Annotated in this window: 40 protein-coding genes, 1 tRNA gene and 1 pseudogene (1 of these 42 running past the window's edge); 9 read left to right on the plus strand and 33 right to left on the minus strand. The window is 61.4% G+C overall.

Annotation, left to right across the window (positions count from 1 at the left end; translation table 11 throughout):
* From nth to OGI63_RS13290, 6 genes are all read left to right on the plus strand, one after another.
* Positions 1-430: the 3' portion of an endonuclease III gene (gene nth, locus OGI63_RS13265; protein ID WP_004219134.1), read on the plus strand. The gene continues 314 nt to the left of window position 1, outside the view; only the last 430 of its 744 coding nucleotides appear in the window; the start codon falls outside the window, past its left edge; the stop codon is at positions 428-430.
* A gap of 579 nt (positions 431-1,009) precedes the next feature.
* Positions 1,010-2,545: an ABC transporter substrate-binding protein gene (locus tag OGI63_RS13270; protein WP_004219131.1), complete on the plus strand. Its 1,536-nt coding sequence runs from the start codon at positions 1,010-1,012 to the stop codon at positions 2,543-2,545.
* Between the two features lie 63 nt (positions 2,546-2,608).
* The gene (gene valS / locus OGI63_RS13275) at positions 2,609-5,401 is read left to right on the plus strand and encodes a valine--tRNA ligase (protein WP_004219130.1); all 2,793 of its coding nucleotides are present in this window, start codon (positions 2,609-2,611) and stop codon (positions 5,399-5,401) included.
* Positions 5,402-5,618: 217 nt separating this feature from the next.
* Entirely contained in the window at positions 5,619-6,098 is a 480-nt protein-coding gene (locus OGI63_RS13280) for an Lrp/AsnC family transcriptional regulator (protein ID WP_004219128.1), read from the plus strand.
* Positions 6,099-6,168: 70 nt separating this feature from the next.
* Positions 6,169-6,558 carry a chorismate mutase gene (locus OGI63_RS13285; protein WP_004219127.1) on the plus strand — a complete coding sequence of 130 codons (390 nt, stop codon included), beginning with the start codon at positions 6,169-6,171 and terminating at the stop codon, positions 6,556-6,558.
* Between the two features lie 74 nt (positions 6,559-6,632).
* A complete protein-coding gene (locus OGI63_RS13290) occupies positions 6,633-8,597 on the plus strand; it encodes a hypothetical protein (protein ID WP_004219126.1) in 1,965 nt (654 codons plus the stop codon).
* A gap of 88 nt (positions 8,598-8,685) precedes the next feature.
* On the opposite strand, the gene rho is transcribed toward OGI63_RS13290, so the two are convergent.
* From rho to OGI63_RS13345, 12 genes and pseudogenes are all read right to left on the minus strand, one after another.
* Positions 8,686-10,716 carry a transcription termination factor Rho gene (gene rho, locus OGI63_RS13295; protein ID WP_012619799.1) on the minus strand — a complete coding sequence of 677 codons (2,031 nt, stop codon included), beginning with the start codon at positions 10,714-10,716 and terminating at the stop codon, positions 8,686-8,688.
* Between the two features lie 195 nt (positions 10,717-10,911).
* Complete coding sequence (locus OGI63_RS13300) at positions 10,912-12,528, minus strand: NAD(P)/FAD-dependent oxidoreductase (RefSeq protein ID WP_004219124.1); 1,617 nt, start codon at positions 12,526-12,528, stop codon at positions 10,912-10,914.
* Between the two features lie 178 nt (positions 12,529-12,706).
* A complete protein-coding gene (locus tag OGI63_RS13305; RefSeq protein WP_004219123.1) occupies positions 12,707-13,021 on the minus strand; it encodes a DUF2469 domain-containing protein in 315 nt (104 codons plus the stop codon).
* Between the two features lie 8 nt (positions 13,022-13,029).
* On the minus strand, positions 13,030-14,073 hold the full coding sequence (locus OGI63_RS13310; RefSeq protein ID WP_004219122.1) for a GNAT family N-acetyltransferase: 1,044 nt from the start codon (positions 14,071-14,073) through the stop codon (positions 13,030-13,032).
* Between the two features lie 424 nt (positions 14,074-14,497).
* Positions 14,498-15,997 carry an Asp-tRNA(Asn)/Glu-tRNA(Gln) amidotransferase subunit GatB gene (gene gatB / locus OGI63_RS13315; protein WP_004219120.1) on the minus strand — a complete coding sequence of 500 codons (1,500 nt, stop codon included), beginning with the start codon at positions 15,995-15,997 and terminating at the stop codon, positions 14,498-14,500.
* Positions 15,998-16,017: 20 nt separating this feature from the next.
* Complete coding sequence (gene gatA, locus OGI63_RS13320; protein ID WP_004219118.1) at positions 16,018-17,562, minus strand: Asp-tRNA(Asn)/Glu-tRNA(Gln) amidotransferase subunit GatA; 1,545 nt, start codon at positions 17,560-17,562, stop codon at positions 16,018-16,020.
* Position 17,563: 1 nt separating this feature from the next.
* Positions 17,564-17,860, minus strand: a complete 297-nt coding sequence (gatC, locus tag OGI63_RS13325; RefSeq protein WP_004269234.1) for an Asp-tRNA(Asn)/Glu-tRNA(Gln) amidotransferase subunit GatC — start codon at positions 17,858-17,860, stop codon at positions 17,564-17,566.
* 121 nt (positions 17,861-17,981) lie between these two features.
* Complete coding sequence (locus OGI63_RS13330; RefSeq protein WP_004219115.1) at positions 17,982-18,779, minus strand: ABC transporter permease; 798 nt, start codon at positions 18,777-18,779, stop codon at positions 17,982-17,984.
* Positions 18,780-18,925: 146 nt separating this feature from the next.
* On the minus strand, positions 18,926-19,711 hold the full coding sequence (locus OGI63_RS13335; protein ID WP_004219114.1) for an ATP-binding cassette domain-containing protein: 786 nt from the start codon (positions 19,709-19,711) through the stop codon (positions 18,926-18,928).
* A gap of 234 nt (positions 19,712-19,945) precedes the next feature.
* Positions 19,946-20,254, minus strand: a complete 309-nt coding sequence (locus OGI63_RS14295; RefSeq protein ID WP_371308728.1) for a TrmH family RNA methyltransferase — start codon at positions 20,252-20,254, stop codon at positions 19,946-19,948.
* Between the two features lie 53 nt (positions 20,255-20,307).
* Positions 20,308-20,755: pseudogene (locus OGI63_RS14300) on the minus strand (RNA methyltransferase); the annotation flags it as partial.
* A gap of 45 nt (positions 20,756-20,800) precedes the next feature.
* Entirely contained in the window at positions 20,801-21,463 is a 663-nt protein-coding gene (locus OGI63_RS13345; RefSeq protein WP_004219111.1) for a hypothetical protein, read from the minus strand.
* A 132-nt stretch (positions 21,464-21,595) separates the two neighbouring features.
* On the opposite strand from OGI63_RS13345, the gene OGI63_RS13350 reads away from it, so the two are divergent.
* Entirely contained in the window at positions 21,596-23,002 is a 1,407-nt protein-coding gene (locus OGI63_RS13350; RefSeq protein ID WP_004219110.1) for a copper-exporting ATPase, read from the plus strand.
* A 93-nt stretch (positions 23,003-23,095) separates the two neighbouring features.
* On the opposite strand, the gene clpB is transcribed toward OGI63_RS13350, so the two are convergent.
* From clpB to OGI63_RS13415, 13 genes are all read right to left on the minus strand, one after another.
* Positions 23,096-25,783: an ATP-dependent chaperone ClpB gene (gene clpB / locus OGI63_RS13355; protein WP_004219109.1), complete on the minus strand. Its 2,688-nt coding sequence runs from the start codon at positions 25,781-25,783 to the stop codon at positions 23,096-23,098.
* 246 nt (positions 25,784-26,029) lie between these two features.
* Positions 26,030-26,851 carry a fumarylacetoacetate hydrolase family protein gene (locus OGI63_RS13360; protein ID WP_004219108.1) on the minus strand — a complete coding sequence of 274 codons (822 nt, stop codon included), beginning with the start codon at positions 26,849-26,851 and terminating at the stop codon, positions 26,030-26,032.
* A 10-nt stretch (positions 26,852-26,861) separates the two neighbouring features.
* Complete coding sequence (locus tag OGI63_RS13365; protein ID WP_004219107.1) at positions 26,862-27,380, minus strand: hypothetical protein; 519 nt, start codon at positions 27,378-27,380, stop codon at positions 26,862-26,864.
* A gap of 191 nt (positions 27,381-27,571) precedes the next feature.
* Positions 27,572-29,254, minus strand: a complete 1,683-nt coding sequence (locus OGI63_RS13370; protein WP_004219105.1) for an isopeptide-forming domain-containing fimbrial protein — start codon at positions 29,252-29,254, stop codon at positions 27,572-27,574.
* Between the two features lie 194 nt (positions 29,255-29,448).
* Complete coding sequence (locus tag OGI63_RS13375; protein WP_004269236.1) at positions 29,449-31,464, minus strand: Spy0128 family protein; 2,016 nt, start codon at positions 31,462-31,464, stop codon at positions 29,449-29,451.
* 901 nt (positions 31,465-32,365) lie between these two features.
* Positions 32,366-33,394, minus strand: a complete 1,029-nt coding sequence (locus tag OGI63_RS13380; RefSeq protein WP_004219103.1) for a class C sortase — start codon at positions 33,392-33,394, stop codon at positions 32,366-32,368.
* A gap of 42 nt (positions 33,395-33,436) precedes the next feature.
* Positions 33,437-34,294 (minus strand): YggS family pyridoxal phosphate-dependent enzyme, encoded by an 858-nt coding sequence (locus OGI63_RS13385; protein WP_004219102.1) that lies wholly within the window; start codon positions 34,292-34,294, stop codon positions 33,437-33,439.
* A gap of 102 nt (positions 34,295-34,396) precedes the next feature.
* Positions 34,397-35,413, minus strand: coding sequence for a tRNA glutamyl-Q(34) synthetase GluQRS (gene gluQRS, locus OGI63_RS13390; protein ID WP_004219101.1), 1,017 nt, complete (start codon positions 35,411-35,413; stop codon positions 34,397-34,399).
* Complete coding sequence (locus OGI63_RS13395; RefSeq protein WP_004269237.1) at positions 35,413-36,324, minus strand: DUF3152 domain-containing protein; 912 nt, start codon at positions 36,322-36,324, stop codon at positions 35,413-35,415. Before OGI63_RS13395 ends, gluQRS begins: the two co-directional genes overlap by 1 nt.
* 155 nt (positions 36,325-36,479) lie before the next feature.
* Positions 36,480-37,214 carry an MIP/aquaporin family protein gene (locus OGI63_RS13400; RefSeq protein ID WP_004219099.1) on the minus strand — a complete coding sequence of 245 codons (735 nt, stop codon included), beginning with the start codon at positions 37,212-37,214 and terminating at the stop codon, positions 36,480-36,482.
* Positions 37,215-37,369: 155 nt separating this feature from the next.
* The gene (locus OGI63_RS13405; RefSeq protein ID WP_004219098.1) at positions 37,370-37,729 is read right to left on the minus strand and encodes a hypothetical protein; all 360 of its coding nucleotides are present in this window, start codon (positions 37,727-37,729) and stop codon (positions 37,370-37,372) included.
* 591 nt (positions 37,730-38,320) lie between these two features.
* Positions 38,321-38,394 (minus strand) — tRNA-Lys (locus tag OGI63_RS13410).
* 128 nt (positions 38,395-38,522) lie between these two features.
* Positions 38,523-39,086, minus strand: a complete 564-nt coding sequence (locus OGI63_RS13415; protein ID WP_004219096.1) for a hypothetical protein — start codon at positions 39,084-39,086, stop codon at positions 38,523-38,525.
* On the opposite strand from OGI63_RS13415, the gene OGI63_RS13420 reads away from it, so the two are divergent.
* On the plus strand, positions 39,067-39,339 hold the full coding sequence (locus OGI63_RS13420; protein WP_227264153.1) for a hypothetical protein: 273 nt from the start codon (positions 39,067-39,069) through the stop codon (positions 39,337-39,339). The two genes, OGI63_RS13415 and OGI63_RS13420, sit on opposite strands and share 20 nt — an antisense overlap.
* Before the next feature lie 305 nt (positions 39,340-39,644).
* Here OGI63_RS13420 and rplI read toward each other — a convergent pair whose 3' ends face one another.
* Genes rplI through rpsF form a run of 4 tightly spaced genes read right to left on the minus strand, consistent with a single transcriptional unit; the run spans position 39,645 to position 41,365 of the window.
* Positions 39,645-40,091 carry a 50S ribosomal protein L9 gene (gene rplI, locus OGI63_RS13425; protein ID WP_004219094.1) on the minus strand — a complete coding sequence of 149 codons (447 nt, stop codon included), beginning with the start codon at positions 40,089-40,091 and terminating at the stop codon, positions 39,645-39,647.
* Positions 40,092-40,111: 20 nt separating this feature from the next.
* Positions 40,112-40,360 carry a 30S ribosomal protein S18 gene (gene rpsR / locus OGI63_RS13430; RefSeq protein WP_004219092.1) on the minus strand — a complete coding sequence of 83 codons (249 nt, stop codon included), beginning with the start codon at positions 40,358-40,360 and terminating at the stop codon, positions 40,112-40,114.
* A 47-nt stretch (positions 40,361-40,407) separates the two neighbouring features.
* The gene (locus tag OGI63_RS13435) at positions 40,408-41,040 is read right to left on the minus strand and encodes a single-stranded DNA-binding protein (RefSeq protein ID WP_004219091.1); all 633 of its coding nucleotides are present in this window, start codon (positions 41,038-41,040) and stop codon (positions 40,408-40,410) included.
* A gap of 37 nt (positions 41,041-41,077) precedes the next feature.
* On the minus strand, positions 41,078-41,365 hold the full coding sequence (rpsF, locus tag OGI63_RS13440) for a 30S ribosomal protein S6 (protein WP_004219090.1): 288 nt from the start codon (positions 41,363-41,365) through the stop codon (positions 41,078-41,080).
* Between the two features lie 194 nt (positions 41,366-41,559).
* Between rpsF and OGI63_RS13445 the strand changes: the two genes are divergently transcribed.
* On the plus strand, positions 41,560-42,573 hold the full coding sequence (locus OGI63_RS13445) for a ribose-phosphate diphosphokinase (protein ID WP_004269239.1): 1,014 nt from the start codon (positions 41,560-41,562) through the stop codon (positions 42,571-42,573).
* Between the two features lie 320 nt (positions 42,574-42,893).
* Here the strand turns inward: OGI63_RS13445 and OGI63_RS13450 are convergent, their stop codons facing one another.
* From OGI63_RS13450 to OGI63_RS13465, 4 genes are all read right to left on the minus strand, one after another.
* Complete coding sequence (locus OGI63_RS13450) at positions 42,894-43,862, minus strand: ribokinase (protein WP_004219087.1); 969 nt, start codon at positions 43,860-43,862, stop codon at positions 42,894-42,896.
* A 102-nt stretch (positions 43,863-43,964) separates the two neighbouring features.
* Positions 43,965-45,443, minus strand: a complete 1,479-nt coding sequence (locus OGI63_RS13455; protein ID WP_004219086.1) for an MFS transporter — start codon at positions 45,441-45,443, stop codon at positions 43,965-43,967.
* 82 nt (positions 45,444-45,525) lie between these two features.
* Positions 45,526-46,479 carry a nucleoside hydrolase gene (locus OGI63_RS13460; RefSeq protein ID WP_004219085.1) on the minus strand — a complete coding sequence of 318 codons (954 nt, stop codon included), beginning with the start codon at positions 46,477-46,479 and terminating at the stop codon, positions 45,526-45,528.
* Positions 46,480-46,661: 182 nt separating this feature from the next.
* On the minus strand, positions 46,662-47,708 hold the full coding sequence (locus OGI63_RS13465; protein ID WP_012619808.1) for a LacI family DNA-binding transcriptional regulator: 1,047 nt from the start codon (positions 47,706-47,708) through the stop codon (positions 46,662-46,664).
* Between the last annotated feature and the right edge of the window lie 179 nt (positions 47,709-47,887).

Here is a 47,887-nt window from a genome sequence, read left to right on the forward strand (position 1 = left end):
ACGATTCGGCGGGCAGATACCGCAGACAATGGAGGAGCTCACGTCGCTGCCCGGCGTGGGCCGCAAAACCGCGAACGTCGTGCTTGGCAACGCGTTCCGCGTTCCCGGATTCCCCGTAGACACCCATGTGATCCGTGTGACCGGGCGCCTGCATTGGCGTGATGACTGGATGAAGACGAGCACGACCCCCGAACGCATCGAGCAGGAGATCACCGGCTGCTTCCCCGAAAGCGAATGGACCGACCTGTCGCACCGGCTCATCATCTTCGGCCGCAACATCTGCACGAGCCGCAGTCCCGAATGCGAGAACTGCCCACTGCTGCCCACCTGCCCGAGCGCCGGCGAGTTCCTCGAAATCGCCGCCGAGCGCAAGGCGCGCGCCACGCGGCGCGCCCCCAGGAAGCCGCGTTCGCGCAAAACCGCCAAGTGACCGGGCGTGTCCAGCACGCGAATTCAACACGCGAAGACAGCTACGACTCCAGCGTGCGAAGCCAACGCGCGAATCCAGCCCGCAAAGCCAGCACGCAAAGCCAGCACGAATCCACCGCGGATCCAGCTGCGTAAAAGGGGACAGATACCCATGCAAATCCGTCCCTTTTACGCAGGAGGTTTAATCTATCCGTGCAGCGGGTCTTCGATTTGCAACCTCCAATCCCCCCAATCTGCGACCCTCAATTCCCAATCTGCAATCTTCAATCTGCGTAAAAAGGCTCTTCTCAGGTTAGTGTGTAAGGGCCGTGTTTCCTCATTCAATTTTTCTATCACACAAGCAATGATGAAGCACGGCCCTTACACACTAACCTGAGAAGAGCCCGTAAAAAGGGACGTTTATGTGCGTGATTTGTCTCTTTTTACGCAGATGTTTGCGTTGTTGATGCAGCTGATGCAGCTGATGCAACTGATGATGCGCAATGACCTGTCTGCGTAAAAGGAGACAGATTGCATGGATACCTGTCTCCTTGTACGCAGGGTGGGCAGAGAGGCGCGCCGGATTATCTATACTGGAGCCATGACTGAGCACGGCAACAGGCGCGCACGCAAGATTCGCCCCTGGATTGTATTCTTCGTCATCATCGCCGTGCTTGGCGCGGCGGCCGGCGTGGGCATCACCGGACTGCGCGGCGGCAACAGCGGCCTCAACGCCGTGGTTGGGTCGCTGCGCGGCGGCCGCAAACTCGAAGTGGGACTCCTCGACGAGCCCACGTCGCTCGACATTCGGTCCAACAGCGAACGTTCGGTGCAGCAGGCACTCATGGGCAATGTATACGAGACGCTTGTCACCTTCAACGACGAGCAGGCAATCGCTTCCGGACTGGCCGCCCGCTGGACGCAGACCACCGACGGACTGCGCTACACGTTCTTCCTGCGCAACGGGCTCACATTCTCGGATGGCACGCCGCTGGACGCCAGCTCGGTGGTGCGCTCGCTCCAGCAGACGCTCGCCGGCGACCACACGAACGACGGGCTCTCGAACATCACGGCCGTGGAGAACAACGACGCGCGATCAGTCACGTTCACGCTCTCCTCGCCGAACCCGCGCCTCTTGCCCGCACTGGCGAGCCAAGCCGGCGCCATCGTGAACCCGAATGCGAAGAACCCCGATTTCGCACACCATTCCTACGGCTCCGGCCCGTTCATCGTGAACGCGGTGCAGCCGGGTTCCATCGAGCTCACCCGCAACGAACACTATTGGGCAGACAAGCCGAAGACCTCGCAGGCGACGCTGCGCTATTACACGGACGAGCAGAAGATGGCCGACGACCTCAAAGCCGGCAAGCTCAACGTGGCGCTCCCCCGTTCGGCCCACATTGCCGAACAGCTCTCCCACACGTCCGGCATCACACTGCAAGACGGTTTCAGCACGCGCAAGACTCTGCTGGCGCTCAACAGCAAGAGCGAGAGCCCATTCTCCGATGAGCAGGTGCGCCAGTTCACACGCTATGCCATTGACGCACGGCAGATCGCGAATGCCGAGCCGGGTGCCAAAGCCCAGCTGAGCGGGCCGATCTCGCAGATGCAGCCCGGCTATGTGGACCTCGACAATCTGTTCCAGCATGACCTCGGCAAGGCTTCGTCGATGCGCTGGTATTTCGCCGCAGATTACTTCAAACCGTTCAATTTGCTCGCCGATGAGGCGCACCGCGAGCTCGCCCAGACGCTGGTGGACCAGATCGCCGCGATTCCGATGCCGGTTTCGTTGGAAGTGGTCGATTCGGCCACGCTGAACAGTCGCGTGCAGTCCGGCGACTACACCTGCGCGCTGATCGAGATGGACGATCCGCACGATTACACGCGGTTCGTCGACGGCAGCGCAATGTTCGGCTATGTGAACGGAACCGTGCAGCAGCAGTACCGCAAGGCGCTCGAACAAACCGATTTCAAGGACTACCGCGAACAGTTGCGCGAATTCGACCGCCTGGTGAGCGATGATGCCGCGAGCGCGTGGCTGTACACGGGCAAGGATTATGTGGCCGCGCAGAACGACGTGCAGGGTGTGGACGCGAATCTGGCGGGCTCCAGACTTGCGCTCGCCCAGCTGAGCTAGCGCGGCCGCGGAACGGCGGCGGAAACGCATATGTTGTCAGCGTAGCTTTTTAGACTTCTTTCTATGACAGATAGCGAAGATTATTCGATCAACGCCAATCTCACCGCACTCCCCGACCGTGTGGGCGTGGACGGCCTTGAAGCCAAGTGGCGCAAGGTCTGGGATGAGGATGGCACGTACACGTTCCACGATCCAGGCGAGCGCAAGGCCGTCTATTCCATCGACACCCCGCCACCCACCGTCTCGGGGCACCTGCACGTCGGTCACGTGTTCTCGTACACGCACACCGACATCATCGCCCGGTTCAAGCGCATGAACGGCTATGAGGTGCTCTACCCGATGGGTTGGGACGACAACGGCCTGCCCACCGAGCGCCGTGTGCAGAACTACTACGGTGTGCGCGTCGACACTTCGCTCAAGTACGACCCGGATTTCGTGCCGCCGTTCGAGGGCACCGAGGGCAAGAAGATCCAGGCCAAGGACCAGGTGCCGATCTCGCGCAAGAATTTCATTGAACTGTGCGAGAAGCTCACTGCGCAGGATGAGAAGCAGTTCGAGGAACTCTGGCGTCAGCTGGGCCTGTCGATCGATTGGAAACAGACCTATCACACCATTGGCGAGTACCCGCAGCGCGTGGCCCAGAAGGCATTCCTGCGCAATCTGGAACGCGGTGAGGCCTACCAGAAGGATGCCCCGGGCCTGTGGGACGTCACGTTCCAGACCGCCGTGGCCCAGGCCGAGCTCGAATCGCGCGAATACCCGGGCTTCTACCATCGCATTGCGTTCCGCTTCGAGGAGACCGGCGAGCCGATCTACATCGAGACCACCCGTCCCGAGCTGCTGCCGGCCTGCGTGGCGCTCATCGCGCACCCGGATGACGAGCGGTACAAGCCGTATTTCGGCAAGATGGTCACCTCTCCGCTGTTCAACGTGAAGGTTCCCGTGCTCGCCCACCCGGCCGCCGAGAAAGACAAGGGCGCCGGCATCGCCATGTGCTGTACGTTCGGCGACATGACCGACGTCGAATGGTGGCGTGACCTGCACCTGCCGACCCGCTCGATCATTCAGCGCAACGGCCGCATTGTCATGGACACCCCGGACTGGATCCATGACGAGAAGGGCCGCCAGTATTTCGCGGGTCTTGCAGGCAAGACCACGTTCTCGGCCCGCAAGCAGATCGTGGAGGACCTGCAGGAGACCGGCGACATGGACGGCGAACCGAAGCCGACCATGCGTATGACGAACTTCTACGAGAAGGGCGACAAGCCGCTCGAGATCGTCACATCCCGCCAGTGGTACCTCGAGAACGGCGGCACCAACAAGGCCCTCAACACCGAGCTCATCGAGCGCGGCAAGGAGCTCAACTTCCACCCCGACTTCATGCGCGTGCGCTACGAAAACTGGGTGCATGGCCTCAACGGCGACTGGCTCATCTCGCGCCAGCGCTTCTTCGGCGTGCCGTTCCCGCTGTGGTACCCGCTCGACGCCAACGGGGAACCGGATTACAGCAACCCGCTCACCCCGAGCGAGGATCGTCTGCCGATCGACCCGACCATCGATGTGCCGGAGGGGTACGGCGAGGACCAGCGTGACCAGCCGAACGGCTTCATGGCCGAACCCGACATCATGGACACCTGGGCCACGTCGTCGCTCACCCCGCAGATCGTGACGAAGTGGGCCGAGCCCGGCGAGGAGAACGAGCGGTTCTTCAAGTCCACGTTCCCGATGGATTTGCGCCCGCAGGGCCAGGACATCATTCGCACCTGGCTGTTCAGCACGATCGACCGCGCCGACCTCGAGAACCATTGCCTGCCGTGGGCCAACGCCACGCTGTCCGGCTGGATTCTCGACCCGGACCACAAGAAGATGTCGAAATCCAAGGGCAACGTCGTGGTGCCGAACAAGCCGATCGAGCAGTTCGGCGCGGACGCCGTGCGCTACTGGGCGGCATCGGCGCGCCTCGGCCTCGACGCCACGTATGACGAAGGGCAGATGAAGATCGGCCGCCGCCTGGCCATCAAGCTGCTCAATGCCACGAAGTTCGCCTTGGCGATCGGTCGTGAGGACGAGAACCACCACGTGGGCGAGGGCGCCACGGCCAGCTGGGATCCGAAGGACGTCACCGAGCCGCTCGACCGCGCCGCGATGGCGAAGATGGCGAAGGTGGTCTACGATGCGACCGAATCGCTCAACAACTACGAGCATTCAAAGGCGCTGGAGACGATTGAGGACTTCTTCTGGCAGTTCTGCGACGACTATATCGAACTCGTGAAGAACCGCGCCTATGGCACCGCCGAATCCACAGGAGTTGAGCCCAGCCCGCAGGCCGTGAAGTCCGCACGCACCACGCTCGGACTCGGACTCGACGCATTCGCACGCCTGTTGGCACCGTTCCTGCCCTACACCACTGAAGAGGTGTGGAGCTGGATGCACGCCGGCGAAGGCTCCGTGCACCATGCGCCATGGCCGAAGCCCATCACTTACGCCACCGCCGCGTTCAAGGCCTCGCCGGAGCTGCTCACGCAGGCCGGAGCCGCACTCACCGCACTGCGTGGCATCAAGTCGAAGGCCAAGGTCTCGATGAAGACGCCGATCCTCTCGGTGATGCTCAACGTGAACGACGAGCTGCACGACGCCCTGGCGCCGGCCCTTGGCGACATCGCCGAGGCGGCACGCGTCACCGGCCGCATCTCACTGCAGAAGGCCAGCGACCTCATGGCGAAGTTCGCCCGTCCGAAGGGCGAGGGCACGGCAGCACCGGGCCCGGCATCGGACGAGACGGACGTCGAGGAGATCACCGTGGTCGAAAGCGAGCTCGGCGAGCCACCGGTCAAGAAACCGAAGGCCGCGCAGTAAGCGCGAATCCGGGAAACGAAATGCGGGAAGGCATGAGCATGTGCCTCCCGCATTTCGTTTTCCGGCGGCGGCATGCAAGGGACCATCTCCTATTCGTCGGAAATTAATGGGCAGGTTGTTCGTCTCGCGTATAGGCTTTGGGCGAATACAAAAAAGTTGTCGGGGTCTTAAACTCATTGATGAACGTATTTTCTATCTGTTGGAAAAGAACGAGACCATGACTAGCACGCATACCACCACAGAGCGCCGTTATGTTGATGGGCGCACTCTCGATGAAAAAGACAATATTATTCTCGACATTCTCGAACACAATGGCCGTGCCACACTGGCACAGCTTGCGGAGGCGGCTTCACTATCCATCTCGGCCACACAGTCGCGTGTGCAGAAGCTCGAGAAAAACGGCGTCATCGTCGGCTACCGTGCGATCATCCATTACCCGGAACAGACCACTGGAACCATCCACGCATTCGTGTCGGTGACGCCACTCGAATACGACGAGAACGCGAACATTCCGGAGAAACTCGAACACATCAGCGGCATCGATTCGTGCGATGCCGTCTCCGGCTCCCAGGTGTATGTGCTTACCGTCACCGTGCCCACCGTCCCGCAGCTTGAGGACCTCGTGACCAAGATCCACCGCATCGTGCCGTCGAACGTGGAGACGACGATGGTGTTGCACCGCTATTTCCCGCGCTGACTGCCCCGGTCCCATATGCTCTCGTTCGGTAGTCACAGCACGCTACTGTAGAGATATGAGCGAAGAGCATATGGAACAAGGCGCCTCCGGCTCCAATGAGACGGTGATCGATTCCGAGCAGGACTGGCGCGACGAACGCACGCGAGACATCGTGGACAAAATAGAGACCCTGCGACAGTCAATCGACAACGTGGACATGGCAATCGTCGCATTGCTCGCGGAACGCTTCAAATACACCTCTTCAGTGGGTGTGCTCAAGGCACGCGCAGGATTCGCACCCGCCGACTACAAACGCGAGGAAGAGCAGATGCGCCGTCTGCGCCGACTCGCAATCGACGCGGGACTCGACCCAGAGATTGCCGAGGAATACCGCGAATTCGTGGTCACCGAAGCCAAGAAACGGCATAAGCGCATCGCCGAAACCGGCGAGGATCCGGGCGTGCTCGACATCTTCGCCTGATACTTCCCCACCACAACACCGCCGTGAAACACTCATCATCACCACACCACGCCAAACCATCTGCAGCCAAGGCCGTGCTCACTGCTGGACTCGCAGCCGCATTGTGCGCCGCGCTCACCATGCCCGCGCTCACGAGCACGCATGCAGACCAGCCCGCCACAACGAATGTGGAGGGTCTGGCGGCCCGGTTCACCGACGACGATCTGTTCATGGTGAACAGCGCCGCGGATTCGTCACGCCGCATGTACGCGGTGTCGCGGAACGGGACGTCGCATATGCAGCTCGACGGCTCGCTGCCGTTCACCCTCGACGTCAGCTACACGCTCAACGGGCCGAATGTGCCGGTCGACAGACTGAACAACGCAAGTGGCATGGTGGGCGTGCACGTCGTGGCACGAGTGAACGACCGGGCCGGCGACGGCATGCAGCGGCTCGGTCGCCAGATGCGCCCGTTCGCCTTCCTCTCCATACCGAGTGCGGCAGTGGGCGACATCTCGGCCTCCGACGGCGTGGTCGTGCAACGCGACGGTTCGGCCATCACCATCGCCGCGACCGCGGAGCCGGGTTCTACGCTTGACTTCCACGTGTATGCCGACGCCAAACGTTTCTCGATGAGCCCGGTGGCGCTCGCCGTGCTCCCGCAATCCGCGCCGACCGGCTACACTGCGCAGCTGCAGTCATTGGCTCGGAATTCGACCACCTTGGTCAATTCGATCACCGGCGAGAACAACGACGATGCGAATGCGAGACTCATCGGCGAACTCGAACGATTGCGCGAGCAGGAACGCGTGCTGGCACAGCAGCAGATCGCGCAGGCCGATGCCGCGCACAAACGCGCATTCCACGAATACATGGCGGCATACGTCAGCTCATATACCGCGCATCTGAGCGGTTCTGTGGGCAATTCCACCCAGTTGACGGCGCTCATGGGCACCGCGGGCGAGCTGAACGGAGACACACCCCTGGCGCGGGCGGTCACGAATCTGGCGAGCGCGGTCAATGCGCGCAGTGACGCCTACCAGCACACCGGTGCGGCAGACGAGGTCGACTGGATCATCCGGCGCATCAGACAACGCGGCACGCAGGGGCTGACGGCCGAGCTCTCCCAGCGTGCCGGCATGAACTCCCGCGATGGCGCGCAGAACTACGCGGCGGGGCAGAAACAGCTGTCGAGCGCGATGATTCCGTATTCGATGGCGTATACGGATGCGTATACGGAGAATCTCAATGCACTGACCGGCGGCGATGTCTCGCGCGCGCAGGCTATGGGTGCGCAGGCCATTGCGCAGACAGACGCGCAGTTCGGTTCGAACAGCACGCTCACCAGCGACCAGACCAAGGTGGATGCGGCGATGAACGAGCTGGCACAGGCGCGCGAGCGCACCGGTGCCTCGAGCGCCGACCGGCAGATTGCCTTGCGGTACGCCGACCGTTTCTCAAATGCAGCTGCCAACGCCTCTGGGGCCGCGCAGAACGCTGGCTTGGGCACGCCAGTCTCCGCAATCGCATCGCAGGTGTACGACGGCTGGCTCGAACATTCGATCGGCGGGAAGATCGTCGGGGCGCGCACCAAGGCGATTGCCGATGCGCAGGCCAAGGAACGTCGCCAGCAAGGCGACGACGCTCAGGCGGGAGCGTCGCTCGTCGTGGCGTCCGATGACGATGCCGCCGCTGACGTGAGCAAATTCGCCGGCTCTGCAGCCGCTGGACTCGGTGTGAAGGGCGGCGGAGCGAAGGACGATGCCGCGCATCACAGCAGTGATGCCGGTGGCAGCGGCACCCCGCATCGCGAGCGCGTTCCCGAAAGCGAGCGCTTGGCCACGCAGTTCGGCGTCTCCGATCTTGCCAGCGGCCTCGTGCTGCATGCCGACCCCTCGCAGGTCGTTGACGAGACCGTGATCATCGGGCAAGCGCAGCCGTTGCTTGAGGCGGGAGCCGCAATGAGCGGGCCATCGGGCGGCCTGGCATCGCAGTTGGCGCACGACACTGCGGACCACTGGCCGAATCTGCGTCTGCTGCTCGTGCGCCCCACACTGTGAGTCGATTCTTGAGCACAACGCGATTGGCCTCCGACGACCCTTCTGGGCACGTCGGAGGCCAATCGCGTATATGAACGGGGCTATGCCGTCAGTTGTTCGAGCCGCCGTTCAGCGAGCTGTTGCCCTGTTGCACGATCGCTTTGAAGAAGTCTGCATTCGTCATCGTCTTCTTCAGGCGCGGCACGAGCGTCTGATAGGCCTGCTCGGGCTCCAGGCCGCCAAGCAGGCGACGCAGGCTGTACAACACCGGAAGTTCCTGCGGGTTCGTGATGAGCTCCTCACGGCGGGTGCCGGAAGCATTGATGTCCACAGCCGGGAACAGGCGCTTGTCGGCCAGTTCGCGACTCAGACGCAGCTCCATGTTGCCGGTGCCCTTGAACTCCTCGAAGATCACCTCGTCCATCTTCGAACCGGTCTCCACCAGGGCCGACGAGATGATGGTGAGCGAACCGCCGTTTTCGATGTTGCGGGCGGCACCGAAGAACTTCTTCGGCGGGTAGAGTGCCTGGGCGTCCACACCACCGGAGAGGATGCGCCCTGAGGCAGGTGCCGCGATGTTGTAGGCACGGGCGAGGCGCGTCATGGAATCGAGCAGCACCACCACGTCCTGCCCCAGCTCCACCAGGCGCTTGGCGCGTTCGATGGCGAGCTCGGCGACGATGGTATGGTCGGAGGCCGGGCGGTCGAAGGTGGACGAGATGATCTCACCCTTCACGGTGCGCTCCATGTCGGTGACCTCTTCCGGGCGTTCATCGACGAGCACGACCATGAGGTGCACCTCGGGATTGTTCACAGCGATCGCATTGGCGATGTTCTGCAGCGTGATCGTCTTGCCAGCTTTCGGCGGAGAGACGATCAGGCCGCGCTGGCCCTTGCCGATCGGCGAAACGATGTCGATCAGGCGGCCGATGATGCGGTTCGGCGTGGTCTCCATACGCAGGCGCTCGTCGGGGTACAACGGCGTGAGCTTGCTGAAGTTCGGGCGATCCTGTGCCTCTTCCACGCTTAGGCCGTTGATGAGCGTGATCGACTGCAACGGCATGAACTTCTGACGCTGGTTGCGGCGCTCGCCCTCATGGGGCGCACGCGTGTAACCGCGCACGGCATCGCCTTTGCGCAGGCCGTACTTCTTGATCTGCCCCATCGACACATAGATGTCGTTCGGTCCGGGCAGGTACCCGGAAGTGCGAATGAACGCGTAGGAATCGAGCACGTCGACGATGCCGCCGACCTCCACGAGATCCTCGGTGTTCTCCTCGCGACGCTCATTGCGGTCGTTGCGATTGTTGCGCTCATTGCGATTATTGCCACGTTCGTCGCGGGAACGGCGTTCGTTGCCCTCCTCACGCTCCTCGTAGTCACGTTCGTTGCGGTTCCTGCGGTGCTGGCGGTTCTCCCTGTCGGCACGCGCATTTGAACGGTCGTTGGTGCGGCTTCCGCGCTCGCCACGGCGATGCGCATGCTCCTCGTGACGTTCGTCACTCTCGTCGTCATTCGCACTCAGCGGCAATGACGAGAGAATGTCGTCTAGATCCGGCTTGGCTTCCGCATCCGGTTCACGCACGGCCGCCGCTCCTGCACGCCGCCGCGTGGGCAGTGAGTCCACGGCACCGCGACGGCGACGTGGCTGCTCACCGCCGCGCTCTGCGTGCTCGGGCAGATTCAGCGTGCTCAGCAGCTGCTCGGCGGCGGACGTCTCACCATTGGTCGCAGCCTGATCCGCAGATTCCATCTGACGGCGCTTCCCGCGCACGCGGCGACCGCGAATCTGGGTCATCTCCTCTTCGGCGGGCAGGGCGGCATGGCCCTCCTCCTTCACCTGGGTAGGCTGTTCGGCAGCAGACTCCTCGACTGCCTTTGGCTCGCCGGCCTTGCGCACCACGCGTCGGGCACCGGTCTTGCGAACCGGAACGGAGACTGCATCATCGTGCCCTGCGGGCTGTTCCGCCTGTGCCGGTGCCGTTTCGCTCTTCGCCGACGACTGCTTGGCGCGGGCCTCTTCGATCGCTGCCACCAAGTCGCCCTTGCGCTTCGCAGAAAGACCGCGCAAGCCAAGTTCCTTGGCGATCTCCTTGAGCTCAGGCAGCTTCATCTTACTTAAATCTTGGCTATCGGCCACGTTGTTGTACCTTCCCTAGGCCATACGCATACCAGCGCGCTATGGCAGAAAAAGAAATTGAACCGCATACACGGGTTCGTGTGAATGAATACACACACGGTACCTCAATATCGAGACGAAATGCGTGTGGCGCCCATGTTGTGAACATGGGCGCCACACGCGAACGCAGGTATCTGCTTGTATTTTATGGAACCATCACTTGGATTCGTGATACGACTTGTCGGTGTTCACCGACCACACGTTGTTCTTCGAGGTCTTGTGGGTGCGAATGTTGTCCACCGCCTCCATCGACGTGGCCATCGAATGGTCCATGTTGTTGTAGCGGTGCTGTCCGTTGCGACCCACACAGTACAGATTACCGAACGAATCAAGGTATTCCACGAGCTCGGGCATCTGGTCGTAGGTGTCGAAGTAGGCCGGGTATGCCTTCTTCACACGCTCGCGGTGCGAGTCGAGCACGTCGTCCGGGCCTGCGATGACGCCCATGCGGGTGAGTTCGTGAATGGCGAACTTCGTGGCGTCTTCGTCGCTCATGTTCCAGAACTCATCGCCTTCCTCGCAGAAGTATTCGAGGCCGATCCACACCGTGTCGTCCACGTCCTTCACCAGGTATGGGCTCCAATTATTGAAGATCTGCAGGCGACCAACCTTGTAGCCCGGGTCCTGCACGTAAATCCAGCAGTCCGGTACAATCGGCGGATTGCCCAGCGTCGGGATGTCGGTGGTGTTCTTGAGCTTCAAATGCTTGACCAGCAGGCCGACCGTGACGAAATCGCGGTATGGCAGGCCTTCGGCAATATGGCGCATGTCGGACGGCACAGGCTGCTGCTCGGTGTCCATGGCCTCGACCAGGTCCTTCACCGGCATCGACGAGATGAACTGGTCGGCCTCGAGGGTCTCCTGCGTGCCATCGGAATGCCTCACGAGCACCGAGGCGATTCGGCCGTCGGCACCACGATTCACACCGACCACCTTGGCATCGGTCTTCACCTTGACCCCACGGGCCTCGCAATTGTCTTTCACCGTCTCCCACAGCTGCCCCGGCCCGAGCTTGGGGTACCAGAACTCCTCGATGAGCGAAGTCTCCACCTCGCTGTTGTCGCGCTGCTTCGGCATCAGCTTCTGCACGGCATTCTTGAGCACCTCGGAGATCGAGAGGCCCTTGACGCGCTGCGAACCCCAATCCGCCGAAATCACCGAGGGGTGACGCCCCCACAGTTTCTCGGTGTAGCCTTCGAAGAACATCGAATAGAGCACGCGCCCGAACCGGTTGATGTAGAAGTTCTCCAGATTGTCTTCCGGAAGTTTGTGCACCATCGACTTCAGGTACGAGAAACCGGCCTTCATGGTAATCTTCGGGCCCATCGCCTTGAGCGTATCGAGCGACAGCGAGATTGGGTAGTCGAGGAAGTGCTTGTTCCAGTAGATGCGCGAGACACGATGGCGCTTGAGCATCACTTTGTCTTCAATCTCAGGGTCCGGTCCGCCAGGCTCCAGATCATGGGTGTCGCGGCCGAGTTTCTTGTCGTCGTATGACGGAGCCCCCTGCAACGGCAGCGTCTCCTGCCACCAGTCCATGATGCGCTCGTCCTTCGAGAAGAAGCGGTGGCCACCGATGTCCATGCGGTTGCCATCGTGCTTCACGGTACGGGCGATGCCGCCGAATTCCTCGGATTCCTCGAGCAGCGTCACATCATAGGCGTTCGAACCGTCCTTCACCAGCTCCCATGCTGCGGTGAGACCGGCAGGGCCTCCACCAATGATGACGACCGATTCTGGTTCGTTCGTGGTCACGATGAGATCCTCCTTCATTGAGGGTATGCATATTGCAAGGACGATCGGGGAACGCCCTGCCTGAATCATTCAAGTCAAACCGTAAAGCCGTTACCAGTCTAGTGCGTGCCATGACCTAGGCATGCGCTCATACCGTTGTGAGTGGACATCGCGGCCGCACATGCCCGAATGGCATGCTGCAGTGCGCGAACGGCCGTCATTGCATGTCTTCGGGTATGTCGATGTCGGTCTGCTGCACCTCTTCGACGTTGACGTCCTTGAACGTCACGATGCGCACGTTCTTCACGAAACGACTGGAACGGTATACATCCCACACCCACGCATCGGAGAGCTGCACATCGAAATACACGTCCTGTCCGGCGGACCGCACGTTGAAATCGACCTTGTTCGCCAAGTAGAAGCGTCGTTCCGTCTCCACCACGTACTTGAACAGCTTGATCACGTCACGGTACTCGCGGTACAGCGCGAGCTCGGCATCGGTTTCGTAGTTGTCGAGATCTTCGGCACTCATGCTTGAAGTTACTCTTCCTGTTGAGAATCGTTGGCATTGCGCGACGACATGCGGTCATGACCGAGTCGGCGCCACCATGCCTTCTTCGATTTGTTGCGTTCCGTACTGTTGTACGGCCACGTATTCTCCGACTCGATGTTGTCCTGTGCGATGCGAGCGGAGTCGGACTTCATCTTGTCGCCCATGGTTGTCTCGTCTTGCGCCTCGTCACTGTGTGCCTCCGGCTGCGAGGCGATGGTGTCAGACAGTGCCTGCTTGCGGATTGCGGTGGAATGCTGGTGGAGCAGCAACGCCTTCTCCATGCCGGGATTCGTGGTGATCACGTGCATGCCGAAGGCGTCCATGGCACGAACCGGGTCGTACTCGTCGACCAACGTGTCAAGCACGTTGAGATCCTGGTACTTGTTGTTGGCCTCGTCCCACAAGGCGTCGCGCGAGGTGCCGGACGGCACGAACCCCAGCGACTGGTACACCGAGTAGGAACGGGTGTTCTTCTCGGGCACCGCCACCCAGATGCGGTGGAGTCCAAGGCCTTCGGGTTCGTCGGCGAAACCATATGTCATCACGCGCGGCATCGCATCACGAGAATAGCCGCGACCGCGGTATTCCTTGCCCAGAATCACCTGGATGCGGGCGGAGCGCGCCCAACCGTCGATGTCGATGAGGAAGATCATGCCAATGAACTCGGTGGCGGTGTGCTCGTTGACGGTCTCATCCTCATGCTCCTCGGGAACGGTGAGCATCGCCCATGCGATGGTGCGGCGCGATTCCGGGTCACCGATGCCGGATTTCCGGGACTCGATGCCGTCGACCCACGCCTGTGAACGGCGCACCCAGGCCTGCACGGCGGCGCGTTCCGCCACGCGGTCCTTTCCCGTCACACCGGAGGCGTTCACGTAGGCGTCCAATGCGTCCATGGATGCCAAGTCGCCCACCGAAGCCGGTCGCAGGTACACCATCTCGCCCTGTATGCACGGGATTGTGATCTGCGATGGCAATTCACGCGAGCGTGCGGTACCTTCCCCCGAGTCTCCGTCCACTACTGCTGTCATGTCGTTTCCATCCTTGTATATGGGCATCCCCATCTTTCAACCTTTATATGTTACCCTAGCGCCTTGTCTGAGGCAACGCCCTCACTCTTGCGAACTATTTCGCCCATCACACCGCCCCCATGCGTACAAATCTTCCGTGCCTTCCGCGTCTTCCGTATCTTCCGTGTCTTCCGATAATCTGCGTAAAAAGAGACAGATGCATGCGTCGAATCGTCCCTTTTTACACAGGATTCCTTTACGCGAGGATCGATTTACGTAAAAAGAGACAAGCACGTGCGATCAACCGTCCCCTTTTACGCAGAGATTCTCTGTTATGCAGAGATTCCCTTTCGCAGAAGACCGGGTGCAGGGTGGAACGCAGAAGGCGCAGCGGAGGCCATTGAGGCCGCCGCTGCGCCTTACGGTGTCTGTAGTCGGGTGAGACTCAGCCCTTGATCTTCTCCATGACGATCTTGGTGACCGCCTTGGCATCGGCCTGGCCCTTCGTGGCGCGCATGACCGCGCCGATGATGGCGCCCATCGGCTTCATGTTGCCGCTCCTGAGCTTCTCCACCACATCCGGGTTGGCCGCCATGGCCTCATCGACGGCCGTCTGCAGCATGCCATCGTCGGAGACGACCTTGAAACCGTGCTTCTCCACGATCTCGGCAGGGGTGCCCTCGCCCTTGAGCACGAGTGCGACCGTCTGCTTGGCGAGCTTGTCGTTGAGCTTGCCCTCGGCGATGAGCTTCTCCACATCGGCCACTTCCTGCGCGTTGATCGGCAGCTCCTCGAGCGAGATGCCCTTGGCGTTCGCCTCGCGGGAGAGCTCGCCGAGCCACCACTTCTTGGCACCGGCAGGCGACGCACCGAGCTTCACCGTCTCCTCGATGAGGTCGAGCGCATCGGCGTTGATCACGTCGCGCATCTCCACATCGCTGAACTTCCATTCGGCCTTGAGGCGGTTGCGGCGCTCACGCGGCATTTCCGGCATCTCGGCCTTGAGGCGTTCAATGTGCTCCGGGGTGATGTGCAGCATCACCAGATCCGGGTCCGGGAAGTACCGGTAATCGTCGGCGTCCGACTTCACACGGCCGCCGGCGGTGGCCTGCGAGGCCTCGTCCCAGTGGCGCGTCTCCTGCAGGATCTCGCCGCCGTCGTTCAGAATGGCGGCCTGACGGCGAATCTCATACTGGACCGTACGTTCGATGCCGCGGAACGAGTTCACGTTCTTCGTTTCGGAACGGGTGCCGAATGGATCGTCGGGGGAACGGCGCAGCGAGACGTTCACGTCCGCACGCATATTGCCCTGCTCCATGCGGGCATGCGAGATGTTGAGCGCACGCACGATGTCACGGATGGCACGCATGTATGCACCTGCGATTTCCGGGCCGCGGTCGCCAACGCCGGTGATCGGCTTCGTCACGATCTCGATGAGCGGCACGCCCGCGCGGTTGTAGTCGACGAGCGAATGGTCGGCGCCTTCGATGCGGCCGTCGGCGCCGCCCACATGCGTGTTCTTGCCGGCGTCGTCTTCAATGTGCGCGCGCTCGATCGGCACGCGGAACACGGAGCCGTCTTCGAGCTCGACATCGAGGTAGCCTTCGCCGTTCGTCGGCTTGTCGTACTGCGAGATCTGGTAGTCACGCGGCATATCCGGGTAGAAGTAGTTCTTGCGGGAGAACTGGCTCCACTCGTTGATCTGGCAGTGCAGGGCCAGACCGAGCTTGATCGCGTAGTCCACCGCGGTGGCATTGAGCACCGGCAGCGAACCCGGCAAACCGAGGCTCACCGGCGTGAGCTCAGTGTTCGGCTCGGCGCCGAACGAGATGGGTGCCGGGCAGAACAGCTTGGTGCGTGTGCTCAGCTCAACGTGGGTTTCCAAACCGATAACCGGGTCGAATTCCTTGACGGCTTCGGAATACTTCATCAACTTTTCAGCCATAATCTAACTTTCCTCCGCCTTCAGTCGTTGATCGAATCGAGCCATGGGGTCTTCAGCGACTTGAAGATCGGCCCGTTCCACTCATCTTCCAGCGCGGCCTCCAATGCGGCGGCCGGCTTGTACATCACTTCGTCGCGCTGCTGCGGGGCGATGAACTGGATGCCCACCGGCAGACCGTCGTCCGACAGGCCGGCCGGGATGCTCATGGCGGGCACGCCGGCGAGGTTGGCCGGAATGGTGGCGATGTCGTTCATGTACATGGCCAGCGGGTCGTCCATTTTCTCACCGAACTTGAACGCGGTGCTCGGGCTCGTCGGGGAGATGAGCACATCGGCCTGCTTGAAGGCGTTCTCGAAGTCCTCGATGATGAGCGTGCGCACCTTCTGCGCGGAGCCGTACCATGCGTCGTAATAGCCTGCGGACAGCGCATAGGTGCCCAGGATGATGCGGCGCTTGACTTCGTCGCCGAAGCCGGCCTCACGGGTGTAGGCCATCATGTTGGCCGCCGTCTGCGCCACATCCTTCGGGGGCATCACGCGCAGGCCATAGCGCATGCCGTCGTAGCGGGCGAGATTCGAGCTCACCTCCGACGGCATGATGATGTAATAGGCGCCCAGAGCGTACTTGAAGCGCGGGCAGGAGACCTCGACGACCTCGGCACCCATCGCCTCGAGTTTCTTCACGGCCTCGTTGAAGCGCGCCTCGACACCGGGCTGGAAGCCTTCGCCGCCGAGCTCCTTCACCAAGCCGATCCGCATGCCCTTCAGGTCGCGGTTCATGCCCTCGCGGGCGGCTTTGGCCATGGGGCGCGGCCCCTGCGGAATCGACGTGGAGTCACGCTTGTCATGACCGCCGATGATCTCCTGCAGCAATGCGGAATCGAGCACGGTGCGCGAGACCGGGCCAATCTGGTCGAGCGAGGAGGCCATGGCTATGGCGCCGAAACGGGAGACGCCGCCATAGGTGGGCTTGACGCCAACGGTACCGGTCAATGCGCCCGGCTGGCGAATGGAGCCGCCGGTGTCGGTGCCCAGGGCCAACGGTGCCTCGAAGGCGCTCACGGCAGCCGCGGAGCCGCCGCCGGAGCCGCCGGGCACGCGCTCGACATCCCACGGATTGGCCGTATGCTGGTAGGCGGAATGCTCGGTGGAGGAGCCCTGCGCGAACTCATCGAGGTTCGTCTTGCCCAGCAACGGCATATGCGCCGCCTTGAGCTTCTCGATCACCGTGGCATCGTACGGGGGAACCCAGCCCTCGAGAATGCGCGAGGCCGCCGTGGTCTCGATGCCCTTCGTCACGATCATGTCTTTGATGGCGATCGGCACACCGGCAAGCTCCGGCAGTTCGGCCTTCTCGGCATCCGAAAGATTGTCGAAGGCGTCGGCCTGCTCCAGCGCGGCCTCGCCGGCGACCTTGAGGAACGCCTTGATCGTGGGCTCCGCGGCGTCGATCACCTCGAGCTCGGCGTTCACCAAGTCACGGCTCGACACCTCCTTGGAACGCAACAGTTCGGCCATCTGAACGGCCGAGAGCTTCACCAGTTCGATTGTGGCGGTATTCGTCATATCACTCCTCCCCCAGAATTCGAGGTGCCACGAACATGCCGTCCTCGGCAACAGGGGCTCCGGACAGCGCCTCGGCCTGCGTCAACGGTGTCGCAGGAACGTCGGGGCGCAGGTAGGCCTCAAGCGGCACAGGGTTCGCCGTCGGCTCCACATCGGCCGTGGCGACCTCCTGCACGGAATCGATGGCGTCTGCAATGACATTGAGCTCACTTTGCATACGAGTGATTTCCTCGTCGGTGAGCGCGATTCGGGCCAGATCGCCCAAATGTACTATTTCTTCGCGTGTGAATGTAGGCATAGCCCCAACTATACGAACCAAATGTGACGAGGCCTCGACCGTTTCACTGAAAACGGTCGAGGCCCCGTATCACAGGCCTCTCCACCTCGGGAGTGCTCATTCACCTCACTTCATTCGCACATCACTTCACATCGCGCCGATCCATCACGATCACACCTGCGGCGTAGACCACCACGGCCCAGGCGAGGTAGATCAGGCCAGCCCACCCCCAACTCGGCTGGAACGGATGCGTCGCGCCCATCGACAGTTGCGCGCTCGCGCTGTTCGAGAACGAGTTGGCGCCCACACCTGTGAAATAGGTGAGCGCGTTCGCAGGCAGGCAGTTGTTGAGGGAGACCACCCAGGTGAATTTCTCGCCGAGCAGCTGCACCATCTGCAGCATCGACGGCACGATCATGAACAGCACGACCACGCAGAGCACGCCGCCGGCGGTCGAACGGCACAGCGCACCGAAGCCCATCGACATCACCGCGCCCAACGCCATCGCCAACGGTATGCCAAGCAGCGTGACCCACGGCATCGCGGCCGGCATCTCGGCATTGCCGGTGCTCACCGACGAGCCCATCATGATCGCCGCGCATCCCCACGCCAGCAGCATGCCGACGAAGGAGGCAAGGAAGGTCACGACGGCGAGCACCAGCGCCTTTGCATTCATGAACATGGTGCGGCGCGGGTTCACCGTGAGCGACGTGATGATCGACGAACTCGAGAACTCGCTGGTGAGCACCATCACGCCGAGAATGCCGACGATCAGGAGCACGTTGTCGGCGCCGGAACTGACCGCGGCCCACAGGTCCTCGTTGCCGAGCGGCATGCCGTCGCCCTGCGATTCCACGAACCTCATGAGCCAACCCATCATCAGGCTGTTGACGGCGAAGAACACAATGGCGAGCACCAACAGCACGTAGGTGGACGTCACGCTCCACACCTTGCACCATTCCGCTCGCAATGCGCCGCCAAAGCCCAGTCGCCTGGCATGCGACGCACCATGCGCTGCGCCATGTGCCGCACCGGGGACCGTTCCTGACGGCGTTCCCGTTGGATTCGCTGATTGCATGGCACCACTCATCGCGCCCCTCCGTTCCCCATGTTCTGCACCGGCATGTTCTGCATTGGCATGTTCTGCGGAATCTGCGCACCGGCCGCCGTCATCGGCGCGCTCACATACTGTGCATGCGCGTGCGTGAGTTCCATGTATGCCTGTTCGAGCGAGACCTGCTCGCGCGTGAACCGGTACGCGACGATCTGCGAGCGCGCGAAGCCATGCGCGACGGCGGCGAAATCGGCGCCTTCGATTCTGAATGCGCGCGAGTCCGCCGGGTAGCCGTCTTCCACGGTGGTCTCCGTGATGCGCACGCTCGGCGAGTTCGCGAACATCGCCTGCATGCGCTCGGCATCGGGCGTCACCACGGAGAGCAGATCGCGCGAATGCTCCTCCACGAAATCACTCACTGTGGTCGTCTGCAAAATGCGGCCTTCGCCAATGATGACCAGATTGTCGGCCGTGAGCGCCACCTCGCTCATCAGATGCGAGCTCAGCAGCACGGCGCGCCCCTCGGCCGCGCAATTGCGGCACAGGTCGCGCACCCATTTGACGCCTTCGGCGTCGAGTCCGTTCACCGGTTCATCGAGCACGAGGTTCTTCGGGTCGCCGAGCAGCGATGCGGCGATGGCGAGTCTCTGGCTCATGCCGAGCGAGAATCTGCCCGCCTTCGTCTTTTTCACACTGGCCGGGCCGGTGAGGTCCATCACTTCGTCGACGCGCGATTTCGAGATGTTGTTCGTATATGCGAGCGAGCACAGGTATGCGTATGCGGACCTGCTTTTCGGCGCGTATTTTGCGTCGAGCACTTACTTGGCGCCAGACATTTTCGTAACGCCTTGTATTTCAATCACCCGGGCACAGTATCACGCCAACGCCGTCGGATGCGGCCACCTGTCCACTTTTGCCAGACACCCGTGGCTGCGAATGCCCGTGGCGTACGCCATACGCGTACGGGTGCGAACAGATGGCGTCCCACTGCGCAGCGCGGGACACTGCAATGTGGGCAGACTGTGCGATGTGAGCAGATATACGGTGTCGGACTACGCAATGTGGGCATGCTGCGCGATCCACGCATGCATGGTCACGGCGGCCGCCGCACCGGCGTTGATGGAGCGCACCGAGCCGAATTGGCTGATGTACACGACGTCGTCGGCCAACTCGAGCGCCTTCTTCGACAGGCCCGGTCCCTCGGCGCCGAACAGCAGCAGGCAGCGTTCGGGGAAGCGGTAGGTCTCCATGGGCACCGCGCCGTCGATGATGTCCATGGCGATCACCTTGGCGTTCTGCGCAATGTTCAGGTCGTGCCGCGCGTACACCAGTTCGCGGGCGGCGTCAGCGGGACTCAGCACGCCGGCTTGGGCCGCCGTCTGCGCCGTCTCGATGCGCTGGCGCGCCTCGGTGCGTTCCTGTGCGATGCGCGCGTGCCAATCGTCCACGCAGGCGCGAATCGACGGGTGATGCACCACATGCTGGTACAGCTCGGTCATGAGCGCGCCTTTGCGGTTCCATTTGTGCGGACCCACGATGTGCACGCGGTTCGCCGTGAAGGCATTCGCCGTGCGCACCATTGAACCGATGTTGAAGTCGTGCGTCCAGTTCTCCACGGCCACTTCGAACATATGGCGCCCGCGGGCGTCCAAATCGGCCTTGATCGCCTCGACCGACCAGTACCGGTACCGGTCGAGCACGTTGCGGCGGTCGCCTTCGTCGAGCAACGCGGCATCGAATCTGGGGTCGTCCGGGCGCGGCTCCTGCAGGTGCATCTCGGCCCATGGGCCGACCCCCACCTCACGGAATTCAGGCTCGCCGGAGGCCTTGGCCAGCACATCGATCGGATTCGGCTCATGCATGGCCCATTCCCTCCCTTTTCGGCTTCCAGTGCAGATCAGCGCAGCTCAGTGCAGCTCGGATTCCCGGAACACCTCGATGAACGGCAGTTCCGCCGTGCTGTCGTCGGCCGGATTCACCACGCGGATCACCGGATCCACCATATCCACACCGCCAATGAGCGAGGCCACGGCCACCACTTCGGCGCCCTGGGCCTCAACGATGCCGAAGTCGAGGCTCAGTTCGTTGCCGTTGCGCAATGTGACGAGCGAAGAGGTCTGCACATACGACTTCTCCGACAGCCATGCGTCGAGCAGCAGCACGCGCTTGCCTTCGATGGACGGCCCTTTGATCGAGGGGAACACGAAGTCCATCACGAAACCGTTGAGGTCCTCGCCACGCGAGGCGGCCGCGTGCATCATCGCGCACACCATCGGCACGGCCGCGGCGGTCAGCGCGCCCACCGCGTCGAAATCATCCACCGAATAACCGGCTTCCTCGATCGTGTCGAGCAGAATATGGCCGATCAGCGAGGCGCCATGGGAGTCGAACGTGACGTCGGACAACTCGGAGAACGGCCGGTCCGCCATATGCTCGCGCAGCATTCGTTTGAGCTGTTCGCGCGGCTCCATGGCGGAGAAATCCACCGCCTCCTCGCGGCTGACGGTGCGGCTGGCGGCCTGCTCGCTGTTCGAAACGCCGGTGGGGCGGAATCCCTGTGACTGACTCATGGTTCCAGAGTAATCCGCGAACCCGATTTCGCCGCCAGGTCCGCAATGCGCATGCTCATCCCCGCGACGTATGGGAATGCTCAGCGCTTCCGCGTACAGTATGGGTATACACGAAGCCGAACAGGAAGTGCCATGACTCTCAACACATTCATCGCGGCGGTCTGCGTGGTGGTGGCGATCATGCTCACCATTGCGCACATCCGCTTCTTCTTTGGCGAGGAAACCCACAAACAGCAGGGGGAGCTGTTCCACCAGCCGCCGCACGACGAGGCCGCACCTGTGTCCGCCGGCGACACGTTGCGCACACGGCGGCGCGACAACGCCGCGGACCTGCGCATATTGCGCAAGCAGATCATTGTGGGCGCGGCGCTCACGCTCGTCGTGGTGATTCCGATTCTCATTCACACCTTCGCCCCGCATTGCCCGCTCGGACCCCTCGTGGACCCATGGTGGCAGGCGGTGCTCATCACGCCGGTCATGTTCTACAGCGGCTACCCGGTGCATGTGGACGGCTGGTCGTCACTGGCGGACCGTCGCCCGAACATGAACACGCTCGCATCCATAGGCACGATCGCCGCCTACGCCTACGGCCTGCTCATCTGCTTTGCCGGCGACCTGTTTCCCGCGGGCATGCGCATGTCGTATTTCGCCATCGTGGGCATTGTGATCACGCTGGTGTTGCTGGCGCGCCTCGTCTCCGACCTGTATCTGCCGCAGCAGCCGGCGTTCCCGCTGCAGTTGTGGGTGGACCGTTTCTCGTTCGTGTTCGTGCCCGTCGTGATCATGATCGCCCTGTGGACGTTCGTGGCATGGCTGTTGTTCGGCAGGCAGCCGGCGCTGCCGATGGCGCTGCTCACCGCGATCTCGGTGCTCATCATCGCCTGCCCGTGCGCGCTCGGCTGGGCGGCGACGCTTGCCGCCGTGTTCGCGAATGAGAACGCAGGCCGCCATGGTCTGCAGATTCATTCCCTTGGCTCACTGCAGATCGCCCGTCACCTGACCGACGTGCTGTTCGCGCAGGAGGCGGCATCGCGCTGCCAGGAAGACATTCGCCGACTCCAGCAGGCCGGCGTCTCCACTTCGGTCATCGATGCGGACGCCGTGGACGACGTGCTCGCCACCGTGGATTCCATGCGCAAACTCGCCGTGTCGCTCGGCCAACGCCCGGTGGTGGCGTTCGTGGGCGACGGCCCGACCGATGAGCGCATTCGCCACGCCGTCGACATCACGCTCGAGGTCGGCGAGGCGAAGGAAGGCGAAGCCCATGGCCATGCGGATGTCATCGTGGATTCCCGTTCAACCATGGCGGTGAGCGATCTGCGCAATCTCTCCCACGCGATGATGGCGAATATTCGCGAGAATCTGGTGTGGACCTTCGCGTTCAACATCATTGGCATCCCGATTGCCGCCGGCGTGCTCTACCCGTTCACCTCGTGGCTGCTCGACCCGTCGTTCGCCGCGATCGCGATGATTCTCAGCTCGCTGTGCGTGCTGGTCAACTCGCTGCGCATGCGCCACTACAACCCGGAACGGGCGTAGTGACTCAAGGCTTGCAGATTCCCTGAAACACGCAGAAGGCCCGCGCGGATTGCGCGGGCCTTCCCTATATCAGTCGCCATATGGCGATTCGGATCAGGCGTCCTTCTGTTCGCCGTCATCCTTCTTGTCGTCAACCGTGATCTGGGAGTCTCCAGGGTTCGGGTCGCCTTCCATCGGGTTGTGCGTATGGTCGGTGAGCTCGAGGTGCTCGCCACCGGTGTGGTCCACCAGCACGGTGTCACCGTCCTTGATCTCGCCGGCGAGCAGCATGCGTGCCAGCTGGTCGCCCACCTCGGTCTGCACCAGACGGCGCAGCGGACGCGCACCGTATGCCGGGTCGTAGCCGGTGTCGGCAAGCCATTCGCGTGCCGCTTCGGTGACGTCGAGCGTGATGCGACGGTCGGTGAGGCGCGAAGCCACCTGCTTGACCTGCAGGTCGACGATCTTGCCGAGCTCCTGGCGTGTGAGCGGGTGGAAGATCACCATGTCGTCGAGACGGTTGAGGAACTCCGGACGGAACTGGCTGTGCACCGCGTTCATCACGGCGTCCTTCTTCTGCTGCTCATCCAGGTCGGGGTTGACCAGGAACTGCGAGCCGAGGTTCGACGTCATGATCAGGATCGTGTTCTTGAAGTCCACGGTGCGGCCCTGACCATCGGTCAGGCGGCCGTCATCGAGCACCTGCAGCAGAATGTCGAAGACCTCGGAATTGGCCTTCTCCACCTCGTCGAACAGCACCACCGAATACGGACGACGACGCACGGCCTCGGTGAGCTGGCCGCCCTCCTCGTAACCGACATAGCCCGGGGCTGCGCCGATGAGACGCGAGACCGACGACTTCTCCATGTACTCCGACATGTCGATGCGGATCATGGCCTTCTCGTCGTCGAACAGGAATTCGGCGAGCGCCTTGGCGAGCTCGGTCTTGCCCACGCCGGTCGGGCCCATGAACAGGAACGAACCGGTCGGGCGATTCGGGTCGGACAGGCCTGCACGCGAACGGCGCACGGCGTCGGAGACCGCACGAACGGCTTCCGGCTGGCCGATCACGCGCCTGTTGAGGTATTCCTCCATGTTGAGCAGTTTCTCGTTCTCGCCCTGCATGAGACGGCCGACCGGAATGCCGGTCCATTCGGAGACGATGCCGGCCACCGAATCGGCGTCCACATGGTCGGGGACCATGGGCTCATCCTCATGGGCGAAGTCGGCTTCCTTCTCGGCCTCGTGCTCGGCTTCGGTCAGCTGCTTCTGAATGGCCGGGATCTCACCGTACAGAATGCGGCTCGCCTTCGCCAGGTCGCCTTCACGCGTGGCCTTGTCGGCCTCGACGCGCTTCTCGTCGAGCTGCGCACGCAGGTCGCCGACCTTGTTGTGGCCTTCCTTCTCGGCGTTCCAACGGGCGTTGAGTCCTGCGAGCTTCTCGCGGGCGTCGGCCAGTTCGCTCTGGAGCTTGGCGAGGCGCTCCTTGGAGGCCGGGTCCTCGGCCTTCTTCAGCTGCATCTCCTCCATTTCGAGGCGCGTCACCTTGCGCTGCAGCTCGTCGATCTCCTCGGGCTGCGAGTCGAGTTCCATGCGCAGGTGCGCAGCGGCCTCGTCCACCAGGTCGATGGCCTTGTCGGGCAGCTGACGACCGGTGATGTAGCGGTTCGAGAGGGTTGCGGCGGCCACGAGCGCGTCGTCGCCGATCGTCACCTTGTGGTGGGCCTCATAGCGCTGCTTCAGGCCACGCAGAATGGCGATCGTGTCCTCCACACTCGGCTCGCCCACGAACACCTGCTGGAAACGACGCTCCAGGGCCGGATCCTTCTCGATGTTCTCACGGTATTCGTCGAGCGTGGTGGCGCCGATCAGGCGCAGTTCGCCACGGGCCAGCATAGGCTTGAGCATATTGCCCGCGTCCATCGAGCCTTCGGCCGCACCGGCACCGACGATCGTATGGATCTCGTCGATGAAGGTGATGATCTGGCCGTCGGACTGCTTGATCTCGTCAAGCACGCCCTTGAGGCGTTCCTCGAATTCGCCGCGGTACTTGGACCCGGCCACCATGGAGCCCAGGTCGAGGCTGATGAGGCGCTTGTTCTGCAGTGTGCTCGGCACGTCGCCGGCCACGATGCGCTCGGCGAGGCCTTCCACGACGGCGGTCTTGCCCACGCCTGGCTCGCCGATCAGCACCGGGTTGTTCTTCGTGCGGCGGCTCAGAATCTGGATCACACGGCGGATCTCCTGATCCCTGCCGATCACCGGGTCGAGCTTGCCTTCACGGGCACGGGCCGTCAGGTCGGTGGAGAACTTCTCCAACGCCTTGTACGAGGCCTCGGCGTCCGGGCTCGTCACCTTGGCGCCACCGCGCACGTTCGGGATGGCCGCGCGCACCTTGTCGGCCGTGATGCCGTTCTGCTCGAGAATCTTGGCCGCCTCGTTCGGGGCGGCGTCGAGAATGCCCAGCAGCAGGTGCTCGGTGGAGATGTACTCATCTCCCATGTCCTTCATTTCCTTGCTGGCGTCGGCCAACGCGGTGGTCAGCTGGCGGCTGGCCGAAGCCTGCGCGGTCGACGAGCCGGAAGCGCTCGGCAGCGAGACCAGGGCATTGCGCACCTGCGCGCCGATCGTCTGCCTGTTCGCCCCCACGGCCTCGATGAGACCACCGATGACACCGTTCTCCTGACGCAGCAGCGAGTCAAGCAAATGCAGCGGCTCAACCTGCGGGTTGCCGGCGGCCGAGGCGCTCTGCACCGCGTCGCCCAAGGCCTCCTGAGCCAAAGTCGTATATTTCTGTTCCATATCATCCTCCATATTTCGCCGGGCCCGCGAATGCGCGACCAGGCGAAGTCGTCATCTGATATGTTCAACAACGGCCCGGCACGGTTATTCCCAAAACTTGAGTGATTCTGACTCAAGTTTTAAAATATGCCCCGCAGCGTCGCTGCCGACATATGTCACTGCCATTGTGGCGCGAAACGAAGGAAGGCTACCCGCGTTATGCGGATAGCCTTCAAAAATCACAGCGAACACCCAGCTTGCGGGGAATCACTCCCCCTGCACGACCACGTTGCGCAGTTCGCCGATGCCCTCGACGCGAACAATCGCCTCATCGCCGGGCTTGAGCGTGCCCGAGGCGTTCGGCGTGCCCGTCATGATCACATCGCCCGGCAGCAGCGTGGAGAAGCTGGAGATACCGGCAATCTGCTCGGCGATGTTATGGATGAGATTCGCCGTGGTGCCGCTCGCCGCAGGAACATCCTCGCCGTTGAGCGTGAAGCCGATCCTGGCGTCGCGCCAGTCGAACTCGTCCTTCGTGACGATCCAGGGGCCCAGGGGGCAGGAGGTGTCGAAGCCCTTCGCACGCGTCCACATCGGGTCGGAGCCCTGCAGGTCGCGCAACGTCACGTCGTTCACGCAGGTGAAGCCGAGCACATAGTCCATCGCCTTGTCCACCGGCACGTTCTTGGCGATGCGGCCCATGACCACGGCCACCTCAGGCTCGTAGTTCATGTCGTGCGAATACGTCGGGTACACAATCGGGTCGTCCGGGCCGATCACCGAGGTCGACGGCTTCGTGAAGATCACCATCTCAGCCGGCGCATGCGCCTGCGGCGACTGGTTGTGCTCATGCATGAACTGCGCATGCGCCTCGTAGTTCTTCGCGAGCCCGTACACCTTCGACGGGATGACCGGTGCGAGCAAACGCACGCCGTCCTCGTCGAGCGCCACACGCTCGCCGGTCGGCGTCACCTGCTGGAGCAGGGGGTGCCCGTCGAGCACCACGAGGTAGTCCTTGCCGTCGGTGGCGTCCTTCTGCACGAAGGCGTACTGCGGCGTGTCATTGCGGGAAAATCGTGCAAGTCTCATACGCCTCAGTCTACGCCCTGGTTTCACCGGACGCACCCATCGGGTCGGAACCGGCGTCGCCATGCGGTGCCGAGAGCTTCCTGAGTTCGCGCGACAGCTCGTCCACCTGGCGTTCCAGTTCGTCGATGCGGCGCACCTGCTGGGCGATCAGCACATCGCGTATATCGCCACGTGAGCCAATGGCCTGCGGCGCGAACGAAGCATCGATATGCGTGGGGGCGCGCAGATCGGCCATGACGGCATTGCCTCGCTTGCCGCGGGGTTGTTTCACCGTTGTCGCCGCCACGTTCATTTGCCTGCGCCACCGTGCGATGGCGCATTCGATGCGCTTGTAGCCAATGAGCGAGGGGTCGAGCCCGGCTTCGCGGAACAGTTGGACCGGCGACTCCCCTTGCGCGTACCGCAGCACGCAGTCGACCTTGAACTCCTCGGTGTAGATGATGCGGTTACGCGTGGCATCCGCCACCGCAGGCAATGTTTTCAGGTACGCGACCTCTTCGACGCTGAACGCGCCGCCCCCGCTTGCCACCTTTGGCCCCCTCTCCCAGACCTTCGATCTGCTGCTTTCAATGTACCACTGCGACAATCGGCACCGCAATGTCTGGCACACGCTGCATGTCGACAACATCGGCAACCGATAAGCCGGAGAAACATATGGTTGTGCCCGCCTCCTTGCGCAAGGAGGCGGGCACAACCTATTACGAGATATCAGTTCATCTCTCAGCCGCGAAGCTGCTGCTTCAGGCTGTGGGAGCGCACAGCGATGAGCGCGGCGGCTCCACCGATCAGCAGGGCCACCACGACCAGCATCGTGATGCCCGCCGCACCGGTGAGCGGCAGCTGCGTGATGGACTTGACGTTCTTCACCTGAATGGGGGCGGTACCAGAGGCCTGCGTGGCAAGACCCAGCAGATTCTCACCCGTGTCCAAGTTCCAAGATGCCGAGGTGACATCATCCGTGGTTGTAGAAGTGACAGTAGCGTTGAACACGGCCTTGAAGTTGGACGAGTACCTACTCAACACATCGGTTTCCGTGACCTTGTACGTGCCAGTAGGAAGACCATAGATGACGATGCTGCCGTCCTCCTGGGACGTAACCTTGCTGACGGTCCCGTTGCCACCATTGGGCGCATAGGTGTAGGTGTTGTCCGTGTGCTGCACGAAGTTGAGAACTTTGCCCTGAGCATCAGTGAGCTGGAATTTGGCGCCTGCCGCACCGTTCTTGTCAGTGTCTTCCACGCCAACCTTCTTGAGCTGGAGCTGGCTCACGGCACGTGTGATCTCCTCGGTGCCTCGCCAATCAGTGGGGTCATCTCCGCCGACGTTGACCTTATTGGAGACGGTATCCAGCGCATCGCTGTTCACCGTGGCCGCATAGGTCACCGTCACCTGCTTGCCGGCCAATTCAGGATGAGCGGTTGCATACTCTGTCAAATCCACAGTGAAGATGTTGTTCTTGCCATTGCCTTGAATCGGGAATCCCTCAGTGCCGGTGATCGTAGTCCCGTTCAAATCAGCGCCGGTGAAGCCTTGAACCACGAAATCGGTACCATCAGTCAGCTGAGTACCATTGACAAAGACCTTGATGTTCTTCTCACCCGTCGCTGGATTATCGACGGTCAGGCCGAGACCCGGCGTATCGATGATGTAGTGATATTTCACGGTGCTCGTTGCATCATGTGCCGGCAGTGTGGAGGTGATGGTGTAGTGAAGCGTGTCACCGACCTTCAGCACTTTCGGATCGTTGGCGTCGATGGTCTTATGCGGCGTAGGCACGACCATCTTCACATTCAGCTTACCCAGCGTAATGGTGCCGCTGGGCTTCTGGGCGATCGACGTGTACTCGGCCACCGTCGATGGCATGATGGCCGGCGCCACTTCAGCGTCCTCAGCACCGCTAGTGCAGGTCACAAGATACCAGCCCGGCTGCAGACCAGTAATCGTGGCAGATGTCGCTCCAGGTGCCACCGTTGCCTCATGGGTGCTGTTCAGTCCGCTACCTGCCAGCTGCTTCGCAAGCACACGGAGCTGCGAAGACGAAAGCGTGGTCACGAGCAGGGCCAGATTGTTGTCGACCACATTCGCGGCAGTCAGATCCACATCCGTCGTCCAACCTGCCGGATTGGCGTCATTCAGGGCGTTAATGGCCTTCTTCAGGGCCGCATTCGCGGCTGCAGGGGTGCTCATCGCCAAATCGTTGATTACTCCATTTGCGCCCGTGGCATCCGTGAACGTCGCCAACTGGTAGGCCTGGAACGTCTGGCCTTCCAATGCCTCATTGATCGTGATGGATTCAGTAGAACCTGTGAGTGGGGCTGCATTGGCGGTTGCCGCGCCAATCGCCAGGGTGCCGAGCGCCGTTGCCGCGGCGGCCACCCCTGCGAATACTCGTTTGAGATTCATGTTCATTCCTTCTCTGTTGTGTCATGGGCTGTGACGCCCCGAACGCACGCATCCTCTCGGACACGCCGTGCAATGCCCGACGCAATGCGAGGGGCATAACACACATCTTGATATTCTGTTCAGTTGTTCCTGCGCCTCACAGGCGAAGGAGGTGCGGCCGGGCCTGCTTGGCCCAGCCACGAAGTCATAGGGCATCAGAGCATGTGACGCCTACGCCAAGCGGATATGCCTACTGCACTCAGGACAGCCAACGCACCCAAACCGCCAGCGACTGCGAGCCATGCCAAAGGCGTGGCACCCTGTTCACCGGTGAATGGAAGCTGCGACACCGCAATCCAGTGATTGGTGAATGCGGCAAGATCCTTGTTGGATTCGGTGTCGTCAGTGTCGTTGACACCGTAGCGATAGGTCACTCCGGTCGGGATCGTGTCCCCCTCCGTGGGGACGTGGACAGTGACCGTCACCGTGACCGCGTCCATGTCCGCTGCCCATCCTGCGCTGGGGGAGGGGGCGTTCTCCCTGACATTGAAGGTGTACATCGCATCCGCGCCGAGCTGTGGGGTTGCCAACTTGATCGATGTGTCAGCAAAGGTTCCAGTCACCTGCGTGCCATTGGCGAACCGGTCGCCGAGTGTCAGCGTCGCGTCCGTGAATGGCGTACCGTCCGCATTGGTCACACCTTCTGCGGTGACCGGTGACAACGTGAACGTGAAGTCCTGATCGGTGTCCGTCCCTTGGACGGTCTTGCCGACGCGGATCTGATTCAGGTTGAAGCTGATCGCGGCCGGATAGTTGGTCACGGTCGAACTGTATTCACCGGCTGTATTGGCGGGAATCGTGATCGGCTTCGTGTAATGCGTGTGGAATCCGTCCACTGGCCGTTCGGTCACGGTATATGTGCGGTCAGCAGCCGCTTTCGGGATGAGTACTGTCGACGTCCAGTTTGAGCTCTTACTGATGTCAATGTCTGAATAGCCGGTGCACTTGCCATCCGTGTCCATGCACGTCACGTCCACAGTGACCTTGTCCTGTTCAGGATTGGTCGCGATCCACGCCTTGTCGATGCTCAACCTGGCAAACTGCGTAGTATCGACCTGGATGACCGGGTGCGGGTATTCAGTGCCTTCGACTGGGCCCTGTTGTTCGCCATCCACGCGGGGCGTGTAGTCGATCGTGGCCCTCTCGTTGCTCCGGAAGCCTGACTGCCTAGCCGACGAAGCACCGGTGTCATCATCGCCCTTGGTATCGCCATACCCGTTTTTTCCGGCATTGACGTTGGCCGCATACTCCTCATAGGCCTTGGCCGAAGGGACGATCTTGTACTCCAACGAATACGTGTATCCGTCCTTCAACACATACCCTTGAGGGAACGAGATGGATATCGTCTTCGACCCCGGCTGTGCGATGGTATAGTCTGTCAATCCGACCTCGGACGGGTCCACCTTCTTGCCATCCTTGTCACGGATGACCAGCTCCGCGTCGAAGTTCTGCGCATTTGGTTTCGAGAACTCGACGTAGTCCGACAGTGTATCCGTCATCGTCACATCCTGGTACGCGGTGCCGGACGTGACGATACTGATGATCTCCTTGAAGATCGTCTGCAGATCGGTGCGGGCGGACACCGCATAGTAGTAGGTTCCTTCTACTCGGTCATGGGGTTCGCTCATGCTCTGCGCTTTCGGATAGTTGCTCGACACGTAGTTCATGAACTTGTTGGCGTTATCCGTACCACTCGGATCCGCTCCCGGCATGGCGCCGATGGAAATAACTTGGGAATGGTCGTTCTTGAGCTGCGCCGCAGCTTTGATCGCGTTGTTGGCGATCTTGGCTTCGAATCCGTCGCTCGACGTGGGAGAACCATCGCTATAGAAGACGGTCAGTTTCTGTGCACCGGGGCGGCCCGAATTCAATTGCTTGACCGCATGCTGCAAGCCGAAGTCGGCTCGCGTGGCACCGCCCGCTTTCAGCGAGTTGACGGCGGCCTGTTCCTTCTGCAGATCCTCAGGCGTCCAAGCCAAGGAGTGCACCGTCTGGGAATAGTTATAGTTATACCCGTCCTCATTGTACGTGTCGTTGCCGATTTTATCGGAGTTCTTGCCTGCATACTTGATCAGCGCGACCTGCACCTTCTTGCCGGGGTCGTTGATACGCTGGTTCTGATCCTCAACTTGGTCCAGGAAGTACGTGACCGCATCCTTCAACGCATCCAAGCGAGTCTCCTCGCTCTGCTTCGATTTATAAAATTGGACGTCTGGTGATACACTCGCACTCGGTCCTCCGATCCAATTATATGTGACTGTATACTTCTGCCCAGCCGAATCTTGATCTTGCCATGTCGTGCACCGTCCCCAACTTATCGCAGAACACCTTACAGCTTGGTAGCTTCCATCTTTCTCGACATAATACGTGGAGATGGGATTCATGGATAGCAGCTCCACCTCATTATAGACGAGCTTGCCTGAGAGTTCATTCATACTGCCAGATACATCCAGCACGAGGGCGATGTCGAGCGGGACGACCTGCTGCTCAGTGGATTCGTCGGACTTGCCCGTCACATCCATGCTCAGCGTGTATGTCCCGTCATCGTTCTTGGAGATTCGCTTGGTGTGCTGTGGAGCGTCCACGTTCCCAGCACTCGCGGTTGCGGCTTGGGGGTCCGCCGTCGCGGCCGGCTGCCTATCGTCGGCAAAGGCGGCCACGCTCGCGCTGGCCATGCCGAGGCTCATCGCCACTGCACACAACGATGCGAGAACACTGCGCAACGGTCTCGCGCCCTTCCTTCCCGCATGATCACTCGCGCCAGATTGCGCGGAGCGGTGCTTCAATCTCTTCATACTTCCCCCACTGAAATCAGTCTGATCGAACAAATCAATCTTGAATCGAGCATACACGGCTTTTTTCGCGGTAGACACACTCTATTCAAGGGGTTCAATTCGCCGTTAGATTAAAGGTTTATGCCCATATCTTACCAAATTGATACCCTCAAGATATACCCTCGTCAACAATTTCAAACCGTAGACGCCGCATATATTTCAACCATATTTCACAAATCCAAGTAGATCCCCAGCGGCTGCACGCCGTCAACCACCAAATAGTCCACTCCGGAGTCCATTATTCGGACATGACATCGTCGGGACGCGCATGGCGCATCCGTTCCACGCGTGTGCGGGCGCGCGAGAACCATGTGGCCGCAATCAATCCGATCGCCAACGCCACAATCGCCGCCATGATTCCCACCAAGCGCCCGTCATGCACATCCGACGGGTTCGGAGCGGGGTACGGAATCGAAACGCGATGCCCTGAGACGAGCAACCGCTGCGTGTTCACGCCATACGGCGTACACGTCATCAATGTCACGCGGTCCTCCCCCGGCACCACCCTCAGCCGGGACGTGTCGTCTGGGTTGATCACGGTGATGGAATCCACGGCGTACGCGAGTTTTTCGCCCATCACATCTATGTAGAAGTAGTCGCCGTTTTTGATCTCATCGAGTCTCGTGAACATGGGGGCATCCACCAGGCCACGGTGGCCGGTGATCACCGCATGCGTGTTCAGGCCGCCCGCAGGCAGGCTCGTGCCATACAAATGCCCCGCCCCCGCGGCGAGCGCCTCCTCCGACGTACCGTGGTATATGGGCAGGTTCACGCTGATCTTCGGAATGCTCACCGACCCCATGATGCCGCCGCCGGTGTCGAGCAGCGACTGGTATTCGGAGTCCTTGCTCGCCGCGGAATCACCCTTCTCCGACACGCTCGACCCACCGGCCCGCTGCGAGAACGGGTCGACGGCCTCACCCAGAATCGGCTGTCCGCTCGCCGCAAGGCGCTGGTTGTACGCCCGCGCATCCCTCAGCTTGTTCTCCGCCTGCGGGTAGGGCCATCCGAGCACACGCTGGTTCACCATTCGCGTTTGGGCGGAGAGCTGCTGCGACGACCTCCATTGGAGCACGAAGGGCGTGGCGCCCACCACCACGGCGACGATGGCAAGCACTATGGCGAACACGCGCAATGCGATCATGCGCCGGCGCAACGACCTGCGCAACTGCACCACATCGGCGACGTCGGTCGCCTGTTCGAACGTGAGCGGCTGCCATTGCCGGGCAGCGGTCCCCTCGCCGCCATTCCTACGCTTCCTACGCATCGTCACCCCCATATCCAATCCGGCAGCAACGCCGAATCGGCCTCACTTGAAGTCGCGTTCGCCGAAGATGGCGGACCCCACGCGCACGATCGTCGCCCCCTCGGCGATCGCATACTCGAGATCGCCGCTCATGCCCATCGACAGTTCCACACAACGCGCGGTGCCGGGCATGCCGAGTGACTGGATGCGCTCGCGCAGGCCGCGCAGGTGTGCGAATCCCTCGCGAATGCGACGCTCGTCGCGCACATGCGCGCCCACCGTCATCAATCCCTGCAGTTCAACGCCCCCCAAGGCGGCAATCTGCTCGGCAAGCTCCAATGCCTGGTCGGGCGCGCACCCGGATTTCGACTCCTCACCGGATTCGTTCACCTCGAGTAGCACGCCCATGCTGCGGCCGCGCACCATGCAACGACGCGCGATCTTCTCCGCCAATTCAAGCGAGTCCACCGACTCGACCGTGTTGACGGTGGGCAGGATCTTGCTGATCTTGTTGCTCTGCAGCTGGCCGATCAAATGGAATGGTATGAACGGGGCCTCCTTGAGATCCTCCGGCTCGGCATAGGTCGGGTCGGCATCGACCGTCAGGTCGAAGTCATACGCGCCGATCACATACCCACGCTGCTTGCACTGGTAGCGCAGGCCGTCGATCTTCGCCACGACCTCCTGCGGCCGGTTCTCGCCGATCATCGGCACACCGGCGTCAATGGCGGCCATGATCTCGCCCACGTCGCGCGTCTTCGTGGCGGCGAGCAACCTGACATCGCCGGCCGGACGCCCTGCACGCTCCTCGGCAGCGGCAATGCGGTCCATCACACGATGCACGCCATCGGCGATCTGCTGTGCACGGACCTCGTCAATGACCTCGTTCGCCAGATCCTTGTGATCCATATATGCAGTCATTCCACCCCCACCTTCCGTGTCCAAAGCTTTCCTCACAGGTCACAATAGCGCAATTTGCCTATGCTCGCATGCCCCGCGCGGCACCCGTGCAAAATCCGAACATCACAGCGCGCGCAACACCTCCACAATGTTCCCCGGCACCACGACGTCGCCCGCATGCCGCCGCACTTTCCGCCATGAGAACAGATTCAGCGCCTGCTGCGCCGACATTGCCTCCGGGCGTTCCAGCACCCCCTCGCATAGGCCCATATGCCATGCGCAGTACCCGATCACCTGATCCGGGCGCACACCGGCCTCGCGCAGGCGCCCCAGGTCGAGCGAGCGTTCGCGTTTGGCAAGGCGCACGCCGGCGGCGTTGTCGAGCAACGGCACATGCGCATACTGCGGGTCGGCGGCCGGCAGATTGTGCGAGCCCAAACCGGTGCGAAGCATCTGCCCACGCAGCCAGATCTGCAATGCGGTGGAACGCAGCAGGTCACGGCCGCGCACCACGTCGCTCACGCCCATGAGCAAGTCGTCCACCGTCACCACGAACTGGTACGCATACAGGCCGTCGGAACGGCGCAGAATCACATCGCCCAGCTCGCGGCCCACATTGAACGACTGCGCGCCATACACAAGGTCGTCGAATGCGACGAAGGCGCCGGGCTCCTGCGCACCGGGCACCGCCAGGCGCCATGAATGACGCCGACCGGCAGCGAGCCGGCGTTCCACCTCGTCCCGATCCTCATCACGCAGACGTCGGCAGGTGCCCGGGTACACCAGGAATCCGTCGCCCTCCTGCGGGGCGCTTGCGGCGCGGATCTCCGCACGCGAGCAGAAGCACGGGTAGAGCAGCGCGTCACCGTCAAGCGAGCGCAGGCGTTCGAACACGGCATCGTATACCGCTTGCCGCGCGGATTGATACACAGGTTCGCCGTCCCAGTCCAAGCCGAGCCAAGTGAGATCGTCCATGATCATGCGGTCGGCGCCGGGGAGCACACGTGGGGTGTCGATGTCCTCGATGCGCAAATAGATCGGCTCATGGCGCGACCGTGCGGAAAGCCACGCGGCGAGCATGGCGAACGCGTTGCCCAAATGCATGCGCCCCGACGGGGTGGGAGCAAAACGGCCGGCCATCAGTACGCCGTCCACAACTCGTTGTCGAGCGGCCATGCGTTCGGAGTGCAGCCGCGCAAGTCCATCGACTGCTCCTGCATGAGCGGCGCCCTCTTGCCCTCGCCCTCGCACACGGTCTCGTTGTCGACGTGGCCGAGCACATGGCCCACCTCATGGTTGAGCACCATCGTGCGGTACTGCGAGAGCGTCTCGCCATGTGCAAACCAGTGTTCGACGGCCTCGTCCCAACGCTTCTTGTTGATGATCACGTCGGTTCCCACACGGCAGCTGTATTCTGCAGAGCAACCCTGCGAATATTCGGCCAGCTTGCTTGATTCGGCGAGCATGATCGTGAACTCGCAGGCATTCGTGTCGTGGGTCGGCGCGAATATGACGCCCGCGCGCGGCCAGCCCTGCGGATTGTTCAGCACGCGGAACACCGTGTTGGCGAATCCTTCGGCCGAGCCCACATTGCCGTTCGTGGCCACGCAGTAATGCAGGACGACCGGCGTCTTGTTATCTTCGTATGCCGCCTGCCTCGCCTTGTCGAGAATCTCATGGCGTTGTTCGTCACTCAGCGGCGCCTCGAGTGCGGCGATCGCCTGCGCGTCCTGCTCGGCATGCGTGTTCTCGCTGTGCTCCGCCGATTCGCTCCGCTCGGTGTTCGCCCGCTCGATCTGGGCGTCGTGAAAATGCGTGGGCTTCCACCGCGATGCCGCCCCGGCGTTCGAGGAGGCCTGCAGATTGCGCGCTTGGAACAGGGCCCGCGCCTCGCCTGCCACGCTCAGCCAGACGAACACGATCCAGAGCACGGTGACGAGCAGAACCACCACGCGGCGCATGATATACACACGCTTCGGCAGGCGCCGTTTCCTTCGCGGCGACGACTGCCGCGAAGAGCGTATGGAGTTCTGTTTGTGCGAGCCGGTCATACGCTCCAGTATACGGTCACACCACCGCATTCCGTCCGGCTGTGAACCGAGGGCAGACGCCCGCATGCGCGCATTCCGCGCGGATACACCGAATACAAAAAACCGCACCCGAAGGTGCGGTTTGCATGCATGCCGGCAACCGAATGCCGGGCATATCAGATGGCGAAGAGCACGTGAAAGAGCCAGCAGCCGATGATGCCGCCGATGATCGGCGCGACGACCGGGATCCACGCCTCGTTCCAACGGGAGGAACCCTTGTGCGGGATCGGCAGGATCGAATGCAGCACGCGCGGCATCAGGTCGCGGGCCGGGTTGAGGCCGGGGCCGGTCGGGCCGCCCATGGAGCACACGAGGCCCCAGACGATGAAGCCGACGACGATCGAGGCCGACGCGTAGTTCTGGCGGCCCCACTGCAACTCGAGGCAGCACAGCGCGCCGAGCACGAGGATCATCGTGCCGAAGAACTCGTTGATGAAGTAGTTGCGGCGCGTGGCCTGCGCGTCGGTCGTGCAGAAGGTCGAGAGGATCGCCTCGGCGTTCTCGGTCTCCTTGTAGTGCGGGTAGTAGCACACGTACACGATGAGCTGGCCCACCGCGGCGCCGAGAATCTGCGCGATGATGTACGGCAGCACGTTCGACCACGGGAACATGCCATTGACCGCCTGCGCGATCGTCATCGCCGGGTTGATGTGCGCGCCGGAGACGCCACCGAACATGAGCACCGGGAACATGACGCCGAAGCCGTAGCCCATGGCGATGTTCAGCCAGCCCGCATTGTGGCCCTTCGTATTCTTGAGCTCGACGTTCGCTACTGCGCCGTTGCCGAAGATCATGAGCACAGCGGTGCCCACGAACTCGGCGGCCAACTTGGTAAACAGTGAGTATTCCACCGGGAAATCCTTGTCTTCTTCTCTTGATTCCCACGGCGTCTGGCAAACACGTTGTGTCGTGGGCGAATTCAGTGTACGTCCAGCACTGGTCGAACGGCATGAAAAAACGCGCGCATGTCCAGCGTATGGAATGCGCGCGTTATGCGGAACGCTATTCAGTGCTCCTCGTTCGAACGCGGGTCGCGGATCCAACCCAGTGAGACGAGGATCAGCACGCCCGCCAGCAGCAGATCGGACAGGCTCGTCGCCGCATCCTGCGGCATGGAGCCCAGCTCGAACAGCCCGACACGGGCCGCGATGAGCACCCAGGCGAGCACATACACCACAATGGACAGCGCCCTGAAGCCTGTCGTGCAGAACCGCAGCACATAGACATACGCCGCCACCCACAATGCCAGGGCGCCCCACAGCACCCACAGCCACACCTTGTCCATCTCCGGCAGGCCGATCATCACGCCACCGAGCGCGATCACACCCAACGCAAAGATGATCCATTCAACCGCATACCGTTTCATGCCACTCCTTACCGTAATGTTCCACCGTTGTAACTCATGCCCATACTAGCGGCCCCACTGCCGCACACCCCGCATTGTCTCCCCGCATATGGCCACTGGATTCGCCGGTCGTGGCATGCCATCGTATCGCGCAGACCATCGCGGGTGACTTCCTTGTGCGCCCGCATTTGCCGCAAAAACAAAAACTCGCGAATTCGCGAGCTTCATTCAGATTCTCCTAGCACCCGAGGTGCGTCATTCACCTCAGTAGTCCAGATTCCCATGATCGTTGGAATCCTGCTGCGCACCCTGCGCAGTTTCCATCATCAGCTTGTCAAGGGCAGTCGTCGTGGACTCCCATCTGTTGAACATGGCGATCCTCCTTTCCTCAGCTCCGACTCATGCGAGATGCCGGTAATTCGTCAGAACCTCACATTTTGTCTGTTCGTTTTGCCCTTCACAATATGCCCACATATACGAATATTTTCTGCCCACAGCAAGCACAATATGGACACTGCGAATGGCACCCGCCAACGATCCCGGCCCATCGGGAAACACACCGAACCGGCAAATACGAAAGGCCCCAGCCGAAGCTGGGGTCTTCCATTGAGGTGCCCCCTCAGGGACTCGAACCCTGGACACTCTGATTAAGAGTCAGATGCTCTAACCAACTGAGCTAAAGGGGCTTGGTTGCTTGAACCAAGAGATAAATATACTCAGATTCACGGAAGATGCAAATCCCGGCGTGTCGCATTCTGCCGCCAACTGCCCAGTGCTTCCCGCTTGCGGCCATTCGGCGAGATAGGGTCGCCGGCTATTGCGCCAGGTGCACCGGAAGACAGTCCTCACTGCCGTATCCGTTGGCAGTGCACCAGCCTTTCGCGGCCTGTGCCGTGGCAAACGTCTCGCCGCTCAGCATGACGTAGTAATCCGAGGGGTGCCCCGAGCGGGAGTAGTTCGTGTAATCGGGACCCCATACGAGCAATGCATTCGGGTACTTTGCCTTGAGCTCACGGTATTGTCCGAGGATCGTCTCATACGTCCACGTTCTGCCCGCCGCCTGCAGGCCCGGCTTCTTGCTTGACAACTGGGTTGTGTACACGTTGAGCAGACCGGCCGCCTTCGCTTTGTCGGCCTCCACCTGCCGCTGCAGCTCGTCGTACGCCTGTTGTTCGGCTGCAGATTCCCGCGGGTGTTCCTCGTCTGCTGCACCGCCGGTTTCGCCGCCGTCCATGGATTCACTCGGCGTCGGCTGCACTTCGCTCGTCGGTTGCTGCGCAGACGCATCCGGATGCGGCCTCGGCTGCGTCCTCCACGCCCACACACCGATTCCGGCCAGTATGGCCACAATCAGTACGATGGCGACGATGATCCACACATGCCTGCCGTTCCGTGTTGCTGTGGATGCGTGCGCTCGTCCGGTGCGAGGCACCGCCGAATCGTTGACCGGCTCGCCTGCTGCCGCAGTTGCCGTCCTGGCCGGCACCCTCCTTCTCGCAGACTCTGCAGGAGGCAACGAAGGTGGCAACGCCGGACTGTTCATGTTCGTCACCAGCGGACGCTGTTGCGATTCCTGCATGCGGATCGGCTGCATCACCGCGGTCGTCGTCGCCTCGAACGCCACCGGTTGAATCCTGTGTTCCGTATGGGTGGACTGCGATTCCTGCACGGGCTTTCCACACACCGGGCATACCGCATCATCCGCATTGGGCGGGCTACCGCAATGTGGGCACTGCACGGGGCCTTCTTTCTCTTATACCATCGCCGGAGCGCACGGAGGAACTCGCGGCGGATACGACTTCATTGTACAGGGGAGGGCGCAGGCATGGGCCATATACAAAGGCCCCTGTGACCGTGTACAGTCACAGGGGCCTTCAATGCTTAAGCTCAGACTGGTTGAGACCGACCGGAGCCGGTCATGAGTCTATGGGCCGGATTACTCAGCGACAACCTTCACGAAGAAGTTGGCGGAGATCTCCGGGTGCAGGGCCACGGTTGCCGGGAACTCACCGAGGGTCTGAATCTTCTCGACGGTGATGCCCTTCGGATCGACGGCGACCTTCTCGGCAAGCGCGTTGGCGATCTGCTCGTTGGAGATGCCGCCGAACAGCTTGCCTGACTCGGAAACCTTGGCAAAGATCTCGACGGCGGTGCCTTCGATGATCTGCTTTGCCTCAACGGCACCCTCACGGGTGGCGATGGCCTTGGCCAAGCGTGCGCGCTTCATGGCCTCGGCCTGAGCGGCGGCACCCTTGGTCCACGGGAAGGCATAGCCCTGAGGAATGAGGTAGTTGCGTGCGTAACCAGCCTTGACCTCGACGATGTCGCCGGCGTGGCCCAGGTTGTTCACGGACTTCTTGAGAATGATCTTGGTAGTGGCCATATCTATACTCTCCTCACAACTCAGCGGCCGTTGGTGGCGTATGGCAGCAGAGCCATCTCGCGAGCGTTCTTGATCGCGGTCGCGATCTTGCGCTGCTCCTGAACGGTGACGCCGGTAATACGACGGGAACGAATCTTGCCGCGATCGGAAATGAACTTGCGCAGCAGCGCAACGTCCTTGTAGTCAATCTCGGTGATCTTGGCGGCCTTGAGCGGATTCGGCTTCTTCTTGAACGGCTTGACCGGTGGCTGCGGCCTCTTGCGTGACATTCTTGTTGTCTCCTTACACGTGGAAAATCGAAATACTTGGGTAGGCGTCAGAACTCGGGCTCGTCGGAGTCACCACCGAAATCGGAGGTGCCGAACGAACCGAAGGCGTTGGAGGAGCCGGAATCGTTCGACCATGGGTCGGAGACCGGCGCTGACGGGGCCTGCGGTGCAGGAGCGGACGCACCGCCCTGATACCCACCATTGCCGCCGTTGAAGCCGCCACCGGAGTAGCCTGCGCCACCCTGGTAACCGCCGCCGTTGTTGCCGTAGCCGCCACCCTGCTGGCCGCCATTGAAGCCGGAGCTCGTCTGGCGGGTCACCTGGGCGGTCGCACGGGACAGCGCGGGGCCAATCTCGTCGACACGCAGTTCCACAACGCTGCGCTGGGAACCATCCTGTGCCTGGTACGAACGCTGGGTAAGGCGCCCCTGGGCAATCACTCGCATGCCCTTCGACAGCGAGTTCGCAATGTTCGTGGCCATCGACGTACGTGCCGAGTCCCAAGCCGAGCAGTTGAGGAACAATGTGTCGCCATCATCCCACTGGTTGGTGTTGCGGTTGAACGTACGCGTGGACGAAGCAATGGTGAAATTGACCACCGTCGAGCCATTGCCGACGGTGCGCAGTTCCGGGTCGCGGGTCAGGTTGCCCACGACGGTGATGATCGTTTCACCTGCCATAGCGTTCCTTCTTACCTATACGGATTTCGAAAACTTGTTACTTGCGAAGAATCTTCGTACGGACGATGGATTCGTTCAGGTTGAGAACACGGTCGAGCTCGTCGTTGGTAGCCGGCTCGCAGGAGTACGTCACGACGACGTAGTTGCCCTCGGTCTTGCCATCAATCTCGTAAGCGAGCTTGCGACGGCCCCAGATGTCGATGTTCTCGACGGAACCGCCTTCCTTGGTGACGATTTCCATGTGCTGATTGGTCAGCTTCTTGAGACCGTTCTCATCCAGTTCAGGATCGGCAATGAACATCAGTTCGTAATTGTGCGCAGACATCACCCACCTCCTTCGGACTTATCGGCCGCGGGACTTCCGCGACAGGAGTGTGTTTGCGTAAGCCGGCCGCGACATTCGCAGACGGCAACTTCTCAAATATACCTATGCGTTCGGACACGCGCACACATACATGCACATTGTTATATTGGGGGGTGCTCCATTTTTGTGTTCGCAAGCAATGTGAAAGGCGAATGATGTCTGCTGTTCTTGAAGGCACCCCCGATAAACGCTTGGCTTTGGTGACGGGTCGTGCTTACCCGGAGCAAGCCACCGAGACCGCCCACTACCTCGGCACCGAGGTGCTTCCGACGACGGCCTACGACTTCGCGAACGGCGAGATGTACGTGCGCTACACGGAGCCGATCCGCGGCGCGGACGTGTTCATCATGCAGGCGCATACCCAACCGATCAACAAGTGGATCATGGAACAGCTCATCATGATCGATGCCGCCAAACGCGCGTCGGCACGCTCGATCACCGTCGTCGCCCCGTTCTTCGGCTATTCGCGGCAAGACAAGAAGCATCTCGGCCGCGAACCCATCACCGCCAAGCTCATGTTCACGCTCATGCGGGCAGCCGGCGCCGACCGCGTGATGACCGTCGACCTGCACGCGGCCCAGGAGCAGGGCTTCTTCAACGGTCCGGTCGACCACCTGACCGCCATGCCGATTCTGCTCGACTACATGCGCGACCGCCTGCCGCTCGACAATACGACGATCGTCTCGCCGGACGCGGGGCGCATCAAGGTCTCCGAGCAATGGGCCGCGAAACTCGGCGGCCTGCCGCTCGCCTTCATTCACAAGACCCGCGACACCACGCGACCGAACCATGCCGAGGCGCATGGCATCATCGGTGAGGTGAAGGACCGCGACTGCGTGGTGATCGACGATATGATCGACACGGCCGGCACGATCTGCGAGGCGGTGCGCACGCTGCACGACCACGGCGCGAAATCGGTGACGCTCGTCGCCACGCACGGCCTGCTCTCGGGCCCAGCCGTGGAGCGACTCAAGGACAGCGGCGTCAAGGAGATCGTGCTCACCGACACGGTGCCGATCCCCGAGGAGAAGCGCCTGCCCAACATGACGGTGCTGTCTGCGGCCCCATTGCTCGCCGCTGGAATCCGCTCCGTGTTCGAATCCCGTTCGGTGAGCAATCTGCTCAACGGACTTCCCGAGGACATGCACACGCGTCACATCTACGCTTGAACGGTATGCGCCCTTCATGTTGAGTGGCGGTGATGGGTCGGGTGACGCTTCGTCACTGGATCGCAAGCGCCCTTTACGTTCCTCAGCCTCACCCGACCTATCGCCGCCACTCAACACGGTATGCCTCTATTCGCCCGTCTAGCCCCCCCTCGTACCTCGCAATAGACACCTCACTTGGAGGAGGGACGAGGAGTCTGTTTGGTGGCGTATGGGGCAGCCGAGCCGATGAGATGAGGAACGTAAGGGCGCTTGCGATCCAGTGACGAATCTCATCGGCTCGGCTGCCCCATACGCCACCAAACAGACACAGCGCATTTCAGTTAGCGGAAGCGCTCCCGAATCTGCGCGGCGGTGCCATAGGAGGCCTGCGCACCATAGCCGGTGGCCGCATATGCCGACACATACGAAGCCAGTTGCGCGGACTCCTCCAAGCTCAGTCCACTGGCCAATGAAGCCAGCACAGTGCCCATGAACGAATCGCCGCAGCCCGTGGTATCCACCGCATCCACACGCACCGGGGCAATGCGGATGATCGATGGATCCACCGTGGAGTCAAGCACCACCGAACCGTCGCCGCCAAGCGTCACAATCGCCTGATCAAAACCGAACTCGCTCAAACGGTTCTGAGCCTGTGCCCAATCGAACGAATCCCAGTCATCATCTTCAGGCTCGTCAATGTGCAGCAGCTGCACGAGCTCATGCTCATTGACCAGCAGAATGTCGGCATGCGCAATGAGTTCGGACGGCAACGTCGCAATGAAGGGCGAATCGTTGAGCAGCACCTTCATACCCGCATCATGGCACATGGTCGCGCATGCGGTCACTGTTTCAAGCGGGCTTTCCAAACACAGTCCCAGCACCGACGATGCGGTAAGCAGATCGCGCTGGGATTCGATGTATTCCACCGTCACGTTCGCGTTGGAACCCGGCGAATACACAATGGTGTTCTCGCCATGGGAATCCACAGTGATCACCGTCGTGCCGCTGGGGCCGAGCACCTTGCGAATGCCATCGGTGTTCACTCCGGCGGATGCGAGCTGAGTCAGCAGGAAATCCGCATTCGAGTCGGAGCCCACTGCACCGAACATGCGCACGGTGGCGCCGAGCTTGGCGGCAGCGGCGGCCTGATTGCCCGATTTGCCACCGGGCAGCACCTGTAGCGGGCCGCCGGTCACGGTCTCCCCCGGCCCGGGGAGCCGCTCGGTGGTCACCGTGTAATCTGCGTTCATCGAACCGACCACGGAGACGGATCCGTGAATCTGCTCCAGCTTATCGAGAATCTGATTCATCGTATTTCCTTCGCATATATGTTTGGTCGTTTGCTTACGCGGCATCGAGGTGAACGACCATACTACTCACCATTCAATGACACAGCGCGCACAGGTGCCGTGTCACTTGGCTGGGTGGAGCACCTCTTCGACATCCTCCGGCTGCTCCACTTCCTTCTGCACCTGCGCGGACTCACCGCGGTAGATGTGCTTGTGGAACACCAGGAACCAGACGAGGCCGAGCACCACCACGCCGGCGGCGATGATCAGCAGATTCGAGTAGACCGCAGCCGGTCCGGTGGCACCGGTGAGGGAGCCGCCGGCGAGCGCCGTGCCGCCGAGCTGTGCGCCGAAGACGGCGATGCCGATGGAAGCGGTCACGTTCATCACCAGATCGTTCATGCCGACGCCGCGGCCGGATTCATCGACAGGCAGCGTATCGAGCACCGTGGAGACAACCGGCGAATACATAAGTCCGCAGCCTGCGTAGAAGATGCACGCGAACAGCGTGAGCAGTCCGAAGTCCGTGTTCACGCACAGCGCCGAACCGACGAATCCGCAGATCATGAGCAGCGAGGCGAGCACGATCGCCGTGGTGCGCCCGATCTTGCCGACGATCCAGCCCGAGGTGGTGCCGAAGACGGCGGCCACGATGAACGCCCACACAATGTACTGCGAGACCTGCGTGACATCCATGTTGTAGAGGGTCGTGCCCATCGTGTTGAAGATAGGCGAGACGCAGTAGTTCGTGAAATAGAACAGCACGATGAGCATGATCGCGGCGAGCCAACGCGTGTTCTTGAAGAACGCGGGCGTGATGAACGGGTCGCTCGCCTTGTTAATGTACACGCCGAACAGCACGAACAGCACGACGCACACCGCGAGCATCCACCAGCTGTTGTACGAGAAGAACAGCGAGAGGAATGCCGAGGCGAGGCCGAAGATCGTGAAGCCGAGCCAGTCGACATGCTGGGAACCGCCGCGGCGGTTCGGCAGCAGATGCAGCAGGAACGGCAGGAACACGATCGTCACCGCCGGAATGAGGAACAGGTACTGCCAGGCGATCGACGTGAGCAGGCCGGCCGCGAACACGCCGATGGCCGCGGAGACCTGGTAGCCTGCGGTGAACAGACCGAAGAAGATCACCTTGAGTTCCTTCTTGAGGTACTTCGTGGCGATGACGAGATAGACGGACCCAGACACCTGCTCGCCTGCGGTCTGCAGGATGCGCGCGATGATGACGGTCCACAGATTCTTCGTGAAGAAGAAGTTCGCGATGAACCCGAACAGCGAGCCCACGAACAACGTGACCAAGCCGAATACAATGAGTTTCTTCAGCGAGACGAAATCGCCGAGGGAACCGTAGATGAAGCAGACGATGCCAAGCACGATGCTCGGCAGGCTCGTGATCAGCGCGGCCTGCTCGGGAGCGCCGACGTCGGAGCCGATGTTCGTGAACACAAGATTGAAGCCCTGCAGGCACAAGGTGCCGAGAATGAACGTGATGAGCAGCAGAATCAAGGCGCGCACGGCCATCTTGTTCTGCTGTTCGAGGTCAACGGGCTCTTCCTGCACAACCGCAGTGTTGTTGGGGGCAGTCATGATGTCTCTTTTCCACAGATGCTTGAAAATTCCGATTCGTGGTCTGCATGCAGACCGGGTGCAGATTGTCTTCTGCTTGCAGCTATGCGTTCTTCGCGACGTTGGTGATGCGCGTCATGAACTCGTCGAGGAAGCGCGGCACATCGACGTCGAGCGCGGCTCCCATCGTCTTGTGCGGGTCGTTGAGACGGTCCTCATCGCCAATGGTGCGGCCGCGAGTCGGGCCTTCCACATCGACCTTCATGTTGATCGGATGCACGGTGACGAGCGTCGGGTCGACGGCCACGCCGACCGCAAGCGGATCGTGCAGGCCACAGCCGCCCAAGTGGGGCGCGGTGGTCTCGTATGCCTTGATGTAGAAGTCGGTCATGTCGGCGAGGAACGTGCCGGCGGCATTGCCGAGGTCGCGCCAACGTTGCGTCTCCTTGTAGGTGAGCAGCGTCTGCAGCGTCACGTCCAGGCCGATCATCGTCGCATCCTTCGTATGGCGGAACACATAGTCCGCCGCATCGGGATCCTGCGAGATGTTCGCCTCGGTCCAGGCATTCACATTGCCCGGCACCGTGAGCGCGCCGCCCATCAGCACGATCTTGCCGAGCTGCTCGGCGATCTCCGGAGCCTTGCGGAATGCGGCGGCGATGTTCGTCTGCGGGCCGGTGGGAACGTACACCAGATCGTCACCGTAGGTCTTCACCGCATCGATGATGAAATCGACGGCCGGCTCGGTTTCGGCATCACGCTGCGGGTCTGGGATCACCGCGTCTCCGATGCCGTTCTCACCGTGAATGAATGCCGAAATGGGCAGCACCTCGAAGGAATCCTTCGTACTGGCATGAGGCAGACCCTTGTATACGGGCACTTCGGGGTGACCGAGCAGTTCGGTGATGGCCAGCGCATTGCGCACGCCCTGCTCCATGAGCACATTGCCGTACGTGCCGGTGATGCCGATCAGTTCGACTTCCGGGCTGCCGAGCGCATACGAAATCGCAAGCGCATCGTCGACACCGGTGTCGAGATCAAGAATGAGCTTCTTCATGGGAACCTTCCTTCAATCCTCTTTGATTGCGACGCATACGCGCCAGTTGGTGATAAAACGTTTTACCAAGAACTACCGTTTATTATACCGCAAAACAGAAGAAGATGCGACGCTATGCAGGCGGCAAAGATTCACGAAAACTAATGCCTCACGTTGAGAGCCGGTGTATGGGGAGTCTGGAATCAGCGGAAAATCGGCGCCTGCGCGACGGTGTCGCCCTCGACCAACTGTGGTTCGAGCAGCAGCAAATCGTTCGCCTCTGCGCAGTTCCGGCCGGAATCATGGTGCTGAATATGCCGGTACAGGCATTGCCAACTCTGCGAAGCGAGTTCGGAGACATTCTGTTCCACCGTGGTCAGGCGCGTGAGCAAACCGAAACGTTTGACAATGTTGTCGTAACCGATTATCGAAATATCCGCGGGAATGGCAATGCCGAGTTCGCGGAAGCGGTCGATTGCCCCCAATGCCATCAAATCGTTGCAGCAGAACAGGCATGTGGCGCCAAAATCTGCCACGGCATCGGCAGCGTCATAACCACCCGAGAATCGATAATTGCCGTCGAGAGTGAGAATGGAGTCCGCCGGCACCTCATGTTCCTGCAAGGTCTTCAAAAAGCCGTAGCAGCGCGTATTCGCGTTCACGCTGTCTTTGTTGCCGGTGATGCAGGCGAATCGCCTGTGACCCGCGCAGAGAAGTTTTTTGGCGGCAAGACGGCCACCGAGCTCGTTGTCGAATCCCACACCGTCACAGATGTCGGCGGTGATCAGCCTGTCAATGATGACAATCGGGCAGGGGGAGGCGCAGATCTGGTCGCGGAGCAATGCGCGGTCCGTATAGCTGTCTATGGATGGAATAAGCAAGAGCCCGTCTATGTCACGTCCGACGAAATTGCGCATGAGTCGGCGTTCCAGCGTGCGATCGTCGTCGGAATTCGAGATGAACAACTGATACCCGTTCCGCCGGCATTCCGTTTCCAAGCATTTGGATAGCGAGGCAAAGAACATATTCTCAATATCGGGCACGATGAGCGCGATGAGGCGTGTTTCATTGGTGACCAGACCGCGCGCATTCTCATTGACCACGTAGTGCAGGCGTCTCGCCACATCGCGAATGCGCTGCTGCGTGGGTTGGGATATACGCGAGGGCTTGTTGTTGAGCACAAGAGACGCCGTGGCTACGGAAACCTGGGCTTCCTGTGCCACTTCCCTTAACGTCACTCGCCGCACCATTTTCGCCTCATCTATTGCCGTACTGTGTGTAGTTATATTCTATGGCACGCTGCACAAAGCGAGGGATTGTTCAGCATTGCATTCCAAGATGACAATGTTAGGAGATGACAATGTGAAGAGGCAATTGGGAAGATTGTATTGGATTGCGGTTGTTCCTCTGGTTTGGAGGCATGTAGGTG

It is taken from the genome of Bifidobacterium sp. KRGSERBCFTRI (assembly GCF_025908335.1).

What these genes read in the sequence shown, in the direction of transcription:
- OGI63_RS13270 (WP_004219131.1), top strand. Translation starts at nt 1,010, where the DNA reads ATGACTGAGCACGGCAACAGGCGCGCACGCAAGATTCGCCCCTGGATT.
- valS (WP_004219130.1), top strand. Translation starts at nt 2,609, where the DNA reads ATGACAGATAGCGAAGATTATTCGATCAACGCCAATCTCACCGCACTC.
- OGI63_RS13280 (WP_004219128.1), top strand. Translation starts at nt 5,619, where the DNA reads ATGACTAGCACGCATACCACCACAGAGCGCCGTTATGTTGATGGGCGC.
- OGI63_RS13285 (WP_004219127.1), top strand. Translation starts at nt 6,169, where the DNA reads ATGGAACAAGGCGCCTCCGGCTCCAATGAGACGGTGATCGATTCCGAG.
- OGI63_RS13300 (WP_004219124.1), bottom strand. Translation starts at nt 12,528, where the DNA reads ATGAAGGAGGATCTCATCGTGACCACGAACGAACCAGAATCGGTCGTC.
- OGI63_RS13305 (WP_004219123.1), bottom strand. Translation starts at nt 13,021, where the DNA reads ATGAGTGCCGAAGATCTCGACAACTACGAAACCGATGCCGAGCTCGCG.
- OGI63_RS13310 (WP_004219122.1), bottom strand. Translation starts at nt 14,073, where the DNA reads ATGACAGCAGTAGTGGACGGAGACTCGGGGGAAGGTACCGCACGCTCG.
- gatB (WP_004219120.1), bottom strand. Translation starts at nt 15,997, where the DNA reads ATGGCTGAAAAGTTGATGAAGTATTCCGAAGCCGTCAAGGAATTCGAC.
- gatA (WP_004219118.1), bottom strand. Translation starts at nt 17,562, where the DNA reads ATGACGAATACCGCCACAATCGAACTGGTGAAGCTCTCGGCCGTTCAG.
- gatC (WP_004269234.1), bottom strand. Translation starts at nt 17,860, where the DNA reads ATGCCTACATTCACACGCGAAGAAATAGTACATTTGGGCGATCTGGCC.
- OGI63_RS13345 (WP_004219111.1), bottom strand. Translation starts at nt 21,463, where the DNA reads ATGAGTCAGTCACAGGGATTCCGCCCCACCGGCGTTTCGAACAGCGAG.
- OGI63_RS13350 (WP_004219110.1), top strand. Translation starts at nt 21,596, where the DNA reads ATGACTCTCAACACATTCATCGCGGCGGTCTGCGTGGTGGTGGCGATC.
- clpB (WP_004219109.1), bottom strand. Translation starts at nt 25,783, where the DNA reads ATGGAACAGAAATATACGACTTTGGCTCAGGAGGCCTTGGGCGACGCG.
- OGI63_RS13360 (WP_004219108.1), bottom strand. Translation starts at nt 26,851, where the DNA reads ATGAGACTTGCACGATTTTCCCGCAATGACACGCCGCAGTACGCCTTC.
- OGI63_RS13370 (WP_004219105.1), bottom strand. Translation starts at nt 29,254, where the DNA reads ATGAATCTCAAACGAGTATTCGCAGGGGTGGCCGCCGCGGCAACGGCG.
- OGI63_RS13380 (WP_004219103.1), bottom strand. Translation starts at nt 33,394, where the DNA reads ATGCGTAGGAAGCGTAGGAATGGCGGCGAGGGGACCGCTGCCCGGCAA.
- OGI63_RS13385 (WP_004219102.1), bottom strand. Translation starts at nt 34,294, where the DNA reads ATGACTGCATATATGGATCACAAGGATCTGGCGAACGAGGTCATTGAC.
- gluQRS (WP_004219101.1), bottom strand. Translation starts at nt 35,413, where the DNA reads ATGGCCGGCCGTTTTGCTCCCACCCCGTCGGGGCGCATGCATTTGGGC.
- OGI63_RS13395 (WP_004269237.1), bottom strand. Translation starts at nt 36,324, where the DNA reads ATGACCGGCTCGCACAAACAGAACTCCATACGCTCTTCGCGGCAGTCG.
- OGI63_RS13405 (WP_004219098.1), bottom strand. Translation starts at nt 37,729, where the DNA reads ATGAAACGGTATGCGGTTGAATGGATCATCTTTGCGTTGGGTGTGATC.
- OGI63_RS13420 (WP_227264153.1), top strand. Translation starts at nt 39,067, where the DNA reads ATGGCGACGATGATCCACACATGCCTGCCGTTCCGTGTTGCTGTGGAT.
- rplI (WP_004219094.1), bottom strand. Translation starts at nt 40,091, where the DNA reads ATGGCCACTACCAAGATCATTCTCAAGAAGTCCGTGAACAACCTGGGC.
- rpsR (WP_004219092.1), bottom strand. Translation starts at nt 40,360, where the DNA reads ATGTCACGCAAGAGGCCGCAGCCACCGGTCAAGCCGTTCAAGAAGAAG.
- OGI63_RS13435 (WP_004219091.1), bottom strand. Translation starts at nt 41,040, where the DNA reads ATGGCAGGTGAAACGATCATCACCGTCGTGGGCAACCTGACCCGCGAC.
- rpsF (WP_004219090.1), bottom strand. Translation starts at nt 41,365, where the DNA reads ATGTCTGCGCACAATTACGAACTGATGTTCATTGCCGATCCTGAACTG.
- OGI63_RS13445 (WP_004269239.1), top strand. Translation starts at nt 41,560, where the DNA reads ATGTCTGCTGTTCTTGAAGGCACCCCCGATAAACGCTTGGCTTTGGTG.
- OGI63_RS13450 (WP_004219087.1), bottom strand. Translation starts at nt 43,862, where the DNA reads ATGAATCAGATTCTCGATAAGCTGGAGCAGATTCACGGATCCGTCTCC.
- OGI63_RS13455 (WP_004219086.1), bottom strand. Translation starts at nt 45,443, where the DNA reads ATGACTGCCCCCAACAACACTGCGGTTGTGCAGGAAGAGCCCGTTGAC.
- OGI63_RS13460 (WP_004219085.1), bottom strand. Translation starts at nt 46,479, where the DNA reads ATGAAGAAGCTCATTCTTGATCTCGACACCGGTGTCGACGATGCGCTT.
- OGI63_RS13465 (WP_012619808.1), bottom strand. Translation starts at nt 47,708, where the DNA reads ATGGTGCGGCGAGTGACGTTAAGGGAAGTGGCACAGGAAGCCCAGGTT.